Source organism: Cellulomonas biazotea (assembly GCF_004306155.1).
Classification (GTDB): Bacteria; Actinomycetota; Actinomycetes; order Actinomycetales; family Cellulomonadaceae; genus Cellulomonas; species Cellulomonas biazotea.
The window spans coordinates 1-41,815 of record NZ_BIMR01000016.1; the positions used below are offsets into that span (position 1 = coordinate 1).

42 protein-coding genes are annotated in these 41,815 nt (G+C 74.4%); 16 read left to right on the top strand and 26 right to left on the bottom strand.

What is annotated here, in order from left to right; genetic code table 11:
* Nucleotides 1-55: 55 nt before the first annotated feature.
* The 12 genes from CBZ_RS01320 to CBZ_RS01375 all read right to left on the bottom strand — a co-directional run bounded on the left by CBZ_RS01320 (nucleotide 56) and on the right by CBZ_RS01375 (nucleotide 13,711).
* Nucleotides 56-1,186 (bottom strand): class I SAM-dependent methyltransferase, encoded by a 1,131-nt coding sequence (locus CBZ_RS01320; RefSeq protein ID WP_130779821.1) that lies wholly within the window; start codon nucleotides 1,184-1,186, stop codon nucleotides 56-58.
* Between the two features lie 143 nt (nucleotides 1,187-1,329).
* Nucleotides 1,330-1,782, bottom strand: a complete 453-nt coding sequence (locus tag CBZ_RS01325; protein ID WP_130779822.1) for an HNH endonuclease — start codon at nucleotides 1,780-1,782, stop codon at nucleotides 1,330-1,332.
* Nucleotides 1,783-1,863: 81 nt separating this feature from the next.
* Nucleotides 1,864-2,094, bottom strand: coding sequence for a hypothetical protein (locus CBZ_RS01330; protein ID WP_130779823.1), 231 nt, complete (start codon nucleotides 2,092-2,094; stop codon nucleotides 1,864-1,866).
* A gap of 552 nt (nucleotides 2,095-2,646) precedes the next feature.
* A complete protein-coding gene (locus CBZ_RS01335; protein ID WP_130779824.1) occupies nucleotides 2,647-3,489 on the bottom strand; it encodes a TrmH family RNA methyltransferase in 843 nt (280 codons plus the stop codon).
* Nucleotides 3,490-3,534: 45 nt separating this feature from the next.
* Entirely contained in the window at nucleotides 3,535-4,095 is a 561-nt protein-coding gene (locus CBZ_RS01340) for a hypothetical protein (protein WP_130779825.1), read from the bottom strand.
* Nucleotides 4,096-4,379: 284 nt separating this feature from the next.
* On the bottom strand, nucleotides 4,380-5,654 hold the full coding sequence (locus CBZ_RS01345; RefSeq protein WP_130779860.1) for an endo-1,4-beta-xylanase: 1,275 nt from the start codon (nucleotides 5,652-5,654) through the stop codon (nucleotides 4,380-4,382).
* 155 nt (nucleotides 5,655-5,809) lie between these two features.
* The gene (locus CBZ_RS01350) at nucleotides 5,810-7,072 is read right to left on the bottom strand and encodes an MFS transporter (protein ID WP_130779826.1); all 1,263 of its coding nucleotides are present in this window, start codon (nucleotides 7,070-7,072) and stop codon (nucleotides 5,810-5,812) included.
* Nucleotides 7,073-7,159: 87 nt separating this feature from the next.
* On the bottom strand, nucleotides 7,160-9,091 hold the full coding sequence (locus CBZ_RS01355) for an ABC transporter ATP-binding protein (protein ID WP_130779861.1): 1,932 nt from the start codon (nucleotides 9,089-9,091) through the stop codon (nucleotides 7,160-7,162).
* 71 nt (nucleotides 9,092-9,162) lie between these two features.
* Nucleotides 9,163-10,908 (bottom strand): ABC transporter ATP-binding protein, encoded by a 1,746-nt coding sequence (locus tag CBZ_RS01360; RefSeq protein ID WP_130779827.1) that lies wholly within the window; start codon nucleotides 10,906-10,908, stop codon nucleotides 9,163-9,165.
* 172 nt (nucleotides 10,909-11,080) lie between these two features.
* Nucleotides 11,081-12,265: an SPFH domain-containing protein gene (locus tag CBZ_RS01365; RefSeq protein WP_130779828.1), complete on the bottom strand. Its 1,185-nt coding sequence runs from the start codon at nucleotides 12,263-12,265 to the stop codon at nucleotides 11,081-11,083.
* A gap of 52 nt (nucleotides 12,266-12,317) precedes the next feature.
* Entirely contained in the window at nucleotides 12,318-12,791 is a 474-nt protein-coding gene (locus CBZ_RS01370; protein ID WP_130779829.1) for an NfeD family protein, read from the bottom strand.
* A 131-nt stretch (nucleotides 12,792-12,922) separates the two neighbouring features.
* Nucleotides 12,923-13,711: an ABC transporter ATP-binding protein gene (locus CBZ_RS01375; RefSeq protein ID WP_130779830.1), complete on the bottom strand. Its 789-nt coding sequence runs from the start codon at nucleotides 13,709-13,711 to the stop codon at nucleotides 12,923-12,925.
* Between the two features lie 100 nt (nucleotides 13,712-13,811).
* On the opposite strand from CBZ_RS01375, the gene CBZ_RS01380 reads away from it, so the two are divergent.
* Nucleotides 13,812-14,582: an Rv1486c family protein gene (locus tag CBZ_RS01380; protein WP_130779831.1), complete on the top strand. Its 771-nt coding sequence runs from the start codon at nucleotides 13,812-13,814 to the stop codon at nucleotides 14,580-14,582.
* 6 nt (nucleotides 14,583-14,588) lie between these two features.
* Here CBZ_RS01380 and glgA read toward each other — a convergent pair whose 3' ends face one another.
* Nucleotides 14,589-15,815 (bottom strand): glycogen synthase, encoded by a 1,227-nt coding sequence (gene glgA, locus CBZ_RS01385; RefSeq protein WP_130779832.1) that lies wholly within the window; start codon nucleotides 15,813-15,815, stop codon nucleotides 14,589-14,591.
* A gap of 110 nt (nucleotides 15,816-15,925) precedes the next feature.
* Here glgA and glgC point away from each other — a divergent pair, with 110 nt between their 5' ends.
* Both glgC and serB read left to right on the top strand, forming a co-directional pair.
* Nucleotides 15,926-17,167, top strand: a complete 1,242-nt coding sequence (gene glgC, locus CBZ_RS01390) for a glucose-1-phosphate adenylyltransferase (RefSeq protein ID WP_130779833.1) — start codon at nucleotides 15,926-15,928, stop codon at nucleotides 17,165-17,167.
* Nucleotides 17,168-17,244: 77 nt separating this feature from the next.
* Nucleotides 17,245-17,964, top strand: coding sequence for a phosphoserine phosphatase SerB (gene serB / locus CBZ_RS01395; protein ID WP_281274832.1), 720 nt, complete (start codon nucleotides 17,245-17,247; stop codon nucleotides 17,962-17,964).
* A 19-nt stretch (nucleotides 17,965-17,983) separates the two neighbouring features.
* On the opposite strand, the gene CBZ_RS01400 is transcribed toward serB, so the two are convergent.
* From CBZ_RS01400 to CBZ_RS01410, 3 genes are read right to left on the bottom strand one after another with little or no spacing between them, the layout of a single operon-like run.
* A complete protein-coding gene (locus CBZ_RS01400; RefSeq protein ID WP_130779834.1) occupies nucleotides 17,984-18,517 on the bottom strand; it encodes a SixA phosphatase family protein in 534 nt (177 codons plus the stop codon).
* Nucleotides 18,518-18,532: 15 nt separating this feature from the next.
* Nucleotides 18,533-19,303, bottom strand: coding sequence for an enoyl-ACP reductase FabI (gene fabI / locus CBZ_RS01405; protein ID WP_130779835.1), 771 nt, complete (start codon nucleotides 19,301-19,303; stop codon nucleotides 18,533-18,535).
* A gap of 59 nt (nucleotides 19,304-19,362) precedes the next feature.
* The gene (locus CBZ_RS01410) at nucleotides 19,363-20,106 is read right to left on the bottom strand and encodes a beta-ketoacyl-ACP reductase (protein ID WP_130779836.1); all 744 of its coding nucleotides are present in this window, start codon (nucleotides 20,104-20,106) and stop codon (nucleotides 19,363-19,365) included.
* A 133-nt stretch (nucleotides 20,107-20,239) separates the two neighbouring features.
* Between CBZ_RS01410 and CBZ_RS01415 the strand changes: the two genes are divergently transcribed.
* From CBZ_RS01415 to CBZ_RS01425, 3 genes are read left to right on the top strand one after another with little or no spacing between them, the layout of a single operon-like run.
* Nucleotides 20,240-20,578 carry a DUF3099 domain-containing protein gene (locus CBZ_RS01415; RefSeq protein ID WP_130779837.1) on the top strand — a complete coding sequence of 113 codons (339 nt, stop codon included), beginning with the start codon at nucleotides 20,240-20,242 and terminating at the stop codon, nucleotides 20,576-20,578.
* Entirely contained in the window at nucleotides 20,575-20,820 is a 246-nt protein-coding gene (locus CBZ_RS01420) for a hypothetical protein (protein ID WP_130779838.1), read from the top strand. The genes CBZ_RS01415 and CBZ_RS01420 overlap by 4 nt, the downstream gene beginning before the upstream one ends.
* Nucleotides 20,817-21,749 carry an SURF1 family cytochrome oxidase biogenesis protein gene (locus CBZ_RS01425; protein WP_130779839.1) on the top strand — a complete coding sequence of 311 codons (933 nt, stop codon included), beginning with the start codon at nucleotides 20,817-20,819 and terminating at the stop codon, nucleotides 21,747-21,749. The genes CBZ_RS01420 and CBZ_RS01425 overlap by 4 nt, the downstream gene beginning before the upstream one ends.
* Here the strand turns inward: CBZ_RS01425 and CBZ_RS01430 are convergent.
* Nucleotides 21,733-23,331, bottom strand: a complete 1,599-nt coding sequence (locus CBZ_RS01430) for an ABC-F family ATP-binding cassette domain-containing protein (protein WP_130779840.1) — start codon at nucleotides 23,329-23,331, stop codon at nucleotides 21,733-21,735. The genes CBZ_RS01425 and CBZ_RS01430 overlap by 17 nt on opposite strands.
* A 139-nt stretch (nucleotides 23,332-23,470) precedes the next feature.
* Between CBZ_RS01430 and CBZ_RS01435 the strand changes: the two genes are divergently transcribed.
* The 5 genes from CBZ_RS01435 to CBZ_RS01455 all read left to right on the top strand — a co-directional run bounded on the left by CBZ_RS01435 (nucleotide 23,471) and on the right by CBZ_RS01455 (nucleotide 27,109).
* The gene (locus CBZ_RS01435) at nucleotides 23,471-24,118 is read left to right on the top strand and encodes a biotin transporter BioY (RefSeq protein ID WP_130779841.1); all 648 of its coding nucleotides are present in this window, start codon (nucleotides 23,471-23,473) and stop codon (nucleotides 24,116-24,118) included.
* Nucleotides 24,119-24,125: 7 nt separating this feature from the next.
* On the top strand, nucleotides 24,126-24,845 hold the full coding sequence (locus CBZ_RS01440) for an energy-coupling factor ABC transporter ATP-binding protein (RefSeq protein WP_130779842.1): 720 nt from the start codon (nucleotides 24,126-24,128) through the stop codon (nucleotides 24,843-24,845).
* Nucleotides 24,846-24,901: 56 nt separating this feature from the next.
* Nucleotides 24,902-25,522, top strand: coding sequence for an energy-coupling factor transporter transmembrane component T family protein (locus CBZ_RS01445; protein WP_130779843.1), 621 nt, complete (start codon nucleotides 24,902-24,904; stop codon nucleotides 25,520-25,522).
* A 100-nt stretch (nucleotides 25,523-25,622) separates the two neighbouring features.
* On the top strand, nucleotides 25,623-26,510 hold the full coding sequence (gene ypfJ, locus CBZ_RS01450) for a KPN_02809 family neutral zinc metallopeptidase (RefSeq protein WP_130779844.1): 888 nt from the start codon (nucleotides 25,623-25,625) through the stop codon (nucleotides 26,508-26,510).
* Between the two features lie 56 nt (nucleotides 26,511-26,566).
* The gene (locus CBZ_RS01455; protein WP_130779845.1) at nucleotides 26,567-27,109 is read left to right on the top strand and encodes a GNAT family N-acetyltransferase; all 543 of its coding nucleotides are present in this window, start codon (nucleotides 26,567-26,569) and stop codon (nucleotides 27,107-27,109) included.
* A gap of 96 nt (nucleotides 27,110-27,205) precedes the next feature.
* Here CBZ_RS01455 and CBZ_RS01460 read toward each other — a convergent pair whose 3' ends face one another.
* The 8 genes from CBZ_RS01460 to CBZ_RS01495 form a co-directional block, all read right to left on the bottom strand.
* Nucleotides 27,206-27,541, bottom strand: a complete 336-nt coding sequence (locus CBZ_RS01460; RefSeq protein WP_130779846.1) for a metal-sulfur cluster assembly factor — start codon at nucleotides 27,539-27,541, stop codon at nucleotides 27,206-27,208.
* The gene (gene sufU, locus CBZ_RS01465; RefSeq protein WP_130779847.1) at nucleotides 27,538-28,020 is read right to left on the bottom strand and encodes a Fe-S cluster assembly sulfur transfer protein SufU; all 483 of its coding nucleotides are present in this window, start codon (nucleotides 28,018-28,020) and stop codon (nucleotides 27,538-27,540) included. The genes CBZ_RS01460 and sufU overlap by 4 nt, the downstream gene beginning before the upstream one ends.
* Nucleotides 28,017-29,357, bottom strand: a complete 1,341-nt coding sequence (locus CBZ_RS01470; protein WP_130779848.1) for a SufS family cysteine desulfurase — start codon at nucleotides 29,355-29,357, stop codon at nucleotides 28,017-28,019. The genes sufU and CBZ_RS01470 overlap by 4 nt, the downstream gene beginning before the upstream one ends.
* An 88-nt stretch (nucleotides 29,358-29,445) precedes the next feature.
* Nucleotides 29,446-30,207: a Fe-S cluster assembly ATPase SufC gene (sufC, locus tag CBZ_RS01475; protein WP_130779849.1), complete on the bottom strand. Its 762-nt coding sequence runs from the start codon at nucleotides 30,205-30,207 to the stop codon at nucleotides 29,446-29,448.
* Nucleotides 30,208-30,223: 16 nt separating this feature from the next.
* The gene (locus CBZ_RS01480) at nucleotides 30,224-30,556 is read right to left on the bottom strand and encodes a non-heme iron oxygenase ferredoxin subunit (protein ID WP_130779850.1); all 333 of its coding nucleotides are present in this window, start codon (nucleotides 30,554-30,556) and stop codon (nucleotides 30,224-30,226) included.
* Nucleotides 30,553-31,851, bottom strand: a complete 1,299-nt coding sequence (sufD, locus tag CBZ_RS01485) for a Fe-S cluster assembly protein SufD (protein WP_130779851.1) — start codon at nucleotides 31,849-31,851, stop codon at nucleotides 30,553-30,555. Before sufD ends, CBZ_RS01480 begins: the two co-directional genes overlap by 4 nt.
* Nucleotides 31,851-33,290: a Fe-S cluster assembly protein SufB gene (sufB, locus tag CBZ_RS01490; RefSeq protein ID WP_130779852.1), complete on the bottom strand. Its 1,440-nt coding sequence runs from the start codon at nucleotides 33,288-33,290 to the stop codon at nucleotides 31,851-31,853. Before sufB ends, sufD begins: the two co-directional genes overlap by 1 nt.
* Nucleotides 33,287-34,021: a helix-turn-helix transcriptional regulator gene (locus CBZ_RS01495; protein ID WP_130779853.1), complete on the bottom strand. Its 735-nt coding sequence runs from the start codon at nucleotides 34,019-34,021 to the stop codon at nucleotides 33,287-33,289. Before CBZ_RS01495 ends, sufB begins: the two co-directional genes overlap by 4 nt.
* Nucleotides 34,022-34,312: 291 nt before the next feature.
* On the opposite strand from CBZ_RS01495, the gene CBZ_RS01500 reads away from it, so the two are divergent.
* The 5 genes from CBZ_RS01500 to CBZ_RS01520 all read left to right on the top strand — a co-directional run bounded on the left by CBZ_RS01500 (nucleotide 34,313) and on the right by CBZ_RS01520 (nucleotide 39,001).
* Complete coding sequence (locus CBZ_RS01500) at nucleotides 34,313-35,236, top strand: ABC transporter ATP-binding protein (RefSeq protein ID WP_130779854.1); 924 nt, start codon at nucleotides 34,313-34,315, stop codon at nucleotides 35,234-35,236.
* Entirely contained in the window at nucleotides 35,233-36,027 is a 795-nt protein-coding gene (locus CBZ_RS01505) for an ABC transporter permease (RefSeq protein WP_130779855.1), read from the top strand. Before CBZ_RS01500 ends, CBZ_RS01505 begins: the two co-directional genes overlap by 4 nt.
* An 89-nt stretch (nucleotides 36,028-36,116) precedes the next feature.
* Nucleotides 36,117-37,070, top strand: a complete 954-nt coding sequence (locus CBZ_RS01510; protein WP_130779856.1) for a COX15/CtaA family protein — start codon at nucleotides 36,117-36,119, stop codon at nucleotides 37,068-37,070.
* Between the two features lie 78 nt (nucleotides 37,071-37,148).
* Nucleotides 37,149-38,165, top strand: coding sequence for an ATP-binding cassette domain-containing protein (locus CBZ_RS01515; protein ID WP_130779857.1), 1,017 nt, complete (start codon nucleotides 37,149-37,151; stop codon nucleotides 38,163-38,165).
* Nucleotides 38,162-39,001 (top strand): ABC transporter permease, encoded by an 840-nt coding sequence (locus CBZ_RS01520; RefSeq protein ID WP_130779858.1) that lies wholly within the window; start codon nucleotides 38,162-38,164, stop codon nucleotides 38,999-39,001. The genes CBZ_RS01515 and CBZ_RS01520 overlap by 4 nt, the downstream gene beginning before the upstream one ends.
* 65 nt (nucleotides 39,002-39,066) lie before the next feature.
* On the opposite strand, the gene CBZ_RS01525 is transcribed toward CBZ_RS01520, so the two are convergent.
* On the bottom strand, nucleotides 39,067-41,815 hold a 2,749-nt coding region (locus CBZ_RS01525; protein WP_218022692.1), incomplete at its 5' end, for an ATP-binding protein.

Consider the following 41,815-nt stretch of genomic DNA (forward strand, 5'->3'; position numbering starts at 1 on the left):
CCCCGACCGCACAGCCGCCTGACGTCACCGGCCCAGACGGCCGGCCGAACGCCGCTCAGCCGACGAGCCGGTAGAACCGGAAGAAGTCGTTCTCGACGTCCAGCACCTCGACGCCGGAGAAGCCCGCGTCCTGCGCGTACCCGGCGAGCACGTCGGGACGCATGACGGTGCCGGTGCCGACGCTGCCCTCCTGCGACATGCCGTCGGGCAGGCAGACGCCGAGCGAGTACCCGTAGAAGAGCCGCTCGACGTGCCCGGCGGGCGCGGTGAACCGCTCCTGGGTGCGCTCGTCCATGACGAGGACGAAACCGTCGTCGTGCACCATCGCGCGGGCCGCGCGCAGCACGCCGACGGGGTCGGGCATGTCGTGCACGCACTCGAAGGCGGTCACGACGTCGAACGCGCCGACGGCACCGGCGGCGTCGCCCCCGCGGAACGACACCCGGTCGGCGAGCCCGTGCGCGGCGGCGTTCCGTGTGGCCGCGGCGACGGACGGCTCGTCGACGTCGAGCCCGACGACGGTCGCGCCGGGGAACGCCCGGGCGATCGCGATGCTCGACCAGCCCTCCCCGCACCCGACGTCCGCGACGCGCGCGCCGCGGCTCAGGTGGGCGTGCAGCTCGGGGATCGCCGGGACGACCTCCTCGACGAACGACCCGAGGAAGAACGGCCGGTTGACCGCAGCCTGCGACTCGCGCGCGTCGGCACCGAGCGCCGCCCACGGGACGCCGCCGCCGGTGCGGTAGGCGTCGAGCAGGTGGTCGACGGCGCGCAGGCTCGCGACCTGCATCCGCGCGAGGGGCCCGAGGAACAGCTCGGAGTCGTGGTCGGTGAGGACCTCGGCGGCGCCGGGCGTCAGCGCGTAGCGACGCTCGTGCGCGGCGGCCCGGTCGTCGTCGACGGTGACGAAGCCCGCGACCGCCTGGTGCTCGAGCCACTCGCGGGCGTACCGCTCGTGCGTCCCGGTGGCGCGCGCGAGGTCGACGGACGTCGTCGGGCCGTCCTGCGCGAGCGTCCGGTACCAGCCGAGCCGGTCGCCGGCGTGCACGGCGAGGACCTCCTGGGCGCCGAGCAGCATCGCGACCATGCGGGTCGCGACGTCGTCGGGCGTCGGCCCGACGGGCTGGAACAGGTCGGACGACGGTGCCGCGGCGGGGGCGGTCGTGGCGTCGGCGAGATCGGGCATGGTGCGCTCCTCGTGCTCGGCCGGTCCGGGGACGGACCGGGACGAACCCACCTGACCGCCCCATGGTCGCAGGACGTCACGCCGCCGGGAACGGCACCGGCGACGACACCGGGTGGACCGCCCCGACGGACGGTCCACCCGGTTCACGCGTGCAGGAGCTCGGCGAACGACGGCACGCGCGGCGCGTACCGCAGCCGCATCCCCGCCTCCTGCGGCGTGCGGTCCCGCTTGAGGTTGTTGCAGCGGCCGCACGACGCGACGGTGTTGAGCCACGTGTTCGCGTCGGCGGTCCGCGACCGCGGCAGCACGTGGTCGACGGTGCCCGCGTCGCGCGCACCGCAGTACGCGCAGACGTGCCGGTCGCGGCGCAGGACGCCGGCACGCGACCACGGCGGCGTGCCGCTGCGGTGCCGCCACCGCATCTGCACGTACCGCACGAGGCGCAGGACCGCGGGCAGCGGGTACGGCCCGTACCGCTTGCCCGCCACCGCCTCCTCGACGACCGCGACCCGGCGGTGCAGCATCTGCGCGGCGTGCTGCAGGCTGACCCGGTGCAGGGGCTCGTAGCCTGCGTTGAGGACCAGGACCCCGGACACCGGGCTCACCTCCTTCTTCTCTCGTGTCTGCGTGCGGTCCCGTCCGGGTGCGGACGGGCTGCTCGGGCTACGCGGTGCGGGTTACTCGGTGACCTCGACGACGGTCGCCCAGTCGGCGTGCGCGTCGCACCAGATGCGGTCGCCGACGGTCGCGAGCGCGTCGCGGACGGCGTGCGGCTCGCACGTGATCCGGACGCGGCGCAGCGGGTTGCGGGCGGTCCGGCGGGCGATGCGCCGGCGGGCCGCCTCCGCCTCGCGGTCGGAGATCGCCGGTCGGGTGGTGACGAGGGACTGGTGGACGAGGCGGACCATGGCGGTCTCCTTCCTGGGTGGTGGCCGGACCGTGGGTCGGGCGGGTCTGCGTGGTCGGGGCGGCGGGACGGAGTGGTCCCGGCGGTCGGGGATGTCGTGACCGAGGTGCTCTGGGTCGGGGACAGAGGAGTCGAACCTCTCCGGTCGGGCCGTGCGGCCCGGCGGGCTCCTGCGCCCCCGTGGCGTCCGCGGCGCAACGGCTCGTGGGCAGGACGGCGAAGGGCCGCTCACCGGTGACGGGAGCGGCCCTCGGGACCTGCGGCGTGCGTCAGGTCAGGAGGGCACGGCTTCCGTGCACCACCGGCGGCACGAGACGTCGTCGACGAGGCCGTCGACGGGGCGCTGACCGCGGAGGATCGGGGACGGGCGCACGGCGACGTGGCGGTCGCCCTGCCGGCCGTCCGGCGTGATGCTCGTCAAGGTCCCCTCCTCCCGGCGCGTGCCCTCGTGGTCCCGACGACGTCGGGTGTCGCCGCTGCGGCGCCCCCGTACTGTGCCGCGGGCACCGTCGCCCTGGCCAGCACTTTTCCGCCGCAGGACCGCCGGTGAGGCCTACGCGCGCGTCGCCCAGAACGCGACCGCGCCCGCGGCGGCGACGTTGAGCGAGTCCACCTCACCGGCCATGGGGATCCGCACGACGAGGTCGGACGCGGCGACGGTCGCGGGCTTGAGCCCGTGCCCTTCCGCGCCGAGGACGAGCGCGAGGCGCTCCGGCGGGTCGGCGACGAGCTCGTCGAGCGTGATCGCGTCGTCGGCGAGCGCGAGCGACGCGGTGACGAACCCGTGGTCGCGCAGTAGGTCGATGCCGTCGGGCCAGGGGTCGATGCGGGTCCACGGCACCTGGAAGACGGTGCCCATCGAGACGCGGACGGACCTCCGGTAGAGGGGGTCGGCGCAGCGCGGCGTGACGAGCACCGCGTCGACGCCCAGCGCGGCGGCGGACCGGAACGCGGCGCCGACGTTGGTGTGGTCGACGACGTCCTCGAGCACCGCGACGCGGCGCGCCCCGGCTCCCCCGCGGGCGCCCGCGAGCACGGCGGCGACCGACGGCAGCGGCGGCCGGTGCATCGCGGCGAGCGCACCCCGGTGCACGTGGAAACCCGTGATGGCCTCCAGGACGGGCTCGTCGGCGACGAGGACGGGCACGCTCGTCCCGTCGTCGGGCTGCGCGGCCAGCATGCGCTCCAGGTCAGGCACCCAGCGGGGGGCCAGCAGGACGGACCGGGGCCGGTGCCCGGCGCGCAGGGCGCGCTCCAGCACGGTCGACGACTCCGCGATGTACAGACCCTTGGCGGGCTCGTGCCGGGAGCGCAGCGCGACGTCGGTCAGCGAGACGTAGTCGGCGAGGCGGGGGTCGGCGGGGTCGGTGACGGGCTGCAGGTCCGGGCGGGGCACCCGCCCATCCTCCCAGCCACGAGCGTGCCGCCCGACGGACGCCGGTCAGAGCCGGCGGATCGGCACCCGGCCCCAGAGCGTCGTGGGACGCGGTCGCGCGGGCACCGCCCCGGCGGCGAAGGTCCGGCTCAGGACGGCCGCGAGCTGCTTCGCGGCGGCGAGCAGGTGCACGGTCGCGTCCGGCTCGTCCGACCACGACGACGGCTGGGCGAGCACCCGGGCTGCGGCGGCCGCGTCCTGCTGCAGGGCCAGGGCGTGGGACTCGGTGAGCAGCGCGGCGTGCCCGGCGTGCGACCGCAGCCCGAGCAGGTCACGGGCGGCGCGCGGCGTCGTCGGCGCGACGGGGTGCCGGTCGGCGCCCGTGAGGACGGCGGCGACGAGCCCGGCGGTCGCGTAGGTGGACTGCGGGAACGCGTAGCAGGCGTACGGCTGGCCGTCGGCGGCGGCGCGCAGCTCGCGACGCAGGTGCGCGACCACACCGTCGACGTCGACCGACCCGGGCACGAGCGCGAGCGTCGCGTCGACGTCGGCGTGCCGCAGCGTCAGCCGCTCGAGGAAGTCGAGCGCCGGGTGGGCGTCGAACGGTCCGGGGCCCCACGCGGGCATGCGCGCCTCCTCCTCGTCCTGTCGGTGTCGGGAGCCGGGTGCGGCGCGCACGGGACGGCGGCCGCAGACGGCGTCGTCCCCCTGGGCAGCGTGCCGCACCCACCCCGGCGGTGCCCAGCGCTTTGCGGCCCGGTCCCCCGCCCGGACGCCTCGGACGCCCACGCAGGCGGCCGGGCAGGCGCGAGTCTCGCGTCGAGGGCAGCGGTCCCGTCGCGGCGTGGTCGGCGTGTCGTCGCCTCGCGACGTGGTCGGCGTGTCGTCGCGACGCCGTGGTCAGCGAGCCGTCATGACGTCGACGGCGCGTGCGCGAGCCGCACGTCGAGCACGTCGCCGGTCGCCGCGAGCGCGAATGTCGCCGACGCCCCGCCTGCGGTCACGACGTAGTCCCCGAGGAACCCGTGCACGGGCACGGCCCCGTCGTCGTCCGTGACGAGCGTCGTCGGCGCGTGCCACCACTGGTCGCGCACGAGCGACCGCAGCGCGTCGTACGCGGGCTTGGGCGTCCCGTCGACCCGCACGAGACCCGCGGGGGCGCCGAGCCACGCGCCCTCGTCCGCGATCCCCCAGTACGTGGTGGACGCGACGGCCGGGTGCGACACGAGGGTCCGGTAGTGCCGCACGAGCTCGTCGGCCTGCCGCGCCTCGCCCTCGGCCGTGGACGGCCACGAGTCGACCTGGTGGTCGTTGAGGTCCTCGATGTGCGCCGGCATGAGGTCGCCCGAGACGAGGGTCGTCTCGGTGAGGTGCAGCGGCAGGCCGAAGCGTGCGAACCGGTCGAGGATCGCCAGCGTCTTCTCCTCGCCCCAGTAGCCCTGGTGCATGTGGCTCTGCAGCCCGAGGGCGTCGACCTGGATGCCGGCCTCGAGCACGCCCTCGATCAGGCACTCGTACGCGGTGGACATGTCGAAGTCGTTGAGCAGCAGCGTCGCCCCCGGGTTCGCGGCCCGGGCGGTCTCGAAGGCGAGCCGGACGGTCGCGATCCGCCCGCGGTCCCACGCGAGGCGCGTCAGCCCGTTCGGCTCCTTGTCGAAGACCGGCATGATGACGACCTCGTTGATCGCGTCCCACGTGTCGACGACGCCCGCGAAGTCGGTGACGTCGCGCGTGACGCGGTCGCGGACGGCGGTCTCGACCTCGTCGACGGGCAGGTCGGTGAGCCAGTCCGGCGCGACCGTGTGCCAGGCGAGCGGGTGCCCCTTGACCTCGACACCCCGCTCGGCGAACCACCGCGCGGCCCGCAGCAGGCGAGCCGTGTCGGGGCGGCCACGCTCGGGCTCGAACCGCCCCCAGTAGAACGGCAGCGTGACGGTGTTGAAGACGTCGAGCCACAGGTCGGCGAGCGCCGGGGCGGACGCGTCGCTCGCCCCGCCGAACACCGGCGGCGTGCTGTCGATCTCCCCGTTGGCGAGGCCGATGAGGTCGAAGCCGATGCAGCCGAACCGGAACGCGTGCCGCGTCTGCTCGACGACGACCTCCTGCCGGCGCAGTGGCGTGCCGTCGGCGGTGCGGACGACGAGGCGGACGTCGGCGGTGCGGTGCGCGAGCGCGGGGTCCGTCATGGGCCGCGCGGGTGTCACGGCACCGGCCGTCACGACGGTGCGGGCGGTGCTGGCCGTGCGGGCGGTGCTGGCTGTGCGGGCGTGCGGGGACAGCGGCATGGCGCGTGGGTCCTTCGGTCGTCGTCGACCGGGCGGCCCGCCCGGGTTCGATAACGTTATCGAACCCGGCTTCCGTCCGCGTCCACCACACTCGCGACCTGCGCCGATCGGCGCACCGCGACCCCGCCGCCCCAGGCCGCGAGCGCCCCGACCACCGCGACGACCGGCACGATGACGAACGCCGTGTGCGCCCCCACCTGGTCCGCGAGCGCCCCGAGCGCGAACGGCGCGACCCCGATGGCGATCCCGCCCGCGAGCGTCGCCCGTGCCTGCGCGGCGTCGCCCGACCCCGGTGTGGCCGCGAGCAGCAGCGACACCGACAGCGGGTACTGCGCGCCGTACCCGAACCCGGCGACGACGAGCCCGGTGAGCGCGACCGCGGGCGTCGTGGCGGTCCACAGCACCGCCCACCCGGCGATCGCGACGAGGAACGCGCCCGTGAGCAGCAGCGCGGGCCGCACCCGCAGCGACAGGGGCGCGACGACGAAGCGGACCGCCGACATGCCCGCGACGAGCCCGGCGGTGGTCGCGGCGGCGATGCCCGCGCCCGCACCGGTCCGCTCGATGACGAGCTCGGTCGACCAGTACGTCGTCGCGTTCTCCAGCGAGATCGCGGCGACCAGGGTCGCGAGGAAGCACCACGTCGCCAGCCCGGCGCGGCGCCGCGGCTGCTCGTCGACCTCGACCTCGGCGACGTCCGGCGTGGGCGTGCCGTCCTGCGGGGCGCGACGCTCGGCGGGCGTCATCGCCCCGCCGACGGGCTGCCGGCCCAGCAGGGCCGCGGTGAGGACCGCGAGCAGCGCGGTCACGGCCACCGCAGGACGCCACCCGAAGCCCGCCGCGACGCACGCTCCGACTGCCAGCGGCCCGAGCAGCCCGATGCTCGACCCGACCCCGTTGGCCTCCGTGACGGCGGCCGACGCCGCGGCGCCGTGGTGCTGCGCGAGACCGGGCTGCGCGCCGCTGATCGCGAGGTTCCCCCCGATCGCGAGCACGAACATGCCGAGCAGGCTCTGCGCGAGCGTGCCGGCGGTCAGCAGCACGACGGTGCCGACGACCACGACCGCGCACGCGAGGACGAGCGTCCACCGGCGACCGCGCGCCCGCACGGCCCGCGGTGTGAGGAACGCGGTGAGGATCGCCCCCGCCGCCATCGCGGTGCCGTGCAGCCCTGCCTGCGCCCCGGAGATCCCGAGGTCGTCGGCGAGCAGCGGCACGCTCGGGTTGAACGAGTAGAGCAGCCAGCCCCACACGACGAAGCAGCCGTACAGCGTGACCGTGAAGCGGTCACGCCGTAGCCGCGGGGTGGAGGGGGCCATGCGGGCACACTATGCGCCGGTGCCCACGACCCCGTCGGCCGGAGGTCCCGCGCCGCCGCCGGGCACCCGGACGGCCGAGCGCCACGCTCAGTCCTCGACCGTCACCGCCGCCGCGAACTGGCTCGCGTACAGCCGGGCGTAGGCCCCGTCGGCGGCGAGCAGCTCCTCGTGCGACCCGTGCTCGACGATCGACCCGTGCTCCATCACGAGGATGGTGTCGGCGTCGCGGATGGTCGACAGGCGGTGCGCGATGACGAACGACGTCCGCCCGGCCCGCAGGGCGTTCATCGCCTGCTGGACGAGCACCTCGGTGCGGGTGTCCACGGACGAGGTGGCCTCGTCGAGGATGAGGATCGCGGGGTCGGCGAGGAACGCGCGGGCGATGGTGAGCAGCTGCTTCTCCCCCGCCGACACGTTGCCGCCCTCGTCGTCGACGACGGTGTCGTACCCGGCGGGCAGGGTGCGCACGAACCGGTCGACGTGCGTGGCCTGCGCGGCGGCGACGATCTGCTCGTGGGTCGCGGAGTCGACGCCGTAGGCGATGTTCTCGGCGAGGGTGCCGCCGAACAGCCAGGTGTCCTGCAGGACCATGCCCATCTGGGCGCGCAGCTCGTCGCGGGTGAGGTCGCGGGTGTCGACGCCGTCGAGCGTGATGCGGCCGTCGTCGACCTCGTAGAACCGCATGAGCAGGTTGACGAGGGTGGTCTTGCCGGCACCGGTGGGTCCGACGATCGCGATGGTGGAGCCGGGCTCGGCGACGATCGACAGGTCGTCGATGAGGGGCTTGTCGGCCTCGTACCGGAAGGCGACGTGCTCGAAGGTGACGCGTCCGCGCACAGGCCGGTCGAGGGCGGTCGGCACCTGCGGGTCGGGCGTCTGCTCGGGTGCGTCGAGCAGCTCGAAGACCCGCTCGGCGGACGCGATGCCGGACTGCAGCAGGTTGGCCATGGACGCGATCTGCGTGATGGGCTGCGTGAACTGGCGGCTGTACTGGATGAACGCCTGGACGTCGCCGAGCGACATCGCGCCGGACGCGACCCGCAGCCCGCCGACGACGGCGACGATCAGGTAGTTGAGGTTCGCGAGGAACCCGAGCGCGGGCTGGATGATCCCGGAGATGTACTGCGCCTTGAAGCTGGCCTGGTAGAGGGCCTCGTTGCGCTCCTCGAACGTCGCGGCGGCCTCGCGCTGGCGTCCGAAGACGGTGACGAGGGCGTGCCCGGTGAACATCTCCTCGATGTGCGCGTTGAGCTTGCCGGTCCACGCCCACTGGTCGATGAACTGGGGGCGCGACCGCTTCGCGATGGTTCCCGCGACGACCACCGACGCGGGGACGGTGACGAGCGCGACCACGGCGAGCAGCGGCGAGATCCAGAACATCATCGCGAGCACGCCGATGACGGTGAGCACCGACGTGATGAGCTGCGACAGCGTCTGCTGGAGCGACTGCGCGACGTTGTCGATGTCGTTGGTGACGCGGCTGAGCAGCTCGCCGCGCGGCTGGGAGTCGACGTAGGACAGCGGCAGGCGCGTGAGCTTGGCCTCGACGCGCTGGCGCAGCCGGTAGACGGTCCGCTGCACGACGCCGGCGGTGATCCGCCCCTGCAGCCAGCCGAACAGGAACGACCCGACGTAGATGAGCGCGACGACCACCAGGATGTTGCGCAGCTGCGTGAAGTCGACGCCCACGCCGGGCACGGCGTCGGTGCCGGAGAGCATGTCGGCGAGCTGGTCCTGACCCTGGGCGCGCAGCCCGGCGATCGCCTGGTCGAGCGTGAGCCCCGCGGGCAGCTGCTGGCCGATGATCCCGTTGAAGATCACGTTGGTCGCGTTGCCGAGCAGCTTGGGCCCGGTGACCGCGAGGACGACCGACGCGACGCCGAGCACGATGACGGCGACGAGCGGCACGCGCTCGGGGCGCAGCTCGCGCAGGAACCGGGCGCCGGACCCGCGGAAGTCCATCGACTTCTCGCCGGGCATGCCCATGCCGCCCATGGGGCCGGGGCCGCCGCGGGGCATGCGCTGCGGGGGTGCGGGACGGGCGGTCGGGACCGCCGGGTCGGCCGTGGGTGCCGGACGCTCCTGCGCGCTCACGCCGCCTCCTCCGCGCTGACCTGCGAGTAGACGATCTCGCGGTAGGTCTCCGACGACTCCAGCAGCTCGGCGTGCGTGCCGACGCCGACGACGGCGCCCTCCTCGAGGACGACGATCCGGTCGGCGTGCCGGATGGTGGCGACGCGCTGCGCGACGACGATGACGGTCGCGTCGCGCGTCTCCGGGACGAGGGCCGCGCGCAGCGCCGCGTCGGTCGCGTAGTCGAGCGCGGAGAACGAGTCGTCGAACAGGTACACGTGCGGTCGTCTGACGAGGGCGCGCGCGATGGCGAGCCGTTGCCGCTGCCCGCCGGACACGTTGGTGCCGCCCTGGGCGATGGGGGCGTCGAGGCCGCCGGTGAGCTCCTCGACGAACCCGCGCGCCTGCGCGACCTCGAGGGCGTGCCACAGCTCGTCGTCGCTCGCGCCGGGGCGCCCGAACTCGAGGTTGGTCCGCACGGTGCCGGAGAACAGGTAGGGCTTCTGCGGGACGAGGCCGATCTGGGACCACAGCACGTCGGCATCGAGCTCGCGCACGTCGACCCCGTCGATCAGCAGCGCGCCGCCGGTGACGTCGAACAGTCGTGGCACGAGGTTGAGCAGCGTCGTCTTGCCCGAGCCGGTCGACCCGATGATGGCCGTCGTGCGGCCCGGCTCGGCGACCAGGTCGACGCCGTGCAGCACCGCCTGCTCGGCTCCGGGGTACCGGAACTCGACGCCGCGCAGCTCGACGAGCCCGGGCCGGGACGTCGGCCCCGACGGGAGCGGTACCGGCGCGGCCGGCGGTTCGACGGTCGTGGTCGTCGTCAGCACCTCGCCGATGCGCTCCGCGGACACCACGGCCCGCGGGAACATGACGAACATCATCGTCGACATCATGACCGCGACCAGGATGTACGCGATGTACGACAGGTAGGCGGTGAGCGCCCCGATCTCCATCTCCCCCGCGTCGACGCGCTGCCCGCCGAACCACAGCACCGCGACGCTCGTGAGGTTGAGCACGAGCATGACGGCCGGGAACATCAGCGCCATGAGCCGCCCGACGCGCAGCGACGTGTCGAACAGGTCGGTGTTGGCGGCGGCGAAACGCTCCTGCTCGCGCTCCTCGCGGACGAACGCCCGCACGACCCGGATGCCGCTGATCTGCTCGCGCAGCACCCGGTTGATCGCGTCGATCCGCTTCTGCATGGACCGGAAGTAGGGCACCATCCGCACGACGATGAGCGCGATGACGACCGCGAGCGCGGGCACGGCGAACAGCAGGATCGCGGAGAGCCCGACGTCTTCCAGCAGCGCCATGACGACCCCGCCGACGAGCATGATCGGCGCGACGATCATCAGCGTGAACGTCAGCAGCACGACCATCTGCACCTGCTGCACGTCGTTCGTGGTGCGCGTGATGAGCGTCGGCGCCCCGAACGTGCCGATCTCCTGCGCGGAGAACGTCTGGACGTGACCGAACAGCCGGCCGCGCAGGTCGCGCCCGAACGCCATGGCGGCCTTCGCCCCGAAGTAGACGGCGGCGACGGCGGCGACGACCTGGACGAGGCTGACGGCGAGCATGATGCCGCCGAGCCGCAGGATCTGGGTGGTGTCGCCGGTGGCGACGCCGTCGTCGATGATCTGCGCGTTGAGGCTGGGCAGGTAGAGCGTCGCGGCGGTCTGCAGGACCTGCAGCACGACGACCGCGACGACGGCGGAACGGTAGGGCGCCAGATGGTGGCGCAGGAGCGTGACGAGCACGAGCAGCTCTCCCGGGGGTCGGGCGGAGGCGGTGCCGTGCGCCGTCAGTCCGCACTCGCACGCTAGGCCCGGTCCCTTGCCCGGGCCAACGGGTAATCGAGGCGTGTCGCGCCGTTTCGCCGCAAGCGAAGACCCCGGGAGGACGGTGCCTCCCGGGGTCGTCGTGGTCGCGTCAGTCGCCCGTGGTGGGCTCCTGCGGCGGTGCCGGATCGGCGTGCGGCTTGCGTAGCGGCGGCGGCACGGCGCCGCCCCCGGGGCGCTGACCGAGCTCGACGCCCGGGTCGAACGGGCGTCCGCTGAGGGTGCCGGCGCTCGTCGCGTCCGCCGTCGCGGCGGCCGACTCCGCACGGGCCTCGGCGAGCGCGACGGCCGGGTCGGTGAGCGCCGTGGGCGGCAGGTCGTCCCCGAGCGGCGACGTCCCGACGGGGCGGGCCGTGTCGTCGACCGCACCGCCGTCGCCACCGAGCGGCGCACCGAAGCCGCGGGCGAGCTGCCCGAGCGCCCCGGTGAGCTCCGACGGCAGGAACCACATCTTGTTCGACGGGCTCGCGGCGATCTTCGGCAGCGTCTGCAGGTACTGGTAGGCGAGCAGCTTGGGGTCGGCGTCGCCGCGGTGGACGGCGTCGAAGACCTGGAGGATCGCCCGCGCCTCGCCCTCGGCGGTGAGGATCGCCGACTGCGCGTTGCCCTCGGCACGCAGGATCGACGCCTGCTTCTCGCCCTCGGCGGTGAGGATCTGCGACTGCTTGACGCCCTCGGCCGTGAGGATCGCGGCACGACGGTCACGCTCGGCGCGCATCTGCTGCTCCATCGAGCCCTTGATGCTGTCCGGCGGGTCGATGGACTTGAGCTCGACGCGGTTGACGCGCACGCCCCAGCGGCCGGTCGCCTCGTCGAGCACGCCGCGCAGCTGGCCGTTGATCTGGTCGCGGCTCGTCAGCGTCTGCTCGAGGTCCATCGAGCCGACGACGTTGCGGAGCGTCGTCACCGTGAGCTGCTCGATGCCGGTGATGTAGTTCGCGATCTCGTACACGGCCGACTTCGGGTCGGTGACCTGGAAGTAGATGACCGTGTCGATGCTGACGACCAGGTTGTCGGAGGTGATGACGGGCTGCGGCGGGAACGACACGACCTGCTCGCGCAGGTCGACGCCGGCGCGCACGCGGTCGACGAACGGGATGAGCAGGTGCAGCCCGGCGTCGAGCGTGCGGGAGTAGCGGCCGAGGCGCTCGACGATGATCGCGACCGTCTGCGGCACGATCCGCACGGAGCGGACGAGCGCGACGACGACGAAGAGCAGGACGAGGCCGAGCACGAGGTACAGGGCGATCTGCCCGACGTTCGTCGTGTCTTCCATGGAACCTCCTGGGGTGCTGCCGACCGTGGCCGGCGCGGGGGCGGTCGGGCGGTCAGTGCGCCGGGGCGGCGGTGCCCGGCAGTGGTGGCTGGCCGGCGCCCACCGCGGCGACGACGGCGGTGGCCCCCTCGATGCGGGCGACGCGCACGGGCGTCCCGGGTCCGATCGCGGTGCCCGCCTCCGCGCGGGCGCTCCACACCTCGCCCGCGAGCTTCACGCGGCCGCCCTCGACGGTGACGGTCGACATGACGACCGCCTCGCGGCCCACGAGCGCCGCGGTGTTGGTCTCGACGAGGGGCTGGCGCCCGCGCAGGTGGCGCAGCAGCCAGGGACGCAGGGTGAACAGGAGCAGCGCGGCCGTCACGCAGGCGACGACGATCTGCACGGGGACGGAGGCACCGAGACCGGCGGCCAGACCACCGGCGAGCGCACCGCCGGCGAACATCACGAGCACGAGGTCGAGCGACAGCATCTCGAGGATGCCGAGCACGAGCGCCCCGCTGATCCACCACAGCCAGTCCGCCATCGGGCTGCCCTCCGGTCGGGCGCGGCCGTCCGGGAGACCGCGCTGTACACCGATCCTAGACGATCACTTTGCTTTCGCGTGGGGTATCGGTGGACGCGCCGCGGTGCCGCCGACGTGCGGACGGACGCCCGTCAGCCCTGCGCAGCGCGCGCCGACCAGCGGTTGCCGACGCGCTCGACGACCAGGTCGAGACCGAACGCGCCCGACAGGTTCTCCGCCGTGAGGACGTCCTCGACGGGACCCGCCGCGTGCACCTGGCCGTCGCGCAGGAGCAGCAGGTGCGTGAAGCCCGGGGGCACCTCCTCGACGTGGTGGGTCACCAGCACGAGCACGGGCGAGCGCGGGTCGCCGGCGAGCTCCGCGAGCGCCGCGACGAGCTCCTCGCGGCCCCCGAGGTCGAGCCCGGCGGCCGGCTCGTCGAGCAGCAGCAGCTCGGGGTCCGTCATGAGCGAGCGCGCGATCTGGACGCGCTTGCGCTCACCCTCGCTCAGGGTGCCGAAGTACCGGTCGGCGAGCCGCTCGACGCCGAACGCCCGCAGCAGGTCCGCCGCGCGCTGCTCGTCGAGCTCCTCGTACGACTCGCGCCAGCGGCCCGTCACGCCGTACGCGGCGGTGAGGACGACGTCGCGCACGGTCTCGCCCGACGGGATCCGGTCCGCGAGCGCGGCGCTCGACAGCCCGATCCGCGGCCGCAGCTCGAAGACGTCGACCTGCCCGAGCCGCTCGCCCAGCAGCTCCGCCGAGCCCTGCGTCGGGTGCATCCGGCCCGAGGCGACCTGCAGCAGCGTCGTCTTGCCGGCGCCGTTGCGGCCGAGGACGACCCACCGCTCCCCCTCGCGGACCGTCCACGAGACCTCGTCGAGGATCGTCGTCGAGCCCCGCCGGATCGTCACGGCCTGCAGGTCGAGCACGTCGGTCATGGGGACGACCCTAACCGTCGGGACGAAGGTCCTCGTCGCACTCCGGCGGGTCGCCCGGCGTGGCCTCGGTCACGTGCCTCACGAGCCCTACGGTGGAGCCGTGACGACGCTCGACCTGCCCCGCTCCGTCCTGCTCGCCCTGTGGCTCGCCCAGGACGGCGTGGACCGGACGGCGCTCGCGCGCGCCGTGCAGGCCGACGACGAGCCGCACACCGTCCGGGCCGCCGTCGACGGGGACGACCACGTCGACGGGCCCTTGTCGCTACTGCTCGACGTGTGTGGTCCCGGCGCTCGGGACGTCGCGGCCCTCGTCCCGGCACCCGGCGACGCGTCGGCCGCACCACCGGCCGTGAGCGCGGCCGCGACGATCGCGGGCGAGGCGGTCCTCGTGCGCAGCGACCTGGCGTGCGTCGCGGCCGTCCCCGACGTCGAGCGGTTCGGCTCCGACCTGGAGCCGGGCCACCTGGTCACGTGGGAGGTGCACGGCGTGGCCGACTGGCGCACGTCGGTCCTCGCCAACGCGGGGTCGCTCGCCGACGCCGAGCGCGAGCTCCGGCAGGGGCTCGTCGACGCGACCGAGGCGCTGGTGCGGCTCGACGTCGCCCGCTGGCGGCCCGACGCGGCCGAGCAGATCGCGACGCTGCGGGACACCGACCTGCCGGCGTGGCGGCTGCCCGCGGGCCTCGAGGGGCGCCGCGTGCGGGTGCTCGCGTCCGCGGCCCGCCTGCGCCGGATCGTGGCGCTCGCGACGCAGGACGACGGCGGTGCGGTCAACCTGTGGCAGGCGGACCAGCGCTCGACGGCGCTGCGCGAGGTCGACCGCGTCGCGCGGCGCGCGATGGCGGCCGCGGCGACGACGATCGCGGTCTGAGGCCCGTCAGCCGAGGACGTCGCGGTAGACGGTGAGCGTCCGCTCCCCGATCGCGTCCCACGAGAAGTGGTCCTCGACGCGCCGCCGTGCGGCCTGCCCCCACGCCGCGGCGCGCGCGGGGTCCTGCACGAGGCCGGTGAGGGCGTCCGCGAGGTCGCCGACGAACCGGTCGGGGTCGACGGGTGTGCCGGTGCCGTCCTGGACCTGGTCGATCGGCACGAGCGTGCCGGTGACGCCGTCGACGATGACCTCGGGGATGCCGCCCGTGGCGGTGCCGACGACGGGCAGGCCGACGGCCATCGCCTCGAGGTTGACGATCCCGAGCGGCTCGTAGACCGACGGGCAGACGAACACCGTGCCGTGCGACAGGATCGCGACGACGTCCTTCCGGGGCAGCATCCGGTCGATCCACACGACGCCGGACCGCTTCTCCCGGAGCTGGTCGACGAGCCCGGCGACCTCCTGCGCGATCTGCGGCGTGTCGGGCGCGCCCGCGCACAGCACGAGCTGCACGTCGGCGGGCAGCCGCTCCGCGGCGCGCAGGAAGTAGGGCAGGCCCTTCTGCCGCGTGATCCGCCCGACGAAGACGACGGCCGGGCGGGTGGGGTCGATGCCGAGGGCCCGGACGGTCGCCTCGGCCTGCGCGCGGTCCTCGTCGCTCTCGGGGCGCCGCCAGCCGTCGAGGTCGATGCCGTTGTGCACGACGTGCACGCGGCTCGGGTCGACCGCCGGGTAGGACCGCAGGATGTCCTGGCGCATGCCGCCGCTCACGGCGATGACGGCTGCGGCCGCCTCGTAGGCGGTCTTCTCCGCCCAGCTCGAGATCGCGTACCCGCCGCCGAGCTGCTCGGCCTTCCAGGGCCGCAGCGGCTCGAGGCTGTGCGCGGTCAGGACGTGCGGGACGCCGTGCAGCAGCGACGCGAGGTGCCCGCCGAGGTTGGCGTACCAGGTGTGCGAGTGCACGAGGTCGCTCGCGACGCCGTCCGCGCCCACGCGCCCGACGGCGTCGACCATCTCGAGGTCGACGCCGAAGGTCTGCAGGGCCGGGTTCGCCTGCTCGAGGCCGCCGGGGACGGTGTACCCCAGGACCCCGGGCTCGTCGCGCGGGCCGTCGAAGCAGTGCACCCGGACGTCGACCTTCGCGCGGAGCACGCGGGACAGGCCCGCGACGTGGACCCCGGCACCGCCGTACACGTGGGGCGGGTACTCGCGGGTCAGCAGGTCGACACGCACCGGGGACCTCCACCGTCGGGGCCGGTCGACGACCGGCTCTGCGCGACACGCTAGCGCGAGACGGGCCGCTCGCCTCGCCGCGGTGCCACCCGGGGGCCTAGGGTCGTCGCATGGCAGCGCCGCGCGTTCTCGCAATCGTCCTCGCAGGTGGCGAGGGCAAACGACTCATGCCGCTCACGGCGCACCGCGCGAAGCCCGCCGTCCCGTTCGGGGGCATCTACCGGCTCGTGGACTTCGCGCTGTCGAACGTCATCAACTCGCGGTACCTGCACGTGATCGTGCTGACGCAGTACAAGTCGCACAGCCTCGACCGGCACGTCTCCAAGACGTGGCGCATGTCGCCGCTGCTCGGCAACTACGTCGCCGCGGTGCCCGCGCAGCAGCGGGTCGGCAAGCACTGGTACCTGGGCAGCGCCGACGCGATCTACCAGTGCCTCAACATCATCGAGGACGAGCGGCCCGACATCGTCGTCGTGGTCGGTGCGGACCACGTGTACCGCATGGACTTCTCGCAGATGGTCGACGCGCACCGCGAGTCCGGTGCCGAGCTGACCGTCGCGGCGATCCGGCAGCCGATCGCCGAGGCCGACCAGTTCGGCGTCATCGAGACGCACCCGAGCGACCCGACGAAGATCGCCGCGTTCCGCGAGAAGCCGACCGACCCCGTCGGGCTGCCCGACTCGCCGCTCGAGATCCTCGCGTCGATGGGCAACTACGTCGCGAACACCGACGCGCTCGTGCGCGCGGTCACCGAGGACGCCGAGAACCCGACGTCGCGGCACGACATGGGCGGCGACATCGTCCCCGCGTTCGTGGCGCGCGGCACGGCCGCCGTCTACGACTTCATCCGCAACGACGTGCCCGGCTCGACGCCGCGCGACCGCGACTACTGGCGGGACGTCGGGACGATCGACGCGTTCTACGAGGCCAACACCGACCTCATCTCGATCGAGCCGGTGTTCAACCTCTACAACGACGAGTGGCCCCTGTACACGGGCTACACCGGCCTGCCGCCCGCGAAGTTCGTGCACGCGGGCGCAGGTCGCCTGGGCCACGCGGCGGACTCGATCGTCTCCCCCGGCGTCCTCGTCTCGGGTGCGACGGTGTCGGGGTCGGTCATCTCGCCCGGGGTGCGCCTGCACTCGTGGGCGCAAGTCACCGACTCGGTGCTCATGGACGACGTGCACGTGCACCGCTACGCGCAGGTGCACCGCGCGATCATCGACAAGAACGTCATCGTCCCCGAGCGGGCCCGGATCGGCCTGGACCGCGAGCACGACCTCGCGCGCGGCTTCACGATCACCGAGTCGGGCATCACCGTGGTGCCGAAGGGCACCGTCATCAACGACTGACCGGCCTGCCGGGGGCCCGCTGCACACCAGGCGGGCACCCCGGCGCCCGTCGTCCCGCCGCGGCTAGCCTGCGTGCCGTGAGCACCTCCGCACCCCGCGACACCCCGACCGACCTCTCCGGCGGCGGTCCGGACGACGCCGACCGCGCCACGCGCCGGCTCGTCGTCATGGACGTCGACTCGACCCTCATCACGGGCGAGGTCGTCGAGATGCTCGCCGAGCGGGCCGGAGCCGGCGAGCTCGTCACGGAGATCACCGAGCGCGCGATGCGCGGCGAGATCGACTTCGCGGCGTCGCTGCACGAGCGCGTCGCGACCCTCGCGGGGCTGCCCGCGTCGGTGTGCGCCGACGTCCTCGCCGAGGTCGAGCTCTCCCTCGGCGCCCGTGAGCTCGTCGCGGAGATGCACGCCCGCGGCTGGCCCGTGGGCCTGGTGTCGGGCGGCTTCGTCGAGATCGTCGAGCCGCTCGCGCAGTCGCTCGGGATCCGGCTCGTGCGGGCCAACCGGCTCGAGGTCGCCGACGGCCTGCTCACCGGTCGGGTCGCAGGACCTGTGGTCGACCGCGCCGTGAAGGCGCAGACGCTGCGCGAGTACGCCGCGAGCGTCGACGTGCCGCTCGAGCGCACGATCGCGATCGGCGACGGCGCCAACGACCTCGACATGCTCGCGACCGCCGGGTTCGGCATCGCGTTCAACGCCAAGCCGCTGGTCGCCGCCGCGGCCGACGCGGTCGTGCACGAGCGGCTCGACGCCGTGCTCGACCTGCCGGTGTTCGCGCACCCGCCCCGCGAGGCCTGACACCCGCGGGTGCCCGGCGTCAGTCCGGGACGCCGAGCCGGACCAGCGTCGCGGCGCCGCCCGCGAGGCGCGCCCACGGCTCCGCGACGTCGAGCACCGACCAGCTCGCCGTCGGGACGCCGACCTGCACGCGAGCCAGCGCGGCCGCGTCGGAGCCCGGGCCCGCGAGCGTCGCGGCGAGGCGTGACATCGTCGGCTCGTGGCCCACGACGAGCACCGTCCGGGCGTCCTCGGGCAGCGCCAGCAGCAGGTCGAGCAGCGACCCGACCCCGGCGTCGTACACGTCGTCGCTGAGGTCGAGCGCCGGGTCGGCGCCGAGCGTGCCGCGCACGAGGTCCCACGTCTGGCGGGTGCGCAGGCTCGTCGAGCACAGCACGCGGTCGGGCACGAGCCCGGCCTCGGCGAGCTGCGCCCCGACCCGTCCCGACTGCCGCCGCCCCGTCAGGGACAGCGGCCGCTGGTGGTCGAGCATCCCCTCCGGGTGCTCGGCCTTCGCGTGGCGCAGCAGGATCAGTCGGTGTGCGGGGCCGCCGGGGGCCTGGTCGAGCGTCACCGCCTCAGCGTGCCATCACAGGCCCATGGCGTGCACGCCGCCGTCGACGTGCACGATCTCGCCCGTCGTCGCGGGGAACCAGTCGGACAGCAGGGCTGCGACCGCACGCGCCGTCGGCTCCGGGTCGGTGACGTCCCAGCCGAGCGGCGCGCGCTCGGGCCAGCCGCCCTCCATCGCCTCGAAGCCGGGGATCGACTTCGCGGCCGTCGTGCGGATCGGCCCGGCGGAGACGAGGTTGACGCGCACGCCGTGCGGTCCGAGGTCGCGCGCGAGGTAGCGGGCGGTCGACTCGAACGCGGCCTTCGCGACGCCCATCCAGTCGTACACGGGCCACGCGTAGCGCGCGTCGAACGTCAGCCCGACCACGGCCGAGCCGCGCGCGAGCAGCGGCTGGGCCGCGACGGCCAGCGACTTGAGCGAGTACGCGCTCACGTGCAGCGCGGTCGCGACGTCGTCCCACTCGCCCGCGAGGAAGTTGCCGCCCATGACGGACTGCGGCGCGAACCCGATCGAGTGCACGACGCCGTCGAGGTGGTCGAACCCGGCCTCGCGGACGCGGCCCGCGAGCGCCTCGAGGTCCTCGGCCGACGTCGCGTCGAGCTGCAGGACCTGGGCCTCGACGGGCAGGCGTCGCGCGATGGCCTGCGTGAGGCGGAACTGGCGGCCGAAGGACGTGAGGAGGACCTCGGCCCCCTGCTCCTGCGCGAGCCGGGCCACGTGGAAGGCGATCGAGCCGTCGGTGAGGACACCGGTGACGAGGAGCTTCTTGCCGTCGAGCAGACCCATGGGTGTTCCGTTCTCTTGCGGTGCGAGCAGCGGTGCGTGCGGGTGCGGGTGGGGAGGCGTCAGTGGCCCATGCCGAGGCCGCCATCGACCGGGATCACGGCCCCGGAGATGTACGCGGCGGCATCGGACGCGAGGAACTCGACGGTTGCGGCGACCTCGTCGGGCTGCGCGAAGCGCCCGGCGGGGATCGTGTCGAGGTACGCCTTCTGCCGGTCCTCGGGCAGGGCGCGCGTCATGTCCGTGTCGATGAACCCGGGGGCGACGACGTTCGCGGTGATGCCGCGGCCGCCGAGCTCGCGCGTGATCGAGCGGGCCATGCCGACGAGCGCCGACTTCGACGCCGCGTAGTTGACCTGGCCGGGCGAGCCGTACAGGCCGACGACCGAGGAGATGAGGACCACGCGGCCGCGGCGCAGGCGGATCATGCCCTTGCTGGCCCGCCGCACGACCCGGAACGCGCCCGTGAGGTTGACGTCGAGGACGTCGGTGAACTCCTCGTCGGTCATCCGCAGCAGCAGCTGGTCGCGCGTCACGCCGGCGTTGGCGACGAGCACCTCGACGGGGCCGTGCGCGGCCTCGATCTCGGTGAAGGCCGCGTCGACCGCGGCGGTGTCGCGCACGTCGGCGACGGCGCCGAGGACGCCGTCCGGCAGGTCGCCCGAGCGGTAGATCGTCGCCACCTGGTCCCCCGCGGCGACGAAGCGCTCGGCGATCGCGCGGCCGATGCCACGGTTCGCGCCGGTCACCAGCACGCTGCGGGGACGGTGGGCAGGGGCGGTCGCGTTGTCGGGAGTCTCAGGCACGGAACCCGACGCTATCCGACGTCGCAGGCGTGCCGGGGCACCGGCCCGGCACACGTTCGCCGTGGCGTGTTGTGGGATCCGGACAACGACCGCCCACGCGGAGACCTCGCCGACACCGGACTACCATCAGGTGGTGAGCAGCCGCAGGAGCCCGGGACGTCCGGACGAGGACGCGCAGCGCATCACGTCCGCGCCCGAGTCGCTCGCGGACGACATGTCGCGCCGCCAGCGCCGCTACCTGGCCCAGATGGGCGTCCGCATGGTCTGCTTCGCGGGCGCCTTCTTCACGTGGGGGCACCTGCCCGCGGTCGTGCCGATCCTGCTCATGGTCGCGGCGGTCGTCCTGCCGTACGTCGCGGTCCTGTTCGCCAACGCGGGGCGGGAGCGTCGGGACACCGACGCGACGTTCATGGAGTACCGCGAGATCGGGCCCGGGTCCGGCCCGCACGAGCAGCTCGGAGGCCGGTCGTGAACCTGCTGGGGACCCACGGCGCCGACGCCGTCGACGAGCTCGTGTGCAGCGCGCGCGGGTGCTCCGCCGAGCCGTCGTGGGGCGTGCTGTGGAACAACCCCAAGCTGCACACCCCCGAGCGCCGCAAGGTGTGGCTCGCGTGCGAGGGCCACCGCGAGCACCTGTCGCAGTACCTCGACGTGCGCGGCTTCCTGCGGGACGTCGTGCCCGTCGACGACCTCGAGCGGGTGGCGCCGTCGTGAGTCCCGCGGTGCGCCGGGCCGTCGGGATCGTCTGCGTCGGGCTCGTGGTGGCCACGGCGTGCGTGCTGCTGGGCCGCTGGCAGTGGAACCGGCACGTGTGGCGGGACGCGGCGATCGAGGTCGTCCGGACGAACTTCGCGGCGCCGCCGGTGCCGCTCGGCGAGGTGCTCGGCTCGACGGACGACGTCCTGGGCAAGGCCGACGAGTGGCGCACGGTCGAGGTCGTCGGCCGGTACGACGAGGACGCCACGGTGCTGCTGCGCAACCGGCCGGTCGGCGGCACGCCGTCGTACCACGTGCTCGTGCCGTTCGTCGTCGAGGACGCGTCGGCGGGCACCGCGGCGCAGCCCGTGGGCGCCGGTGACGTGCTCGTCGTCGACCGCGGGTGGGTCCCGACGGGCGCGGACGCGAGCACCGCGGTCGACGTCCCGCAGCCGCCCGCGGGCAGCGTCGTGCTGACCGCGCGCCTGCGCCTCGACGAGCGGCCCACGACGCGGTCGGCACCCGACGGGCAGGTGCAGGCCATCGCCTCCGAGCAGGTCCTCGCGGCCGGCGGGCTGACCGACGCGACCCCGTACGCGGCCTACGCGCAGCGTGTCGCGGAGGACCCCGCGCCCGCGCAGGTGCCCGGGGCGCTGCCGCCGCCGAGCACCGACCCGGGGTCGCACCTGTCGTACGCGTTCCAGTGGTGGGCGTTCGCGGTGCTGGTCCTCGGCGCCGCGGTCGTCGTGGCCCGGCGCGAGGCGGCACTCGTCGCCGCCGACGACACGGCCGCCGCGGCCGTCCCGAGCGCCCCACGTGCCCCGCGCCGACGCGGCGGGCGCGCGGAGGACGAGGAGGACGCGCTCATCGACGCGCAGCTCGGCCCCGACGTCCCGGCCGGCGCGACCGCCGGCCAGGACGGGACGGGCGTCAGGCCAGCGCGATGAGGTCCAGGTAGTCGGGACCCCACAGGTCCTCGTCGCCGTCGGGCAGCAGCAGCACGCGCTCCGGGTCGAGCGCCGCGACGGCGCCCTCGTCGTGCGAGACGAGCACCACCGCGCCCTTGTAGGAGCGCAGCGCGGCGAGGATCTCCTCGCGCGACGCCGGGTCGAGGTTGTTCGTCGGCTCGTCGAGCAGCAGCACGTTCGCGGCGGACACCACGAGGGTCGCGAGCGCAAGCCGGGTCTTCTCCCCGCCCGACAGCACGCGTGCGGGCTTGTCCGCGTCGTCGCCGGAGAACAGGAACGAGCCGAGCACGGAGCGGACCTGCGTGTCCGTGAGGTCGGGCGCGGCCGAGCGCAGGTTCTCGACGACCGTGCGGCCGAGGTCGAGCGTCTCGTGCTCCTGCGCGTAGTACCCGAGCTTGAGCCCGTGCCCCGGCTTGACCTCGCCGGTGTCGGACGCCTCGATACCGCCGAGGATGCGCAGCAGGGTCGTCTTCCCGGCACCGTTGAGCCCCAGGACGACGACCTTCGAGCCCCGGTCGATCGCGAGGTCGACGTCGGTGAACACCTCGAGCGAGCCGTACGACTTCGACAGGCCCTCGGCGGTGATCGGGGTGCGCCCGCACGGCGCGGGGTCGGGGAACCGCAGGCGGGCCACCTTGTCGGAGGCGCGCACCTCGTCGAGCCCGGACAGCATCCGCTCGGCGCGGCGGGCCATGTTCTGCGCGGCGACGGCCTTCGTGGCCTTCGCGCGCATCTTGTCGGCCTGCGCGAGCAGCACCGACGCCTTCTTCTCCGCGTTCGCCCGCTCGCGGCGACGACGCTTCTCGTCGGTCTCCCGCTGCTGCAGGTACGCGTCCCAGCCCAGGTTGTACTGGTCGAGCTGGGAGCGGTTGGCGTCGAGGTGGAAGACCTTGTTGACGGTCGCGCGCAGCAGGTCGGCGTCGTGCGAGATGACGACGAAGCCGCCCGCGTACGCCTTGAGGTAGTCGCGCAGCCACGCGATCGAGTCGGCGTCGAGGTGGTTCGTCGGCTCGTCGAGCAGGAGCGTGTCGACGCCGGAGAACAGGATCCGCGCGAGCTCGACACGCCGCCGCTGACCGCCCGACAGGGTGCCCATGGGCTGGCCGAGCACCCGGTCGTCGAGGCCGAGGTTCGACGTGATGCGGTGCGCCTCGCTCTCGGCCGCGTAGCCGCCGGCGGCCGTGAAGCGCGCCTCGAGGCGGCTGTAGCGGGCCATCGCGGTCTCGCGGACGGTGTCGTCCTCGGCGGCCATCGCGCCCTCGGTGACGCGCATCGCGCCGACGATCTCGTCGAGGCCGCGGGCCGAGAGCACGCGGTCCATCGCGAGCTGCGCGAGGTCGCCGTGGCTCGGGTCCTGCGGCAGGTAGCCGATGTCGCCGGACCGCGCGATCTGGCCGCCCGTCGGCTGCGTCTCGCCGGACAGGGTGCGCGTCAGGGTCGTCTTGCCGGCGCCGTTGCGCCCGACGAGCCCGATGCGGTCGCCCGAGGCGATGCGGAAGGTCGTCGGCTCGAGCAGCACGCGGGCGCCGATGCGCAGCTCGACGGCCTGGGCGGTGATCACGTGGTGGTTTCCTCCGAGAAAAGCGCCCGGGTTCTGGCCACGGACGCGACGGCCCATGATTCTACGACCCGCTAGCGTTTCGACCGGTCGACCAGCCCTGTGCCATCCGCTCCGCACCACCGACGTCCCAGGGGGACCGATGACCGACGCACCGCAGCGCCCGCACCCGACCGACGTGCCCGCCCCGGCGGCGGCACCGCTCGACGTGCCCGCACCCGTGACCCGGACCAGCCTCGCGACGGACGTCGCGCTGGTGTCGACGTTCGCCGCGTTCATCGCGGTGTGCGCGATCCTGCCCGCGATCCCGACGCCCTCGGGCGTGCCGATCACGCTGCAGACGTTCGGCGTGATCCTCGCGGGCCTGGTCCTCGGCTGGCGCCGCGGCGCGCTCGCCGTGGCGCTCTACCTCGCCGTCGGCCTCGCGGGCGTGCCCGTGTTCTCGGGCGGAGCGGGCGGCCTCGCGGTCCTCGCCGGACCGACCGTCGGCTACCTGCTCGCGTTCCCGTTCGGGGCCGCGCTCGCCGGGGCGTTCGCCGGCCGTGCGCTGCGCGTCCCCGTGGCCTGGCGCTACGCCGCGCTGGTCGGCTCGGGCCTCGCGGCGAGCTTCCTCACGATCCACCCCGCCGGCATCGCCGGGCTGATGGCCCGCCTCGGGCTGCCGTTCGGCGAGGCGCTCGCGATCGACGTCGTGTACTGGCCCGGCGACGTCGTGAAGAACCTGCTCGCGGCCGCGGTCGCCCTCGCGGTCTTCCGGGCGTTCCCCGACCTGCTGCGCACGCGTCGCTGACCGTTCCGTGATCGAGCTCGACGACGTCGTCGTCACCGCGTGGAGCCCCGGCCCGGGCGGCGGGGACGAGCGGGTCGTGCGGCTCCTCGGCCCGGTGACGCTGCGGCTCGCCGAGCGGCGGGTCGCCGTGGTCGGCGCCAACGGGTCGGGCAAGTCGACCCTCGCACGCCTGCTCAACGGGCTCGTCCTGCCGTCGTCCGGGTCGGTGCGCGTCGACGGCCTGGACACCGCGACCGACGGCGCGGCCGTCCGGCGGCGCGTGGGCTTCGTGTTCACCGACCCGAACGCGCAGATCGTCATGCCGACGCCGCTCGAGGACGTCGCGCTGTCGCTGCGCCGCCGGTTCCCCGACGCCGCCGAGCGGGAGGTCGTGGCGCGCGCGGCGCTCGCGCGGTTCGGGCTCGGCGAGCGGGCCGACGTCCCCGTGCACGCGCTGTCGGGCGGGCAGCGCCAGCTCCTCGCGATCGCGGCGGTGCTGGCCGTCGAGCCCGCGGTGCTCGTGTGCGACGAGCCGACGACGCTGCTCGACCTGCGCTGGCGGCGCACGGTCGACGACCTGCTGGCCGGGCTCGACCAGCAGGTCGTCGTCGTGACGCACGACCTCGACGCCGCCCGCCGCGCGGACCGGGTGCTCGTCGTGCACGACGGGCAGGTCGTGCACGACGGCGAGCCGCACGCGGCGGTCGCGCACTACGAGGCCCTCATGTCCGGGGAGTGGGTCCCGTGAGGCGGCGGTCTGCCCGCGGCACGGCGACGCCAGGGCGCCGGCCCGGTGCCGGTCCGATGCGCGCGCCGTGGGCGGGGCCGCTCGGCCTCTACCACCCGGGCACGAGCGTCCTGCACCGGCTCCCCGCGGGCGCGAAGCTCGCCGGGCTGCTCGTCGCGGGCCTCGTCGTCCTGTTCCTGCACGGCCCCACGTCGGCGGTGGGCGCGCTGCTCGTCGCGCTCGGCGTGCTCGTCGTCGCCCGCGTCCCGCTGCACCGCACGACGCGCGGCCTGCTGCCCGTGCTCGTGACCGCGGCGCTCGTCGGCGCGTACCAGGCGTGGGCGCGCGGCTGGGCGGTCGGCGTCGAGGTGGCCGCCGACCTGCTCGCGCTGGTCGTGCTCGGCACCGTCGTCACGGCCACGACCCGCTCGGACGCGCTGCTCGACGTGCTCGCCCGCGTCGCCCGGCCGTTGCGGCACGTCGGGCTGCCTCCGGACTCCGCCGCGCTGGCCGTCGGGCTGTTCCTGCGCACCGTGCCGGTCCTCGCGCAGACGTCGCTCGAGGTGCGGGACGCGGCGCGCGCCCGCGGGCTGGAGCGCGACCTGCGGGCGGTCGTCGTCCCGGCGGCGGTCCGCATGGTCGGGCACGCCCGGGCGACGGGTGACGCGCTCGCAGCGCGCGGGCTCGGCGACCGCTGACGGGCGCCGGTCGGGTGCGCCCACCCGCCGGTCGTCGCACGTCCGTGCACCGCCGTCCGCCCGCCGCGCGCACCGCTGGACGCGCGACTACGTTCCCTCCATGACGTTCGGCGAGGGTGGTCAGTTCGAGGGCGGTCGCGTGCGCACGAGCCGCGGCGGCAAGGTCGCGGTCGGCGGCGGGATCGGCGCGCTCGTCGTCGCCGTGCTCGCGATCGTCCTCAACCAGTCGGGCAACGGCGACCTCGCGAACGTCCTGCAGGGTGTCGCCGGCGGCAGCGGCCAGCAGGCCGAGCAGGGCGTCGTCGGCGACTGCACCGCGGAGCAGGCCAACACGCAGCGCGACTGCCGGCTGTCCGCGACGCTGCAGGCGCTCGACGCGTACTGGGCGGGTGAGCTGCCGGCCCAGGGCGTCGAGTTCGCGCAGCCCCAGGCCGAGGCGTTCGAGGCCCAGACGACCACGGGGTGCGGCGCGGCGAGCGCGTCGACCGGGCCGTTCTACTGCCCGCCCGACCAGACGATCTACCTCGACCTCGGCTTCTACGACGTCCTGCAGAGCCAGTTCGGCGCGCAGGACGGCCCGCTCGCGGAGATGTACGTGACGGCCCACGAGTACGGCCACCACGTGCAGAACCTCACGGGCGTCATGGACAGCGCGCAGCGGCAGGGCGGCGGCGCGGAGTCCGACTCGGTGCGCGTCGAGCTGCAGGCCGACTGCTACGCCGGGATGTGGGTCGGCAACGCCGCGACCCAGGTCGACCCCGACACGGGCGTGACGTTCCTCGAGCCGATCACCGTCGAGCAGCTGCAGCAGGCGCTGTCGGCCGCGGAGGCCGTCGGTGACGACCACATCCAGCAGCAGTCCGGCGGCGGCGTGAACCCCGACACGTGGACCCACGGGTCGAGCGAGCAGCGCCAGCGCTGGTTCACGACGGGCTACGAGCAGGGCACCCTCGCGGCCTGCGACACGTTCGCGACCGACAGCCTCTGACGGGCCGCGCGGCAATGGGCGTGCCCGGACGGCCGCGTGCCGTCTACCCTCCCGACGTGCCGACGACGATCCGCCCCGAGTCCCCCGCTGACGTCGACGCGGTCCGCGACGTCGTCGCCGCCGCCTTCGGCGAGCACGCCGAGCACGTCCTGACGATGCTCGACGGCCTGCGTGCGGACCCCGCGTGGGTCGACGGCCTGTCGCTCGTCGCGGAGTGCGACGACGTCGTCGTCGGCCACGTCCTGCTCACGCGGGTCCGGGTCGAGACGGAGCGCGGGCCGCTGGCCGCGCTCACCCTCACGCCCCTGTCGGTCCTCCCCGAGGCGCAGGGGCGCGGCGTCGGCACGTCCCTCGTGACGCGCGCGCTCGACACCGCGACCGCGGGCGGCTGGCCGCTCGTCGTGCTCGAGGGCGACCCCCGCTACTACGGGCGACGCGGGTTCGTCGCCGCCGAGCCGCACGGGCTGCCGTCGCCGTCGGCGCTCATCCCGCCCGGCGCGTGGCAGGTGGCCCTGCTGCCCGACCACGAGCCGTGGATGACCGGTCCGGTGACGCTCTCCGCTCCCCTGCTCGCGGTCAACGACGAGCCGCGCGTCTGACGCCGGGCTGGCGGGCCCGCGTCCAGCACGGCGGCGGGTACGACGAAGCCCAGGCCCCCGTGGTCCGGGAACCTGGGCTTCGTCGGGACGGCGGCGTCAGATGTTGAAGCCGAGCGCGCGCATCTGCGCGCGGCCGTCGTCCGTGATCTTCTCCGGGCCCCACGGCGGCATCCACACCCAGTTGATGCGGAAGCCGTCGACGATCCCGTCGAGCGCCTGGGCCGACTGGTCCTCGATGACGTCGGTCAGCGGGCACGCCGCGGACGTCAGCGTCATGTCGATGACCGCCGTGTTCGTCTGGTCGATGACGACGCCGTAGACGAGGCCCAGGTCGACGACGTTGATCCCGAGCTCGGGGTCGATGACGTCGCGCATGGCCTCCTCGACGTCGGCCACGGTCGTCGGGCTGGTGGGGTTGGTCTCGGTGCTCATGCGTCCTCCTTGGTGCGCGCCGCGCCGGCCTTGATGAGTGCGTCGTTCAGGGCGACCCACCCCAGCAGCGCGCACTTGACGCGTGCCGAGTAGCGGCCGACCCCCGTGAAGGCGGCGGCGTCGCCGAGCTTGTCCTCGGCCTCCTCGCCGAGACCCGCGCCCTTGGACTGCATGAGAGCGCGGAACGTCTCGGCCACGTCGTCGACCGACGCGAGGTCGTGGTCGACGACGAGGTCGTGCAGGACGGAGACCGAGGCCTGCGAGATGCTGCAGCCCTGGCCCTCCCAGCGGACGTCCCGCACGACGCCGGACGCGTCGACGTCCACCTGCAGCGTCACCTCGTCCCCGCACGTGGGGTTGACCTGGTGCGACTCGCCCGTGCGGGCGGCGTCGGCCGCGGCCCCCAGCCCCCGCCCGTGCGGGAACTTCGCGTGGTCGAGGATGACCTGCTGGTACAGCTGCTCCATCGAGGTGCTCATGCGCTTCTCCCGTCCTCCAGACCGAAGAACGTCCGCACCCCCGCGAGTGCTTCCCGGAACACCGCGACCTCCTCGTCCGTCGTGTAGACCGCGGCCGACGCGCGGGCCGTCGCGGCGACGCCGAAGCGTCGGTGCAGCGGCTGCGCGCAGTGGTGGCCCACCCGGACGGCGACGCCCGCGTCGTCGAGCACCTGGCCGACGTCGTGCGCGTGCACGCCGTCGACGACGAAGGACACGGTCGCGAGCCGGTCGTGGGCGTCGGTCGGGCCGATCACGCGGACGCCGGGCACGGACGCGACGGCGTCGAGCAGCAACCGCGTGAGATGCGCCTCGTGCGCCGCGACGGCATCCATGCCGAGCTCGGCGAGGTACGACGCGGCCGCGCCCATCCCGACGGCCTGCGACACCATCTGCGTGCCGGCCTCGAACCGCTGCGGCGGCGGCGCGTAGGTCGTGCGGTCCATCGTGACGACCTCGACCATCGAGCCGCCGGTCGTCACGGGCGGCATCGCCTCGAGCAGCTCCCGCCGCCCGTACAGCGCGCCGACACCGGTGGGACCGAGCATCTTGTGGCCGGAGAACGCCGCGAAGTCGACGCCCAGCGCGGGCAGGTCGACGGGCAGGTGCGGCACCGACTGGCACGCGTCGAGCACGGTGAGAGCCCCCACCTCGCGGGCACGGGCCACGAACCGGGCGACCGGCGTGATGGCGCCGGTCACGTTCGAGGCGTGCGTGACGGCGACGACCCTGGTGCGCGACGTCACGACGGTGTCCAGCTCGTCGGCCCGCAGGCGGCCGTCGTCGTCCACGCCGACCCACCGCAGCGTCGCGCCCGTGCGGGCGGCGAGCTCCTGCCACGGCACGAGGTTCGCGTGGTGCTCGGCCTCGGTCACGACGATCTCGTCGCCGGGTGCGAGCGCGAACCGCCGGGCGTCCGCTCCCCCACGCCCCAGCGTCGCGTTCGACATCGCGTACGCGACGAGGTTGATCGCGGCCGTCGCGTTCGACGTCCACACGAGCTCGCCGGGCGACACCCCGACGAACGACGCGACCCGCGACCGGGCGTCCTCGAACGCCTCGGTCGCCTCCTCCGCGAGCTGGTGCGCGCCGCGGTGCACGGCGGCGTTGCGCTGGACGTAGAAGTCCTGCTCGGCGTCGAGCACGACGTCGGGCTTCTGCGACGTGGCCCCGGAGTCGAGGTAGACAAGCGGCCGTCCGCCGCGCAGCGTGCGCGCGAGCAGCGGGAAGTCCGCGCGGACCGCCGCGAGCTCGGCGGCCTCGAGCGTGCGCGGGGTGCCGCCGTGCGGCTGCGCGGTGGCGTCCAGCGTGCTGGTCACGTCGTCCCGCCCTTCGTCGTGCGTGGGGATCCGTGGTGCCCCGGGACGCGGGGGGCGCGTCCCGGGGCGGTGGTCGTCGACGCCGGCGTCAGCCGACGGACGACGAGAGGAAGCGGTCGTAGCCCTCGTTCTCGAGGCGCTCGGCGAGCTCGGGCCCGCCCTCCTCGGCGACCTTGCCGTCGACGAAGACGTGCACGAAGTCGGGCTGGATGTAGCGCAGGATGCGCGTGTAGTGCGTGATGAGCAGCACGCCGACGTCCGAGTTCGAGCGGACGCGGTTCACGCCCTCCGACACGACGCGCAGCGCGTCGACGTCGAGGCCCGAGTCGGTCTCGTCGAGGATCGCGAAGCGCGGCTTGAGGAGCTCCATCTGGAGGATCTCGTGGCGCTTCTTCTCACCGCCCGAGAAGCCCTCGTTGACGGAGCGGTCGGCGAACGCCGGGTCCATGCGCAGGTCGTCCATCGCCGTGCGGACGTCCTTGACCCACGTGCGCAGCGGGGGCGCCGTGCCGTCGATCGCGGTCTTCGCGGTCCGCAGGAAGTTCGACACCGACACGCCGGGGACCTCGACCGGGTACTGCATCGCGAGGAACAGGCCGGCGCGGGCGCGCTCGTCGACCGACAGCGCGAGGACGTCCTCGCCGTCGAGCGTCACGGTGCCCGAGGTGATCTGGTACTTCGGGTGGCCCGCGATCGAGTACGCGAGCGTCGACTTGCCGGAGCCGTTGGGGCCCATGATCGCGTGCGTCTCGCCGCTGTTCACGGTGAGGTCGACGCCGCGCAGGATGGGCTTGGCGCCCTCCTTGGTCTCGACGCTGACGTGCAGGTCGCGGATCTCCAGGGTGGCCATGCGGGGTACTCCTAGGTCAGAGGGGGACGTCGACGTCGACCAGCACGCGCTGGCCGTCGACGGTCACGGGGTAGACGGGGACGGGCTTGACGGCGGGCGGGCCCAGCGGCTTGCCGGTGCGCAGGTCGAAGCGCGAGCCGTGCAGCCAGCACTCGATCGAGCAGCCCTCGACCTCGCCGTCGGACAGCGAGACAGCGCCGTGCGAGCAGATGTCGCTGATGGCGTGCAGCTCGCCGTCCTCGTCGCGGACGATCGCGACCTCGACCGGTCCGGACTCGCCCTCGAGCTCGACGCGGAACGTGCCGGCGACCGGCACGTCCTCGTCGTAGCAGGCGAGCTGGGCGGTCACACGCGCTCCGTGTGCGCGGACGACTCGGAGCCCTCGACGTGCGGGGCGGCCAGGGCGTCGAGCGCCGACATCGACGACTCGAGCTCCTTCTCGATCGCGCCGATGAGGCGCTCCTCGACCGCGGGGACGCCGATCTCGTGGATGAGCTCGGCGAAGAAGCCGCGCACCACGAGGCGACGCGCGTCGGCCTCGGGGATGCCGCGGGCCCGCAGGTAGAAGAGCTGCTCGTCGTCGAAGCGGCCGGTCGCGGACGCGTGGCCCGCGCCCTCGATGACGCCGGTCTCGATCTCGAGGTTCGGCACGGAGTCCGCCCGCGCACCGTCCGTGAGGACGAGGTTGCGGTTGAGCTCGTAGGTGTCCGTGCCCTCGGCGGCCGCGCGGATCAGCACGTCGCCGACCCACACCGCGTGCGCGCCCTCGCCCTGCAGCGCGCCCTTGTACGTCACGCGGCTCACGCAGTTCGGGACGGCGTGGTCGACGAACAGGCGCTGCTCCTGGTGCTGGCCGGCGTCGGCGAAGTACAGGCCGAGCAGGTTGACCGACGCACCCTCGCCGACGAACTCGGCGTCCGGCGTGACGCGCACGACGTCGCCGCCGAGCGTGACGACGATGTGCTTGACGGTCGCGTCGCGGCCCACGGTGACCCGGTGCGACGCCGTGTGCACGGAGCCGTCGGCCCAGTCCTGGACGGACACGACCGTGAGGTGCGCGCCCTCGTCGGCGACGATCTCGACCGTCTCGGTGAGCGCGGCGTGGCCGACGTGGTCGAGGACGACGACCGACTCGGACAGCGCCTCGGCGTGCACGAGCAGGTGCGACGCCGTGGGCTCGAGGGGCGCGTCGTTGAGACCGGCACCCTCGACGCCCTCGACCTTGATCGAGGTGACGGTCGAGGCGACCTGCTCGCGCGGGATCGTCACGACGGTCGCGCGGGGGTACGACGCCCACGCGACGGCGGACGTCCGGTCGCCCGGCTTGCCGGCCCGGCCCAGGCGCTCGTCGCCGCGGTCGACGATCTCGACGCGGACCTCGGGCGCCTCGACGACGGTCGTCAGGACGCCGTGGCCGGACAGCACGCCGTCGGTCGCTCCGGCGAACAGCGGCGCGATCTTGTCGACGGGCGAGAAGCGCCACTCCTCCTCCCGGCCCGTGGGGACCGGGAAGTCGGCGACGTCGAACGAGGTGAGGCGCGACGCGCGGGACGACTCGGGCGTCCCGCCGACGCCGTGCGTGTGGGCCCCGTCGGCGACCGCCCGCGAGTGGTCGGTCGACAGGTTCTCCGTGGTGGTCGTCATCAGCCGACGGCCCCTTCCATCTGCAGCTCGATGAGGCGGTTGAGCTCGAGGGCGTACTCCATGGGCAGCTCGCGCGCGATGGGCTCGACGAACCCGCGCACGATCATGGCCATCGCCTCGGTCTCGGGCATGCCCCGGGACATCAGGTAGAACAGCTGGTCCTCGCTCACGCGCGACACCGTCGCCTCGTGGCCCATCGACACGTCGTCCTCGCGGACGTCGACGTACGGGTAGGTGTCGGAGCGGGAGATCTGGTCGACGAGCAGGGCGTCGCACAGGACGTTGCTCGCGCTGTGCTCGGCGCCCTCGAGGACCTGCACGAGGCCGCGGTAGGACGTGCGGCCACCGCCGCGCGCGACCGACTTGGAGACGATCGACGACGACGTGTGCGGCGCGGCGTGCACCATCTTGGCGCCCGCGTCCTGGTGCTGGCCCTCGCCGGCGAACGCGATCGACAGCGTCTCGCCGCGCGCGTGCTCGCCCATGAGGTAGATCGCCGGGTACTTCATGGTGACCTTGGAGCCGATGTTGCCGTCGACCCACTCCATGGTCGCGCCCTCGGCGGCGGTCGCCCGCTTGGTCACGAGGTTGTACACGTTGTTCGACCAGTTCTGGATCGTCGTGTACCGCACGCGGGCGTTCTTCTTGACGATGATCTCGACGACCGCGGAGTGCAGCGAGTCCGAGGAGTACACGGGGGCCGTGCAGCCCTCGACGTAGTGCACGTACGAGCCCTCGTCCGCGATGATCAGCGTCCGCTCGAACTGGCCCATGTTCTCCGTGTTGATGCGGAAGTAGGCCTGCAGCGGGATCTCGACGTGCACGCCCGGCGGCACGTAGACGAACGAGCCGCCCGACCAGACGGCGGTGTTGAGCGACGCGAACTTGTTGTCGCCCGGGGGGATCACGGAGCCGAAGTACTGCTCGAAGATCTCCGGGTGCTCACGCAGGCCCGTGTCGGTGTCGAGGAAGATGACGCCCTGCTCCTCGAGCGACTCCTGGATCTGGTGGTAGACGACCTCGGACTCGTACTGCGCGGCGACGCCCGCGACGAGGCGCTGCTTCTCCGCCTCCGGGATGCCGAGCCGGTCGTACGTGTTCTTGATGTCCTCGGGCAGGTCCTCCCAGCTGGCGGCCTGCTTCTCCGTGGAGCGCACGAAGTACTTGATGTTGTCGAAGTCGATGCCCGACAGGTCGGAGCCCCACCACGGCATCGGCTTCTTCTCGAAGAGGCGCAGGGACTTCAGGCGCGTCTTGAGCATCCACTCGGGCTCGTTCTTCAGCGCCGAGATCTCCCGCACGACGGCCTCGGACAGGCCGCGCTTGGCCGTCGCACCGGCGACGTCGGTGTCGTGCCAGCCGTAGTTGTAGTTGCCGATCGAGGCGATGGTCTCGTCCTGCGTCAGCGGCGTGGCCGCGTTCTCGGTGGGTGCACTCATGCTGTCGGTCCTTCCGGGGCGAGCACGGGGGCTGCGGGGGTCGGTGCGGTCGTCGGGATGTTCGTGGTGCAGACGTGCCCGCCCCCGGCGAGGGTGGCGAGGCGCTGCACGTGGACGCCGAGCAGGCGCGAGAACGCGCGCGCCTCGGCCTCGCAGAGCTGCGGGAACTCGTGCGCGACGTCCTGGACGGGGCAGTGCCCCTGGCAGAGCTGGACGGCGTGCGTGCCGGGCACGGGCCGCGCGGACGCGGCGTAGCCGTCGGCGGACAGGCCGTCGGCGAGCGTGCGGGCGCGGGCGGTGACGTCGTCCCCCGCGGCGGCGACCGCCGCGGCGTGCCGCTGCTCGAGGTCGCGCACGCGCTGCTCCGCGAAGCTCTCGACGGCGTCGGGGCCGGCGGTCTGCGCGAGGAACCGCAGCGCGTCGGCGGCGAGCTCGGAATAGCGGTGCGACAACGCGCTCTGCCCGCGGCTCGTCACGACGTAGCGACGGGCGGGCCGGCCGCGGCGCACGGGGCCGGCACCGACGCTCTCGTGCACGGCGATCTGCTCGCCCTGCTCGAGCACCGCGAGGTGGCGCCGGATGCCGGCGGTCGTGAGGTCGAGCCGCGCGGCGAGCTCGGCGGCGGAGACGGGGCCCTGCGACGCGACGATCCGGAGCACGCGCTGCCGGGTCCCCGCGTCCGACTCGGGCGCGTCGGCGTCGTGCAGGACGACGGGCAGCGTCGCGCTCATGCACACCTCCGGGCCGGGTCGGGCGGTCTCGCGGCGGCGTCCCGCCGCACGCACCGCCGGCCGGTGCGTGCCGGCCGACGGGCGACCCGGGGGAAGGTCGCGATATTGACAACATCCTCGTTGCCGAAATGCATCCCTGCAAGCAAGGCAGACCTTCCTACCGTCGCCCAGACCTCGCCCCGACGCCGGCCGGACGCCGGGCGCAGCAGCCGTTGCGGCACGCCGCCCGGCACCGCCACCGCGGCACGTGGCGCACGTCACGCCGCCCGCACGCGCCTAGACTCCCCTCTCGTGCCCGACTCCCCCGCCCTGGAGGTCCGTGGGCTCGTCAAGCGGTACGGCGGCACCGCCGTCGTCGACGGGCTCGACCTCGTCGCCCGCCACGGCCAGGTCACCGCGGTCCTCGGGCCCAACGGTGCCGGGAAGACCACGACCATCGAGTGCTGCGAGGGCCTGCGCACGCCCGACGAGGGCACGGTGACCGTCCTCGGCCTCGACCCCCGCACGCAGGCGCGCGACCTGCGCCCGCGCGTCGGCGTCATGCTCCAGGACGGCGGGCTGCCCACGGGGATCCGCGCCGCCGAGATGCTCGCGCACGTCGCCCGCATGTACGCCGCGCCGCGCGACCTCGGCGAGCTCACCGAGCGCCTCGGCCTCGGCTCGTTCGCGCGCACGACCGTCCGGCGGCTGTCCGGCGGTCAGCGGCAGCGGCTCGCGCTCGCCGCGGCCGTCGTGGGCCGTCCCGAGCTCGTGTTCCTCGACGAGCCGAGCGCCGGCATGGACCCCCAGGCCCGGCTCGCGGTGTGGGAGCTCGTCCGCGAGCTGCGCGCCGAGGGCGTCGCCGTCGTCCTCACGACCCACCTCATGGACGAGGCCGAGGACCTCGCGGACCACGTCGTCGTCGTCGACCGCGGCCGCGTCGTCGCGCAGGGCTCGGTGGCCGAGCTGCTCACCGGCGCCGACGACCGCACGCTGCACCTGCAGGCACCCGCCGGGCTCGACCTCGCCCCGCTGCGCACCGCCCTCGGCGACGGCCTCTCCGTCGCCGAGGCCGCGCCGGGCACGTACGTCGTCGCCGGGGCGGTCGAGCCGGCCACGGTCGCCGCGGTCACCGCCTGGCTCGCGCAGGCCGACGCCCTCGCGAGCCGGCTCACGGTCGGCCGCTCGACGCTCGAGGACGTCTTCCTCGACCTCACCGGACGGGACCTGCGATGAGCGCCACCCCCGCACCTGTCGCCGACACCGCCCCCACGGCGCACCCCGGCGCCGCGCCGACCCCCCGCCGGGTCCTCGCGCAGACGGCCTTCGAGGCCCGCGCGATCCTGCGCAACGGCGAGCAGCTCCTCGTCACGGTCGTCGTGCCCGTGCTCGTGCTCGTCGGCCTCACGCGCGGCACGTTCGTCGAGCTCGACACCGGCGGCGCGAGCCGCATCGACTTCCTCGCACCCGGCGTCCTCGCGCTCGCCGTCATGACGACGTCCTTCACGTCGCAGGCCATCGCCTCGTCGTTCGACCGACGCAACGGCGTGCTGCGGCTGCTGTCGACGACGCCGCTCGGCCGCGGCGGCCTGCTCGCCGGCAAGGTGCTCGGGGTCCTCGTCGTCGAGCTCGTCCAGGTCCTCGTCATCGGCGTCGCCGCCGTGCTGCTGGGCTGGCGTCCCGACCCCGCGGGTATCCCCCTCGCGGTCGTGGCGGTCGTCCTCGGCACGGCCGCGTTCACGTCGCTCGCGATGCTCGTCGCCGGCACGCTGCGCGCCGAGGCCGTCCTGGCCGTCGCCAACCTCGCGCTGCTCGTCCTCGCCGTCGCCGGGGGCGTCGTCGTGCCCGCGAGCAGCCTGCCCGGCCCGCTCGAGCACGTCGCGCTGCTGCTGCCGTCGGGCGCGCTCGGCGAGGCGATGCGCGAGACCCTGCTGCACGGCGTGCTGCCGCCGTGGTCGGTCGTCGTCCTGCTCGGCTGGACCGCCGCGCTCGGCTGGGGCGCCGGGCGTCTCTTCCGCTGGCACTGAGGTCGACGCACCCGCGGGGCGACCGCGTGTGACGCACCTGGCCCCCGGACGGTCCGGCCGGGCGGGACGCGGAACGTACCCTGGGACCCGTGACGACGCCCGCCACCGCACCCGCCCCGCCGCCCCTGCTCGACCGGCTGCGGCCGCGCTGGACCCGGCCCGCGATCGTCGCGAACCTCGTCGGGCAGATCGTCATCGTCGGCACCGGCGGCGCCGTGCGGCTCACCGGCTCCGGCCTCGGCTGCTCGACGTGGCCGCAGTGCGAGCCCGGCGAGTTCACGCCCCGGTTCCACGAGGCGACCTCGATCCACCCGTTCATCGAGTTCGGCAACCGCACCATCACGGGCGTCCTCGGCATCCTCGCGATCGCCGTGGCGCTCCTCGTCTTCACGGACCGCCGCCGGTCGAGCGCCTACCGCTGGCTCGGGCTCGCACCCCTCGCGGGCGTCGCGGTGCAGGCGGTCGTGGGCGGCATCACCGTGCTCGTCGACCTGCACCCCGCGATCGTCGGCGGGCACCTGCTCATCTCGATGGCGCTCGTCGCCGCCTCGACCTGGCTGCTGGTCCGGGCCCGCGAGGGCGACGCCCCGCCCGTGCCCGTCGTCGACACGACCACCTACGCGCTGCGCTGGGCGCTCGCCGCGGCGACCGTCGTCGTGCTGGTCCTCGGCGTCGTCGTCACCGGCGCGGGCCCGCACTCGGGCGACGAGGAGGTCGGGTACCGGTTCGCGGTCGACCCCTACGCGACCGCGCGCGTGCACGCCGCGGCCGTGTGGCTGTTCGTCGCCGTCCTCGCCGTCATGCTCGTGCGGATCGTGCGCAGCGGCGTCGGCGGGCGTCCACGGTCCGTGGGCATCGTGCTGCTCGTCATCACGCTCGCCCAAGGCCTCGTCGGCTACGTGCAGCTCTTCACCGGGCTTCCGATCGCGCTCGTCAACCTGCACATGGTCGGCGCGGCGCTGCTCGCGGCGGGCGTCGTCTCGTTCAGCGGCACCCTGCGCGCGCGGGACCCGCTGCCCGACAGGGCCCTGACAGCGGTCTGACAGCGCCGGCCGGTCGACGACAGCCGACCGACAGCGCCCCCGTCCCACCCTGGTCACGACACCGACCAGGGAGGACCCATGACCCACCAGACCTGGGCCATCGAGGCCGAGGGCCTCGTCAAGCTCTTCGGGGAGCAGCGCGCCGTCGACGGCGTCGACCTCACCGTCCGGACCGGCACCGTCTACGGCGTGCTCGGCCCGAACGGCGCCGGGAAGACGACGACGATCCGCATGCTCGCCACGCTGCTGCGGCCCGACGCGGGCACCGCGCGCGTCTTCGGCCACGACGTCGCCCGCGAGCCGCACGTGGTGCGCCAGCTCGTCGGCGTGACCGGGCAGTACGCCTCGGTCGACGAGACGCTGAGCGCCACCGAGAACCTCGTGCTGTTCTCGCGCCTGCACGGCCTGCCCCGGGCGACCGCCCGCCGCACGGCTGTCGACCTGCTCGAGCGGTTCGGGCTCACCGAGGCCGCGAGCAAGCCGCTGCGGAGCTTCTCGGGCGGCATGCGGCGCCGGCTCGACCTCGCGGCCAGCCTCATCGCGCAGCCGCCGCTGATCTTCCTCGACGAGCCGACGACGGGCCTCGACCCGCGCACCCGCGCGCAGATGTGGGACACGATCCGCGAGCTCGTCGCGAGCGGCTCGACCGTCCTGCTCACCACGCAGTACCTCGACGAGGCCGACCAGCTCGCCGACCGGATCGCGGTCATCGACCGCGGCCGGGTCGTCGCCGAGGGCACCGCCGACGAGCTGAAGTCGGCCGTCGGCACGCAGTCGCTCCAGCTCAGGCTCGCCGACCCGGGCCACGTGCTCGCGGCGGCCGCGACCGTCCGCGACCGCTTCCGCGTCGAGCCGACGGTCTCGCCCGAGGCCGGCCGCCTCACGGTCCCGCTCGACGACCCCGGCGCCGTCACGGACCTGCTCGTCCTGCTGCGCGAGCGCGGGCTGGGCGTCGACGAGCTGTCGATGCAGAAGCCCTCGCTCGACGAGGTCTTCCTCACGCTGACCGGCCACCCGGCCGAGGCGACCGACGACGCGGACGGGTCCGCGGCGCAGAGCGCGGCCGACGCCGCAGGAACGACGGTGAACGCATGAGCGCCACGACCCTGACCCCGACCCCCCGGCGCCTCACCGCGGACCCCGCGGGCCTCGACCTGCCGTCGGCCGTCTCCCCCGCCCTCGCGGTGACCCAGTCGCTGACGATGGCGTGGCGCGGGCTGGTGAAGATCCGCCGCACGCCCGAGCAGCTCATGGACGTCACGCTGCAGCCGATCCTGTTCACGCTGATGTTCACGTACATCTTCGGCGGCGCGATCTCCGGCAGCGTGCAGGACTACCTGCCCGTCATCATCCCCGGCATCCTCGTCCAGACCGTCATCACGACGTCCGTCGTCACGGGCGTGCAGCTGCGCGAGGACATGGACAAGGGCGTGTTCGACCGGTTCAAGTCGCTGCCCATCGCCCGAGTCGCGCCGCTGGCCGGTGCGCTGCTCGCCGACATGGTGCGGTACCTCATCGCGACGACCCTCACGTTCACGATGGGCTACGTCATGGGCTACCGCCCCGGCGGCGGGATCGGCGGCGTCGTCATGGCAGGGCTGCTCGTCGTCGTCTGCTCGTGGTCGCTGAGCTGGATCTTCGCGTTCTTCGGCGTGATCGGCCGGACGGCCACCGCGGTGCAGGGCACGTCGTTCCTGGTCCTGTTCCCGCTGACCTTCCTGTCGAACGCGTTCGTCGACCCGTCGACGATGCCGCGGCCGCTGCAGGTGTTCGCCGACGCGAACCCCGTCTCACACCTCGTCACGGCGGTCCGGGAGCTCGCCAACACCGCGGCCGTGACCCACCAGGTCGGCCTCGCGCTGCTCGGGTCGGCGGTCGTCGTGGCGGTCTTCGCGCCGCTGGCCGTGCGGGCGTACATGCGCCGCGCCTGACCAGGTCCGCCCGACACCCCGGGGTCGCGCACCCCGGGGCGTCGGGCGTCTGCGGGGTGCGGCGGTCAGGGCGTCGTCGGCGACGGTTCCGGGGGCGACGACCAGAGCGACGCCACGAGCGCCAGGGCGCGCGCCGCCGCGTTCCGCCGGCCCGCGGCCCGTGCCCGCTCGCGTGCGGCGTCGACCCGCACGTCCCCGTGCACCAGGCGCGCCCTCTCCTCGAGCGGGGCGCGCCACAGGATCGGCAGGTCCTGCCGCGACCCGAGCAGGTCGGCGAGGAAGAACAGCGTCAGTCCGTCGTCGACCCGGTCGGGCCGCGCGGTCGACGACCAGGTGGCGGCCCCGAGGCCGACGGCTGCGGTTCCCAGGACGGGGTGGTCGATCGCGCCCGTCCCCCGCAGGAACTGCCACTCGTGCACGTGCGCGGCCAGCCGCGCGGCAGGCTCGGCCACGGGTGGCTGGCCCGCGCGCGACTCCTCGGGCGCGAGGACCAGCTGGGCGAGCCAGCCGGCGGTCAGCATGACGAACCACGGCGACGACGCGCCCGGCGCACCGTCCGGGTCGAACGCGTCGTTCGCCGCCCGCAGCAGCGCGAGCGCCCCCGGCAGGTCACCCCGCGCTGCGGCGATCTCCGCGCGACCCGCGTGCTCGAGCGCGACGACCTCGGGCGACGCCCACCCGGTCGGCACGGACCGGCCCGACGCGACGAGCTCCGCGATCTCGTCGCAGCGCTCCTGCGCGGCGTCCAGGTCACCGACGCCGACCGCGCCCGCGAGCTCCAGCCACGTGAGCTGGTGCAGCTCCTCGTCGGCGAGCAGCCGCCGCAGCCCGGTCCGTGCGCGCCCCGCCCACACGAGGACGTCGTCGGGCCGCCCCTCCTCGCTCGCGAGCTGCGCGAGGAACGAGGCGTTGTTCGCCACCGCCCACACGTCGCCGCGCTCGACGGCCAGGGCGTACGCCGTCTCGACCCACCGCCGGGCGACCTCGACGCGTCCCGAGTTCTCGGCGAGCTGCGCCGAGAGCATGTGCCCGATCATCGCGAGGTACGCGTCGTCCGCGCGGCGCAGCACCGCGAGCTCGCGCGCGACGCCCGCGACGGACCCCGCGAGCGCGAGCCGCACGAACGCGCGCGTCCTGCTGCCGAGGTGCGCCCCCAGCTCGCGCTCGACCAGCCGGAGCCGCGCGAGGGACCGGACGGTCGACGCCGCGTCCCCGAACGTGCCCATCCCCGCGAGCTCGGTGAGCGCGAGCGCGGTCACGTCCGCGAGCACCGGGGGCACCCGCCAGCCGTGCGTGCGGGCCAGCACCTCCTGCCCCAGGCCGAAGACCTGCTCGTGCGCGCCCCGCAGGCTCCAGTGGCCGCTGAGCAGCACGTACAGCGCGTACGCCTCGCCTGAGCGCCCCGCGGCGAGCACGGTGCGCAGCGCGAGGAGCAGGTTGTCCTGCTCGGTGCGGACCGCGCCCATCGCGGCGACCTGGTCGCCGTCGACGAGCCGCGGCGCCCACCGGCGGGTGAACGCGAGCGCCCAGGCGACCATCGCGGCGAGCGCCGGCGTCTCCTCGCCCGCGGCCGCGAGGCGCAGCTGCCCGAACTCGCGCACCGTCTCGAGCATCCGGTACCGGACCGTCGGGGTGCCGTCACCGCTGCCGTGCTCGTCGGTGACGGTGCACAGCGACTGCAGGACGAGTCCGTCGAGCGCGTCCACGACACCCCAGTCGAGCGCGTCGAGGTCGACCTGGCCGGGCTCGCCGCTCCCGACGGTGCCGGCGGCTCCGCCCAGGGCCTCGCGGGTCGCGTCGTGAGAGACGGCGAGCCGGCCGACGACCGTCGCGGCGTCGAGCCCGAACCCGTCCGGCAGGACCGAGAGCCGCCGCAGCACCGCCTGCTCGTCGTCCGTCAGCAGGTTCCAGCTCCAGTCGATGACGGCCTCGAGCGTCCGGTGCCGCTCGGGCGCCAGCCGCTCGCCGGAGCGCAGCAGCGCGAAGCGCGCGTCGAGCCTCCGCTCGACCTCCTCGACGGTCATGGTGCGCACGCGCGCGGCGGCGAGCTCGATCGCGAGGGGCAGGCCGTCGAGGCGGGTGACGAGGCGGGCGACCACGTCGAGGGGCAGCGCGGCGCCGGGTCGGGCCGCCCGCGCGCGCTCGAGGAAGAGCTCGACCGCGGCACCCCGGCCGTCGTCGACGGGCAGCGGGGCGAGCGGGTGCACCCGTTCCCCGGCGACGAGCAGGGGCGTGCGGCTCGTGGTCAGCACCCGCAGGTCGGTCACGGCGGCGAGGAGGCCGTCGGCGCACGCGGCCGCCCCCGCGACGACGTGCTCGCAGTTGTCGAGGACGAGCAGGGCGGGGACCTCGCCCAGCCGCTCGGCGACGCGGCGCAGCACGTCCGCCGTCGGCGGGAGCTGGTCGCCGAGCCGCGGGCCCCGCGTGGGCTGCGCGAGCCCGAGCGCGGACGCGACCGCGACGTCGACGTCGGCGTCGGTCCGCACGCCCGCGAGCTCCACGACGACGACCCACGTGTCGTCCTGGGCGCGCCGCGCGACCTGCTGCGCGAGCGTCGTCTTGCCCAGACCGCCCGTGCCGAGGACGGTGACGAGGCGGCCGTCGGCGAGCAGCGACTCGACCGTCGCGACGTCGGCGTCGCGGCCGAGCACGGCGTGCGGAGCCGCACGCACCCCGAGGGGTCGACGACGGACCGTCCGGTGCGAGCCGGCGACCGCACCGCCTGCGAGCTCGCCGTGCGCGCCGCCCGATGCCGCGGCGCCGTCCACGGGCGCCCCGGGCGGGCTCGGCGGACCGTCCGGCGCGGTGCGGCCC

Excerpts from the sequence above, each read along its gene's own strand:
- CBZ_RS01515 (WP_130779857.1), top strand. The coding sequence starts at position 37,149 with ATGACCCACCAGACCTGGGCCATCGAGGCCGAGGGCCTCGTCAAGCTC.
- ypfJ (WP_130779844.1), top strand. The coding sequence starts at position 25,623 with ATGACGTTCGGCGAGGGTGGTCAGTTCGAGGGCGGTCGCGTGCGCACG.
- CBZ_RS01345 (WP_130779860.1), bottom strand. The coding sequence starts at position 5,654 with ATGACGGACCCCGCGCTCGCGCACCGCACCGCCGACGTCCGCCTCGTC.
- CBZ_RS01320 (WP_130779821.1), bottom strand. The coding sequence starts at position 1,186 with ATGCCCGATCTCGCCGACGCCACGACCGCCCCCGCCGCGGCACCGTCG.
- CBZ_RS01445 (WP_130779843.1), top strand. The coding sequence starts at position 24,902 with ATGCGCGCGCCGTGGGCGGGGCCGCTCGGCCTCTACCACCCGGGCACG.
- sufB (WP_130779852.1), bottom strand. The coding sequence starts at position 33,290 with ATGAGTGCACCCACCGAGAACGCGGCCACGCCGCTGACGCAGGACGAG.
- sufD (WP_130779851.1), bottom strand. The coding sequence starts at position 31,851 with ATGACGACCACCACGGAGAACCTGTCGACCGACCACTCGCGGGCGGTC.
- fabI (WP_130779835.1), bottom strand. The coding sequence starts at position 19,303 with ATGGGTCTGCTCGACGGCAAGAAGCTCCTCGTCACCGGTGTCCTCACC.
- CBZ_RS01365 (WP_130779828.1), bottom strand. The coding sequence starts at position 12,265 with ATGGAAGACACGACGAACGTCGGGCAGATCGCCCTGTACCTCGTGCTC.
- CBZ_RS01495 (WP_130779853.1), bottom strand. The coding sequence starts at position 34,021 with ATGAGCGCGACGCTGCCCGTCGTCCTGCACGACGCCGACGCGCCCGAG.
- CBZ_RS01460 (WP_130779846.1), bottom strand. The coding sequence starts at position 27,541 with ATGAGCACCGAGACCAACCCCACCAGCCCGACGACCGTGGCCGACGTC.
- CBZ_RS01435 (WP_130779841.1), top strand. The coding sequence starts at position 23,471 with ATGACCGACGCACCGCAGCGCCCGCACCCGACCGACGTGCCCGCCCCG.
- CBZ_RS01505 (WP_130779855.1), top strand. The coding sequence starts at position 35,233 with ATGAGCGCCACCCCCGCACCTGTCGCCGACACCGCCCCCACGGCGCAC.
- CBZ_RS01375 (WP_130779830.1), bottom strand. The coding sequence starts at position 13,711 with ATGACCGACGTGCTCGACCTGCAGGCCGTGACGATCCGGCGGGGCTCG.
- CBZ_RS01355 (WP_130779861.1), bottom strand. The coding sequence starts at position 9,091 with ATGCCCCGCGGCGGCCCCGGCCCCATGGGCGGCATGGGCATGCCCGGC.
- CBZ_RS01520 (WP_130779858.1), top strand. The coding sequence starts at position 38,162 with ATGAGCGCCACGACCCTGACCCCGACCCCCCGGCGCCTCACCGCGGAC.
- sufC (WP_130779849.1), bottom strand. The coding sequence starts at position 30,207 with ATGGCCACCCTGGAGATCCGCGACCTGCACGTCAGCGTCGAGACCAAG.
- CBZ_RS01370 (WP_130779829.1), bottom strand. The coding sequence starts at position 12,791 with ATGGCGGACTGGCTGTGGTGGATCAGCGGGGCGCTCGTGCTCGGCATC.
- CBZ_RS01350 (WP_130779826.1), bottom strand. The coding sequence starts at position 7,072 with ATGGCCCCCTCCACCCCGCGGCTACGGCGTGACCGCTTCACGGTCACG.
- sufU (WP_130779847.1), bottom strand. The coding sequence starts at position 28,020 with ATGAGCACCTCGATGGAGCAGCTGTACCAGCAGGTCATCCTCGACCAC.
- glgC (WP_130779833.1), top strand. The coding sequence starts at position 15,926 with ATGGCAGCGCCGCGCGTTCTCGCAATCGTCCTCGCAGGTGGCGAGGGC.
- CBZ_RS01330 (WP_130779823.1), bottom strand. The coding sequence starts at position 2,094 with ATGGTCCGCCTCGTCCACCAGTCCCTCGTCACCACCCGACCGGCGATC.
- CBZ_RS01340 (WP_130779825.1), bottom strand. The coding sequence starts at position 4,095 with ATGCCCGCGTGGGGCCCCGGACCGTTCGACGCCCACCCGGCGCTCGAC.